The sequence below is a fragment of the Arthrobacter burdickii genome (genome assembly GCF_030433645.1).
Taxonomy (GTDB): Bacteria; Actinomycetota; Actinomycetes; order Actinomycetales; family Micrococcaceae; genus Arthrobacter_D; species Arthrobacter_D burdickii.
Window position 1 is genome coordinate 744,274 of the sequence record NZ_JAROCG010000002.1, and the last position, 56,265, is coordinate 800,538.

At 70.6% G+C, this 56,265-nt stretch carries 55 protein-coding genes and 1 pseudogene (2 of these 56 cut by a window edge); 44 read left to right on the forward strand and 12 right to left on the reverse strand.

What is annotated here, in order from left to right; all coding sequences use genetic code 11:
* On the forward strand, positions 1–1,846 hold the 3' portion of the coding sequence (locus tag P5G52_RS17880) for a polyribonucleotide nucleotidyltransferase (RefSeq protein WP_301230225.1). It extends 416 nt beyond the left edge of the window; only the last 1,846 of its 2,262 coding nucleotides appear in the window; the start codon falls outside the window, past its left edge; it ends in the stop codon at positions 1,844–1,846.
* A gap of 104 nt (positions 1,847–1,950) precedes the next feature.
* Positions 1,951–3,321 carry a M16 family metallopeptidase gene (locus P5G52_RS17885; RefSeq protein ID WP_301230025.1) on the forward strand — a complete coding sequence of 457 codons (1,371 nt, stop codon included), beginning with the start codon at positions 1,951–1,953 and terminating at the stop codon, positions 3,319–3,321.
* Positions 3,322–3,348: 27 nt separating this feature from the next.
* On the opposite strand, the gene P5G52_RS17890 is transcribed toward P5G52_RS17885, so the two are convergent.
* Both P5G52_RS17890 and moaA read right to left on the reverse strand, forming a co-directional pair.
* Entirely contained in the window at positions 3,349–3,600 is a 252-nt protein-coding gene (locus tag P5G52_RS17890) for a MoaD/ThiS family protein (protein WP_301230227.1), read from the reverse strand.
* Between the two features lies 1 nt (position 3,601).
* The gene (gene moaA / locus P5G52_RS17895; protein WP_301230027.1) at positions 3,602–4,672 is read right to left on the reverse strand and encodes a GTP 3',8-cyclase MoaA; all 1,071 of its coding nucleotides are present in this window, start codon (positions 4,670–4,672) and stop codon (positions 3,602–3,604) included.
* A gap of 236 nt (positions 4,673–4,908) precedes the next feature.
* Between moaA and P5G52_RS17900 the strand changes: the two genes are divergently transcribed.
* The 7 genes from P5G52_RS17900 to P5G52_RS17930 all read left to right on the forward strand — a co-directional run bounded on the left by P5G52_RS17900 (position 4,909) and on the right by P5G52_RS17930 (position 10,538).
* A complete protein-coding gene (locus P5G52_RS17900; RefSeq protein ID WP_301230029.1) occupies positions 4,909–6,468 on the forward strand; it encodes a molybdopterin-dependent oxidoreductase in 1,560 nt (519 codons plus the stop codon).
* A gap of 111 nt (positions 6,469–6,579) precedes the next feature.
* On the forward strand, positions 6,580–7,860 hold the full coding sequence (locus P5G52_RS17905; RefSeq protein ID WP_301230031.1) for a molybdopterin molybdotransferase MoeA: 1,281 nt from the start codon (positions 6,580–6,582) through the stop codon (positions 7,858–7,860).
* A 23-nt stretch (positions 7,861–7,883) separates the two neighbouring features.
* A complete protein-coding gene (moaC, locus tag P5G52_RS17910) occupies positions 7,884–8,369 on the forward strand; it encodes a cyclic pyranopterin monophosphate synthase MoaC (protein WP_435868727.1) in 486 nt (161 codons plus the stop codon).
* Positions 8,366–8,851, forward strand: coding sequence for a MogA/MoaB family molybdenum cofactor biosynthesis protein (locus P5G52_RS17915; protein ID WP_301230035.1), 486 nt, complete (start codon positions 8,366–8,368; stop codon positions 8,849–8,851). Before moaC ends, P5G52_RS17915 begins: the two co-directional genes overlap by 4 nt.
* Positions 8,838–9,275, forward strand: a complete 438-nt coding sequence (locus P5G52_RS17920; protein ID WP_301230037.1) for a molybdenum cofactor biosynthesis protein MoaE — start codon at positions 8,838–8,840, stop codon at positions 9,273–9,275. Before P5G52_RS17915 ends, P5G52_RS17920 begins: the two co-directional genes overlap by 14 nt.
* A gap of 10 nt (positions 9,276–9,285) precedes the next feature.
* The gene (gene dapB / locus P5G52_RS17925; RefSeq protein ID WP_301230039.1) at positions 9,286–10,053 is read left to right on the forward strand and encodes a 4-hydroxy-tetrahydrodipicolinate reductase; all 768 of its coding nucleotides are present in this window, start codon (positions 9,286–9,288) and stop codon (positions 10,051–10,053) included.
* Positions 10,050–10,538: a tetratricopeptide repeat protein gene (locus P5G52_RS17930; protein ID WP_301230041.1), complete on the forward strand. Its 489-nt coding sequence runs from the start codon at positions 10,050–10,052 to the stop codon at positions 10,536–10,538. The genes dapB and P5G52_RS17930 overlap by 4 nt, the downstream gene beginning before the upstream one ends.
* Positions 10,539–10,563: 25 nt before the next feature.
* On the opposite strand, the gene P5G52_RS17935 is transcribed toward P5G52_RS17930, so the two are convergent.
* Positions 10,564–11,742 (reverse strand): heparan-alpha-glucosaminide N-acetyltransferase domain-containing protein, encoded by a 1,179-nt coding sequence (locus P5G52_RS17935; RefSeq protein ID WP_301230043.1) that lies wholly within the window; start codon positions 11,740–11,742, stop codon positions 10,564–10,566.
* Between the two features lie 92 nt (positions 11,743–11,834).
* Between P5G52_RS17935 and dapA the strand changes: the two genes are divergently transcribed.
* The 6 genes from dapA (at position 11,835) to P5G52_RS17965 (ending at position 19,117) form a co-directional block, all read left to right on the forward strand.
* Entirely contained in the window at positions 11,835–12,773 is a 939-nt protein-coding gene (gene dapA / locus P5G52_RS17940; protein ID WP_301230045.1) for a 4-hydroxy-tetrahydrodipicolinate synthase, read from the forward strand.
* Positions 12,770–14,470, forward strand: coding sequence for a ribonuclease J (locus P5G52_RS17945; RefSeq protein WP_301230047.1), 1,701 nt, complete (start codon positions 12,770–12,772; stop codon positions 14,468–14,470). Before dapA ends, P5G52_RS17945 begins: the two co-directional genes overlap by 4 nt.
* A gap of 111 nt (positions 14,471–14,581) precedes the next feature.
* Positions 14,582–17,461: an FtsK/SpoIIIE family DNA translocase gene (locus P5G52_RS17950; protein ID WP_301230049.1), complete on the forward strand. Its 2,880-nt coding sequence runs from the start codon at positions 14,582–14,584 to the stop codon at positions 17,459–17,461.
* Positions 17,462–17,467: 6 nt separating this feature from the next.
* Positions 17,468–18,058, forward strand: a complete 591-nt coding sequence (gene pgsA, locus P5G52_RS17955; RefSeq protein ID WP_435868728.1) for a CDP-diacylglycerol--glycerol-3-phosphate 3-phosphatidyltransferase — start codon at positions 17,468–17,470, stop codon at positions 18,056–18,058.
* Positions 18,055–18,552 carry a CinA family protein gene (locus P5G52_RS17960; RefSeq protein ID WP_301230053.1) on the forward strand — a complete coding sequence of 166 codons (498 nt, stop codon included), beginning with the start codon at positions 18,055–18,057 and terminating at the stop codon, positions 18,550–18,552. Before pgsA ends, P5G52_RS17960 begins: the two co-directional genes overlap by 4 nt.
* 124 nt (positions 18,553–18,676) lie before the next feature.
* On the forward strand, positions 18,677–19,117 hold the full coding sequence (locus P5G52_RS17965) for a helix-turn-helix domain-containing protein (protein WP_087072152.1): 441 nt from the start codon (positions 18,677–18,679) through the stop codon (positions 19,115–19,117).
* 55 nt (positions 19,118–19,172) lie between these two features.
* Here P5G52_RS17965 and P5G52_RS17970 read toward each other — a convergent pair whose 3' ends face one another.
* Positions 19,173–19,682, reverse strand: coding sequence for a MarR family winged helix-turn-helix transcriptional regulator (locus tag P5G52_RS17970; RefSeq protein ID WP_225437249.1), 510 nt, complete (start codon positions 19,680–19,682; stop codon positions 19,173–19,175).
* Between the two features lie 196 nt (positions 19,683–19,878).
* Between P5G52_RS17970 and P5G52_RS17975 the strand changes: the two genes are divergently transcribed.
* The 6 genes from P5G52_RS17975 to dapF all read left to right on the forward strand — a co-directional run bounded on the left by P5G52_RS17975 (position 19,879) and on the right by dapF (position 25,958).
* Complete coding sequence (locus P5G52_RS17975; RefSeq protein ID WP_301230057.1) at positions 19,879–20,097, forward strand: DUF3046 domain-containing protein; 219 nt, start codon at positions 19,879–19,881, stop codon at positions 20,095–20,097.
* 200 nt (positions 20,098–20,297) lie between these two features.
* Positions 20,298–21,344, forward strand: coding sequence for a recombinase RecA (recA, locus tag P5G52_RS17980; protein ID WP_301230059.1), 1,047 nt, complete (start codon positions 20,298–20,300; stop codon positions 21,342–21,344).
* A 5-nt stretch (positions 21,345–21,349) separates the two neighbouring features.
* Positions 21,350–22,465 carry a regulatory protein RecX gene (locus P5G52_RS17985; protein ID WP_301230061.1) on the forward strand — a complete coding sequence of 372 codons (1,116 nt, stop codon included), beginning with the start codon at positions 21,350–21,352 and terminating at the stop codon, positions 22,463–22,465.
* A 58-nt stretch (positions 22,466–22,523) separates the two neighbouring features.
* The gene (gene miaB, locus P5G52_RS17990) at positions 22,524–24,080 is read left to right on the forward strand and encodes a tRNA (N6-isopentenyl adenosine(37)-C2)-methylthiotransferase MiaB (RefSeq protein WP_301230229.1); all 1,557 of its coding nucleotides are present in this window, start codon (positions 22,524–22,526) and stop codon (positions 24,078–24,080) included.
* Positions 24,077–24,988 carry a tRNA (adenosine(37)-N6)-dimethylallyltransferase MiaA gene (gene miaA / locus P5G52_RS17995; protein WP_301230063.1) on the forward strand — a complete coding sequence of 304 codons (912 nt, stop codon included), beginning with the start codon at positions 24,077–24,079 and terminating at the stop codon, positions 24,986–24,988. The genes miaB and miaA overlap by 4 nt, the downstream gene beginning before the upstream one ends.
* A gap of 4 nt (positions 24,989–24,992) precedes the next feature.
* Entirely contained in the window at positions 24,993–25,958 is a 966-nt protein-coding gene (gene dapF / locus P5G52_RS18000; RefSeq protein ID WP_301230065.1) for a diaminopimelate epimerase, read from the forward strand.
* Positions 25,959–26,000: 42 nt separating this feature from the next.
* Here the strand turns inward: dapF and P5G52_RS18005 are convergent, their stop codons facing one another.
* Positions 26,001–26,609, reverse strand: a complete 609-nt coding sequence (locus P5G52_RS18005) for a class I SAM-dependent methyltransferase (RefSeq protein ID WP_301230067.1) — start codon at positions 26,607–26,609, stop codon at positions 26,001–26,003.
* Positions 26,610–26,730: 121 nt separating this feature from the next.
* Here P5G52_RS18005 and hflX point away from each other — a divergent pair, with 121 nt between their 5' ends.
* Complete coding sequence (gene hflX, locus P5G52_RS18010; protein WP_301230069.1) at positions 26,731–28,320, forward strand: GTPase HflX; 1,590 nt, start codon at positions 26,731–26,733, stop codon at positions 28,318–28,320.
* A complete protein-coding gene (locus P5G52_RS18015; RefSeq protein ID WP_301230071.1) occupies positions 28,313–30,394 on the forward strand; it encodes an ATP-dependent DNA helicase in 2,082 nt (693 codons plus the stop codon). Before hflX ends, P5G52_RS18015 begins: the two co-directional genes overlap by 8 nt.
* Positions 30,395–30,593: 199 nt before the next feature.
* On the opposite strand, the gene lexA is transcribed toward P5G52_RS18015, so the two are convergent.
* Positions 30,594–31,304 carry a transcriptional repressor LexA gene (gene lexA, locus P5G52_RS18020; protein WP_301230231.1) on the reverse strand — a complete coding sequence of 237 codons (711 nt, stop codon included), beginning with the start codon at positions 31,302–31,304 and terminating at the stop codon, positions 30,594–30,596.
* Positions 31,305–31,685: 381 nt separating this feature from the next.
* Between lexA and P5G52_RS18025 the strand changes: the two genes are divergently transcribed.
* From P5G52_RS18025 to P5G52_RS18060, 8 genes are all read left to right on the forward strand, one after another.
* Positions 31,686–32,192 carry a LysM peptidoglycan-binding domain-containing protein gene (locus P5G52_RS18025; RefSeq protein WP_301230073.1) on the forward strand — a complete coding sequence of 169 codons (507 nt, stop codon included), beginning with the start codon at positions 31,686–31,688 and terminating at the stop codon, positions 32,190–32,192.
* A 71-nt stretch (positions 32,193–32,263) separates the two neighbouring features.
* Entirely contained in the window at positions 32,264–33,358 is a 1,095-nt protein-coding gene (locus tag P5G52_RS18030) for a histidinol-phosphate transaminase (RefSeq protein WP_301230075.1), read from the forward strand.
* A gap of 144 nt (positions 33,359–33,502) precedes the next feature.
* Positions 33,503–34,120: an imidazoleglycerol-phosphate dehydratase HisB gene (gene hisB / locus P5G52_RS18035; RefSeq protein WP_087072163.1), complete on the forward strand. Its 618-nt coding sequence runs from the start codon at positions 33,503–33,505 to the stop codon at positions 34,118–34,120.
* Positions 34,117–34,755 (forward strand): imidazole glycerol phosphate synthase subunit HisH, encoded by a 639-nt coding sequence (gene hisH / locus P5G52_RS18040; protein WP_301230079.1) that lies wholly within the window; start codon positions 34,117–34,119, stop codon positions 34,753–34,755. Before hisB ends, hisH begins: the two co-directional genes overlap by 4 nt.
* Before the next feature lie 4 nt (positions 34,756–34,759).
* A complete protein-coding gene (locus P5G52_RS18045; protein ID WP_301230081.1) occupies positions 34,760–34,918 on the forward strand; it encodes a hypothetical protein in 159 nt (52 codons plus the stop codon).
* A 70-nt stretch (positions 34,919–34,988) separates the two neighbouring features.
* Positions 34,989–35,747, forward strand: a complete 759-nt coding sequence (priA, locus tag P5G52_RS18050) for a bifunctional 1-(5-phosphoribosyl)-5-((5-phosphoribosylamino)methylideneamino)imidazole-4-carboxamide isomerase/phosphoribosylanthranilate isomerase PriA (protein WP_301230083.1) — start codon at positions 34,989–34,991, stop codon at positions 35,745–35,747.
* Positions 35,744–36,598, forward strand: coding sequence for an SseB family protein (locus tag P5G52_RS18055; RefSeq protein WP_301230085.1), 855 nt, complete (start codon positions 35,744–35,746; stop codon positions 36,596–36,598). Before priA ends, P5G52_RS18055 begins: the two co-directional genes overlap by 4 nt.
* Positions 36,599–36,626: 28 nt before the next feature.
* Positions 36,627–37,946: an MFS transporter gene (locus tag P5G52_RS18060; RefSeq protein ID WP_301230086.1), complete on the forward strand. Its 1,320-nt coding sequence runs from the start codon at positions 36,627–36,629 to the stop codon at positions 37,944–37,946.
* An 85-nt stretch (positions 37,947–38,031) separates the two neighbouring features.
* Here the strand turns inward: P5G52_RS18060 and P5G52_RS18065 are convergent, their stop codons facing one another.
* Positions 38,032–38,481, reverse strand: coding sequence for a DUF1844 domain-containing protein (locus P5G52_RS18065; protein WP_301230087.1), 450 nt, complete (start codon positions 38,479–38,481; stop codon positions 38,032–38,034).
* A 341-nt stretch (positions 38,482–38,822) separates the two neighbouring features.
* Between P5G52_RS18065 and infC the strand changes: the two genes are divergently transcribed.
* From infC to P5G52_RS18085, 4 genes are all read left to right on the forward strand, one after another.
* Complete coding sequence (infC, locus tag P5G52_RS18070; protein ID WP_435868721.1) at positions 38,823–39,923, forward strand: translation initiation factor IF-3; 1,101 nt, start codon at positions 38,823–38,825, stop codon at positions 39,921–39,923.
* A gap of 104 nt (positions 39,924–40,027) precedes the next feature.
* Positions 40,028–40,222, forward strand: a complete 195-nt coding sequence (rpmI, locus tag P5G52_RS18075; protein WP_133082241.1) for a 50S ribosomal protein L35 — start codon at positions 40,028–40,030, stop codon at positions 40,220–40,222.
* A gap of 92 nt (positions 40,223–40,314) precedes the next feature.
* Positions 40,315–40,704: a 50S ribosomal protein L20 gene (gene rplT, locus P5G52_RS18080; protein WP_301230091.1), complete on the forward strand. Its 390-nt coding sequence runs from the start codon at positions 40,315–40,317 to the stop codon at positions 40,702–40,704.
* 45 nt (positions 40,705–40,749) lie between these two features.
* Positions 40,750–41,703 carry a TrmH family RNA methyltransferase gene (locus P5G52_RS18085; protein ID WP_301230093.1) on the forward strand — a complete coding sequence of 318 codons (954 nt, stop codon included), beginning with the start codon at positions 40,750–40,752 and terminating at the stop codon, positions 41,701–41,703.
* Here the strand turns inward: P5G52_RS18085 and P5G52_RS18090 are convergent.
* Positions 41,683–42,930 carry an MFS transporter gene (locus P5G52_RS18090; protein ID WP_301230096.1) on the reverse strand — a complete coding sequence of 416 codons (1,248 nt, stop codon included), beginning with the start codon at positions 42,928–42,930 and terminating at the stop codon, positions 41,683–41,685. The genes P5G52_RS18085 and P5G52_RS18090 overlap by 21 nt on opposite strands.
* Before the next feature lie 209 nt (positions 42,931–43,139).
* Between P5G52_RS18090 and P5G52_RS18095 the strand changes: the two genes are divergently transcribed.
* The 3 genes from P5G52_RS18095 to P5G52_RS18105 all read left to right on the forward strand — a co-directional run bounded on the left by P5G52_RS18095 (position 43,140) and on the right by P5G52_RS18105 (position 45,262).
* A complete protein-coding gene (locus P5G52_RS18095) occupies positions 43,140–44,423 on the forward strand; it encodes a glutamate--cysteine ligase (protein WP_301230098.1) in 1,284 nt (427 codons plus the stop codon).
* 79 nt (positions 44,424–44,502) lie between these two features.
* Complete coding sequence (locus tag P5G52_RS18100; protein WP_301230100.1) at positions 44,503–44,748, forward strand: hypothetical protein; 246 nt, start codon at positions 44,503–44,505, stop codon at positions 44,746–44,748.
* 40 nt (positions 44,749–44,788) lie between these two features.
* Positions 44,789–45,262, forward strand: coding sequence for a (deoxy)nucleoside triphosphate pyrophosphohydrolase (locus P5G52_RS18105; RefSeq protein ID WP_301230102.1), 474 nt, complete (start codon positions 44,789–44,791; stop codon positions 45,260–45,262).
* Here the strand turns inward: P5G52_RS18105 and P5G52_RS18110 are convergent.
* A pseudogene (locus P5G52_RS18110) lies at positions 45,259–46,262 on the reverse strand (IS481 family transposase). The gene P5G52_RS18105 and the pseudogene P5G52_RS18110 sit on opposite strands and share 4 nt — an antisense overlap.
* A 118-nt stretch (positions 46,263–46,380) precedes the next feature.
* Positions 46,381–47,427: an Rv2578c family radical SAM protein gene (locus tag P5G52_RS18115; protein ID WP_301230104.1), complete on the reverse strand. Its 1,047-nt coding sequence runs from the start codon at positions 47,425–47,427 to the stop codon at positions 46,381–46,383.
* A gap of 67 nt (positions 47,428–47,494) precedes the next feature.
* Here P5G52_RS18115 and pcp point away from each other — a divergent pair, with 67 nt between their 5' ends.
* Entirely contained in the window at positions 47,495–48,133 is a 639-nt protein-coding gene (pcp, locus tag P5G52_RS18120; RefSeq protein ID WP_301230106.1) for a pyroglutamyl-peptidase I, read from the forward strand.
* A gap of 4 nt (positions 48,134–48,137) precedes the next feature.
* Here the strand turns inward: pcp and P5G52_RS18125 are convergent, their stop codons facing one another.
* The gene (locus P5G52_RS18125; protein WP_301230108.1) at positions 48,138–48,602 is read right to left on the reverse strand and encodes an eCIS core domain-containing protein; all 465 of its coding nucleotides are present in this window, start codon (positions 48,600–48,602) and stop codon (positions 48,138–48,140) included.
* Positions 48,603–48,795: 193 nt separating this feature from the next.
* Between P5G52_RS18125 and pheS the strand changes: the two genes are divergently transcribed.
* Positions 48,796–49,878, forward strand: a complete 1,083-nt coding sequence (gene pheS / locus P5G52_RS18130) for a phenylalanine--tRNA ligase subunit alpha (protein ID WP_301230110.1) — start codon at positions 48,796–48,798, stop codon at positions 49,876–49,878.
* The gene (gene pheT, locus P5G52_RS18135; protein WP_301230112.1) at positions 49,879–52,422 is read left to right on the forward strand and encodes a phenylalanine--tRNA ligase subunit beta; all 2,544 of its coding nucleotides are present in this window, start codon (positions 49,879–49,881) and stop codon (positions 52,420–52,422) included.
* Between the two features lie 141 nt (positions 52,423–52,563).
* On the opposite strand, the gene P5G52_RS18140 is transcribed toward pheT, so the two are convergent.
* Positions 52,564–53,529, reverse strand: coding sequence for a quinone oxidoreductase family protein (locus P5G52_RS18140; protein ID WP_301230114.1), 966 nt, complete (start codon positions 53,527–53,529; stop codon positions 52,564–52,566).
* 106 nt (positions 53,530–53,635) lie between these two features.
* Here P5G52_RS18140 and argC point away from each other — a divergent pair, with 106 nt between their 5' ends.
* From argC to argB, 3 genes are all read left to right on the forward strand, one after another.
* Positions 53,636–54,667, forward strand: coding sequence for an N-acetyl-gamma-glutamyl-phosphate reductase (gene argC / locus P5G52_RS18145; RefSeq protein WP_301230116.1), 1,032 nt, complete (start codon positions 53,636–53,638; stop codon positions 54,665–54,667).
* The gene (argJ, locus tag P5G52_RS18150) at positions 54,664–55,833 is read left to right on the forward strand and encodes a bifunctional glutamate N-acetyltransferase/amino-acid acetyltransferase ArgJ (protein ID WP_301230118.1); all 1,170 of its coding nucleotides are present in this window, start codon (positions 54,664–54,666) and stop codon (positions 55,831–55,833) included. The genes argC and argJ overlap by 4 nt, the downstream gene beginning before the upstream one ends.
* 104 nt (positions 55,834–55,937) lie before the next feature.
* A protein-coding gene (gene argB / locus P5G52_RS18155) for an acetylglutamate kinase (protein ID WP_301230235.1) crosses the window boundary here: on the forward strand, positions 55,938–56,265 show its beginning. The gene runs 578 nt beyond the window's last position; the window shows 328 of its 906 coding nt (coding positions 1–328); it begins with the start codon at positions 55,938–55,940; its stop codon lies off the right edge, out of view.

Here is a 56,265-nt window from a genome sequence, read left to right on the forward strand (position 1 = left end):
CAACGCCGCGTCCATGTCGACGCAGCTGTCCGGCCTGCCCTTCTCCGGACCGATCGGCGGCGTCCGCGTGGCCCTCGTCTCGGACGGCAGTGGCAACGACCAGTGGATCGCCTTCCCGAAGCACTCGGAGCTCGAGAACTCCGTCTTCGACATGGTGGTCGCCGGGCGCATCGCCGGGGACGACGTCGCGATCATGATGGTCGAGGCCGAGGCCACCGACAACTCGTGGAACCTGATCAAGGAGAACGGCGCGACCGCTCCCACGGAGGAGGTCGTGGCCGACGGCCTCGAGGCCGCCAAGCCGTTCATCCGTGCCCTGTGCGAGGCGCAGGCCGACCTCGCCGGGCGCGCCGCCAAGCCGACCGTCGAGTTCCCCGTCTTCCTCGACTACCAGGACGACGTCTACGCCGCCATCGAGTCGGCCGGCGCGGAGAAGCTGTCCCAGGTCTTCCAGATCGCGGACAAGCAGGAGCGCGGAAGCGCCACCGACGCCCTCAAGTCCGAGCTCATGGACGCCCTCGGCAGCCAGTTCGAGGGACGCGAGAACGAGCTGTCCGCAGCGTTCCGCTCGCTCACCAAGGCCGTCGTGCGCCAGCGCATCCTCAAGGACCAGGTCCGCATCGACGGCCGTGGCCTGAGCGATATCCGCAAGCTCACCGCCGAGGTCGAGGTCCTGCCGCGCGTGCACGGTTCAGCGATCTTCGAGCGCGGCGAGACCCAGATCATGGGTGTCACCACGCTGAACATGCTCAAGATGGAGCAGCAGATCGACTCGCTGTCGCCCGTCACGCGCAAGCGCTACATGCACAACTACAACTTCCCGCCGTACTCCACCGGTGAGACCGGCCGCGTCGGTTCGCCGAAGCGCCGCGAGATCGGCCACGGAGCACTGGCAGAGCGCGCCCTCGTGCCCGTCCTGCCGAGCCGCGAGGAGTTCCCCTACGCGATCCGCCAGGTGTCCGAGGCCCTCGGCTCGAACGGTTCGACGTCGATGGGCTCGGTCTGCGCCTCGACGCTGTCCCTGCTCAACGCCGGTGTGCCACTCCGCGCGCCCGTCGCCGGTATCGCCATGGGCCTCGTGTCCGACGTCGTCGACGGCCAGACGCGCTACGCGGCACTGACCGACATCCTCGGCGCCGAAGACGCGTTCGGTGACATGGACTTCAAGGTCGCCGGTACGTCGGAGTTCGTCACGGCGATCCAGCTCGACACCAAGCTCGACGGCATCCCCGCCTCGGTGCTCGCTGCCGCGCTGAAGCAGGCCCGCGAAGCACGCCTGCACATCCTCGGCGTCCTGCAGGCCGCGATCGACACCCCGGACGAGCTCTCCGAGTTCGCACCGCGGATCATCTCGGTCAAGATCCCCGTGGACAAGATCGGCGAGGTCATCGGCCCCAAGGGCAAGATGATCAACCAGATCCAGGAGGACACCGGAGCCGACATCTCGATCGAGGACGACGGCACCGTGCTGATCGGCGCCACGAACGGCGAGTCGGCCGAGGCTGCGCGCGCGGCGGTCAACGCCATCGCCAACCCGCAGGTCCCCGAGATCGGTGAGCGCTACCTGGGCACGGTCGTCAAGACCACGACCTTCGGCGCCTTCGTCTCGCTGACCCCGGGCAAGGACGGCCTGCTGCACATCTCCGAGCTGCGCAAGCTCGCCGGTGGCAAGCGTGTCGACAACGTCGACGAGATCGTCTCCGTGGGCCAGAAGGTCCAGGTCGAGATCACGAAGATCGATGACCGCGGAAAGCTCTCGCTCTCGCCCGTCGTCGCCGAGGACGCCTCCGAGCCGTCCGAGGACGCCGGCATCGAGCTGCCCGAGGTCGCAGAGAGCGACGCCTAGTCCGTCCCGCTCGTCCTGAGCGACCGCGGCCCCGGCGCCGACCGAATCGATTCGGTCGGTGCCGGGGCCGTCTGCACTTCCCCCGACCGACCAGAAAGACCAGGATGCCCCTGTCCTCCATAGTGTCCCTGCCCCTGCTGCCGACGCCCCGTCCCGGCAGCAACGGCTCCGATCCCACCTTCGTGGCCGGGGATCCGGGCGGCAATGTGGTCCGGCGCAGTGTCCTCCCCGGCGGTGTGCGCGTGCTGACCGAGGCGATGCCCGGGCAGCGTTCGGCGACGATCGGGTTCTGGGTCGGCGTCGGCTCACGGGACGAGGCGGAGGGCCAGCACGGCTCCACCCATTTCCTCGAGCACCTGCTGTTCAAGGGCACCGAGCGCCGCAGCGCCATGGACATCGCGTCCGCCTTCGACGAGGTCGGCGGCGAGTCCAACGCCGCGACGGCGAAGGAGAACACCTGCTACTACGCGAGGGTGCTCGACTCCGACCTGCCGATGGCCATCGACGTCATCGCGGACATGGTCACCTCCGCGGTCCTCGACCCCGACGAACTCGAGCAGGAGCGGGACGTGATCCTCGAGGAGATCGCGATGGACAGCGACGACCCCGCCGATGTCGCCCACGAGAAGTTCGTCGAGCTGGTGCTGGGGGACCACCCGCTCGGACGCCCGATCGGCGGTACCCCCGAGGCCATCCGGGCCGTACCCCGGGACTCCGTCCTCGCCCACTACCGGCGGTACTACACGCCCGCGGAACTGGTCGTGACCGCGGCCGGCGGGCTGGACCACGACGTGGTCTGCCGGCTCGTGCAGGAAGCCCTCGTGTCCGCCGGGTGGGCGCTGGAGGAGGGGGCCCTGCCCGTTCCCCGCCGTGCTGCCACCGAGGTCCCGGTCCAGGGGGCGACGGGCGTGCACGTGATCCGCAGGGCCGTGGAGCAGTCGAACATCCTCATCGGCTGCCCGTCCCTCACCGCGACCGACGAGCGCCGCTTCGCCATGAGCGTCCTGAACGCTGTCCTGGGCGGCGGCATGTCCTCCCGCCTGTTCCAGGAGGTCCGCGAGAAGCGCGGCCTCGTGTACTCCACCTACTCCTTCTCCGCCGCCTACGCCGACGCAGGCTACTTCGGGATGTACGCGGGGTGCTCGCCGGCCAAGACGGGGCAGGTCATCGACCTCCTCGGCGCGGAACTCGACCGGCTGGCAGCGGGCGGCATCGACGCCGAGGAACTGCGCAAGGCGATCGGGCAGCTCTCCGGCGGGCTCGTCATGGCACTGGAGGACAGCAGCTCCCGCATGTCGCGGCTGGGCCGGTCGGAGCTGGTGTCCGGCGAGTTCGTCGACATGGACGCCTCCCTCGACCGCATCCGCTCCGTGACGGCCGAGGAGGTCCAGGCGCTGGCGCAGGAGCTCGCGGCCGCTCCGCGGACCACTGTCGTCGTCGGACCGTTCGACTCCGACGCCGACTTCACTCGCTAGGGCGGACCGACCGGTCGTGGACCGGCTCTAACCCCCGGCGAAGGGCGGGAGGATGTCCAGCACGTCGCCGTCGCGCAGGACGGTCGAGGGGTCGCGGAGCGCGATCTCGTTCAGCAGGAAGCTGCTGCGGTCCAGGACCTTCGCGAGCGACGGCCCGCCCGGCACGGCCGGACGTTCCCGCAGGTCGGCGAGCACGACGGCGAGGGTGCGCCCGCCCGGCAGGCGTTCCTCATCGACGCCCGAGGCGGCCTTGGCCGCTCCGAAGTACCTCACGAGCACATCAGCCACCGATGGCACTCATCGATCGGTCCGGCTGGACGAAGTCCACGGCGCCGAGGCCCGTGTGGTCCATGCCATGGGCCCGGGGCTTGAGCCACATGGCGTCGCGCCAGCGCTGGGCTACGGCCGCGTCTCCCGCATCGGACCGCAGCAGGTCCCTCAGGTCCGTCTCCTCGCGCGAGAACAGGCAGCTCATGACCTTGCCCTCCGCCGTGACGCGCGTGCGGCGGCAGTCCGCGCAGAACGGCTCGGTCACCGATGCGATGATGCCCACCGTGCCGAGGACGACGTCGGGGGCGGACCTGGCCCGTACCTCCCACCGTTCCGCGGGGGCGCCGTCGCGGTTGCGGGGATCAGGGGTCAGGACGAAGCGGGTCTCGACGAGTGCGCGCATCTCGGCGGCCGTCACCATGCCCTCCCTGGTCCAGCCGTGATCGGCGTCCAGGGGCATCTGCTCGATGAACCGCAGTTCGAAGCCCCGCGCCACCGCCCACTCCACGAGGTCGGGCGCTTCGTGGTCGTTGATGCCGCGCATCAGCACCGCGTTGATCTTGACGAGCCCGAGGCCGGCGTCGGCGGCCGCCTCGATGCCGCGCAGCACGCGGTCGAGGAACGGCCGGCGGGTCAGCTGGGCGAAGGTCCCGGGGTGCAGCGAATCCATGGAGACATTGATGCGCGTGAGCCCAGCCTCCTTCAGCTGGACAGCGCGGCGGTCGAGGCCCAGCGCGTTGGTCGTCATCGAGATGGGCAGCTCGGGGTGGGCGGCGCGGATGTCCCGGATGATCTCGAGCAGGTCGGCCCGGACCAGCGGTTCCCCGCCCGTGAGCCGCAGCTCCCGGATCCCGAGCTCGTCGACGCCGATGCGGACCAGGCGCACGATCTCGGCACGGGACAGGACCTGGTCCTTCTGGAGCCAGTTGAGGCCCTCTGCGGGCATGCAGTAGGTGCAGCGCAGGTTGCACTTGTCTGTGAGCGACAGGCGCATGTCCGTCGCCTGCCTGCCGTGGGCGTCCAGGAGGCCGGAGGCCTGAGCCCCGCGGGCGGGTCCCGGCATTCCCAGTTGGATTCCCATGCAACGAGCGTACGCCCTCCGCGGCCGGCGGCCCTAGCTGTGGCCCTGGACGGCACCGTCTTCCGCAGCCCGCCCGGACACGGTAGGGACGGATAGGGCAGGGACGGACATGGTAGGGGCCCGGTGCTGCGCCGAGCCCGGCCGGGGAACCGGGGTGCTTCGGCGCTCGTGTAACGGGTGAACTGTCCCTGCCCGGTAGCGTGCCGTCGACGGGGCCCGGACGGAAGGCAGGAAGAATGCGGCGGCGGACATGGGCTGCGGCCTCAGGAGCCCTCGCGGTGGGCCTGGGCGTGATCGCCGGAGAACTGGCGGCAGCCGCCCTGAGCCCCTCCGTCACCCCGGTCAGCGCGGTCGGCTCGTCCGTGATCGATCTCCTGCCCCCGGGGGTGAAGGACTGGGCCATCGCCTGGTTCGGAACCGCGGACAAGGCCGTCCTGCTGGCCACGATCGCCGTCCTCATCGCCGGGATCGCCGTCGCCGCTGGCGTGCTCGAGTACCGCCGCGCCTTCGCGGGACGGGCGATCGTCATCGGGTTCGGAGTCGTCGGCGTGGTCGCGGTGGCATCGCGGCCGCAGTCCTCCCTCGTGTCCTTCGCAGGGCCGGTCGTCGCCGCGGTGGTGGCGGTGCTCGTCCTGGGCGCCCTGGTGCGGGCGCTCCGCGCGTGGGCCCGGAGCGACACCGGCGCGGGAACCGACCACGGAAACTCCTCCCCGGCCCGCCGCCGGTTCCTGCAGGGAGCCGGCGGCGCCGCCGTCGTCGCAGCCGCCACGGGGGCCGCCGCGACAGCCGTGCGCTCGTCGCAGTCCACCGTCACGGTGCAGCGCTCCTCGATCGCCCTTCCTGCGCCCACGGAGGCCGCCGTCCCACCACCGGAGGGGTCATTCGTACCGGAGGGAGCGGACCTCGGCATCGACGGGCTGAGCGACCTCGTGACGGCCTCCGACGACTTCTACCGCATCGACACGGCCCTCGTGGTGCCCGTCGTGGACCCGGCACGCTGGTCCCTGAAGGTCACGGGGCTCGTGGAGCGCGAGGTCGTGATCACGTTCGACGAGCTGCTCGCACTGCCCCTGATCGAGCGCCATGTCACGCTCGCCTGCGTGTCCAACCCCGTGGGCGGGGACCTCACGGGCACCGCGCGCTGGCTCGGCTTTCCGGTCCGGGAGCTCCTCGCACGGGCAGGAGTACGCCCCGAAGCGGACATGGTCCTCTCGCGGAGCGTGGACGGCTTCACCGCGGGCACACCGCTCGAAGCCCTGACGGACGGGCGGGACGCCCTCCTCGCGGTCGGCATGAACGGAGAGCCCCTGCCGATCGAGCACGGCTTCCCGGTCCGGCTCGTGGTCCCGGGCCTCTACGGCTTCGTGTCCGCGACCAAATGGGTGGAGGAGCTCAAGGTGACCCGCTTCGCCGACGACACTGCGTACTGGTCCACGCGCGGCTGGTCCGAGCGGGGCCCCGTGAAGACCTCGTCCCGCATCGACGTCCCGCGGGCGAGCGCGAGCGTTCCCGCCGGCGACGTGGTCGTCGGGGGAGTCGCCTGGGCGCAACAGCGGGGCATCGGGGCCGTCGAGGTGCGGGTCGACGGCGGCCCGTGGCAGCGAGCCACCCTCGCCAGGCCCATCTCCGCCGACACCTGGTGCCAGTACAGCGCGACCCTGCAGTTGGGCGCCGGCCGGCACACCGTGCAGGCCCGCGCCACGGACCGGAAGGGCGGGGTGCAGTCCGACGCCGTCGTGGACCCTGCCCCGGACGGCGCCGAGGGACTGCACACGGTAACGTTCACGGTGACCTAGGCCACCCCGGACCTTCCTGGGCCCGGCGCACCCGGACGACGATGTGCGCGACGACGTGCAGGACCGCCCGGCAGCGCGTGACGAGCCCCGGCCGATGCCCGAAAGGCAGGAATGAGAAGAACCGTCGCCGAACACCAGGCCGCCGTCGCCGGGCTCCTGCGCAGCGGGTACGACGCCGGCCGCCCGGAGGTGCTCCCTCTCGCCGACGCGCTCGGCCGCACCCTGGCCGAGGACGTGCGTGCGCCGGTGAGCCTGCCGCCGTTCGACAACTCGCAGATGGACGGGTACGCGGTCCACGCCGCCGACCTCGCCGACCCGTGCGCGCTGGTGGTGGCGGAGGCCATCCCCGCGGGGTCCGTACCGCCCGCCCTGGAGCGCGGCACGGCAGCGCCGATCATGACGGGCGCGATGCTGCCTCCCGGTGCTGCCGCCGTCGTTCCCATCGAACGCGCGGATCCTCCCCGGTTCTACTCCGCCGCAGAGCGCGCGGGCGGCGCGACCGTGACACTTCCCCGCGGCGTCGAGGCGGGACTGTTCGTGCGCCGGGCCGGCAGCGACATCCCCGAGGGCGAGACCGCACTCCCGGCGGGGACGTTCCTCGGGCCGGCGCAGCTGGGGCTGCTCGCGGGCTGCGGTGTGGGCAGAGTCCCGGTCCGCCCGCGCTTCCGCGTGCTGCTCCTCTCCACGGGTGACGAGGTCGCCGAGCCCGGCGCCCCGCTCGCTCCGGGCACCATCTACGACGCCAACACCACGCTGCTCGAGGCAGCCCTGCGTGATGCGGGGGCCGACGTCACCCGCCACCGCCTCCTCGGCGACGACCCCGCCGTCCTCCGGGACGCGTTCGCCGCCATCCCGTCCGGCAGCACCGACCTCGTGCTCAGCACGGGCGGGATCAGCCAGGGAGCGTACGAGGTGGTGAAGCAGGCCCTGACAGGCAGCAGCGTGGAGTTCTCCTCGGTCGCCCTGCAGCCCGGCGGGCCGCAGGCCTGCGGCACCATCTCCGGCGTGCCGTTCCTCGGGTTCCCCGGCAACCCGGTGAGCGCCCTGGTCTCCTTCGAGATGTTCCTCCGCCCGGCTCTCTCCCGGGTGGCCGGGTCCCCGGCCCCCCGCCTCGTCCTCGACGCCGTCCTGGTCGAGGACGTCCGGAGCCCGGAGGCCAAGCACCAGGTCCGGCGCGGCCTCTACCGGAACGGCGAGGTCGCGCTGGTGGGCGGCCCGGGCTCCCACCTGCTGCACGCCCTCGCGGCGTCCAACTGCCTGGTCCACCTGCCGGAGGGTGTCGGGTCGCTGGCGGAGGGGGACTCCGTCGAGGTCACGCTCATCGGGCCGGTACCGCAAGATCCCTTCGCCGCCCAGGACGTGCCCGTCACCGGGCTGCCAGTTCCTGATTGAATGGACCCCGCAGAAAGGATCCCATCGTGAACCCATCCTCCGCCGAGGGCCTGTCCCACGTCCGCGCGGACGGCACGGCCCACATGGTCGACGTCTCCGGCAAGCAGGCCACCACCCGCCAGGCCGTGGCGGAATCGACCCTCGAGACCACGCCCGACGTCGTCGCCCTCATCACCGAGGGCAGCCTGCCCAAGGGCGACGCCCTCGCCGTCGCGCGGATCGCGGGCATTCTGGCCGCGAAGCAGACCTCCACGCTCATCCCGCTGTGCCACCCCCTCCCGCTCGCCAAGGTGACGGTGGACTTCGAACCCGACGGCGGCACCGTCCGGATCGTCGCCCTCGTCAAGACCACCGCGCTGACCGGCGTCGAGATGGAGGCCCTGACAGCGGCGTCCGTCGCGGCGCTGACCCTCTACGACATGATCAAGGCCGTGGACAAGCGCGCCGTCATCAACGGCACGCGCGTGGTATCGAAGTCCGGCGGCAAGAGTGGAGACTGGAGCGTATGACAACCCTCCGCCCCGCCGCCGTGGTCATCGCCTCCACCCGCGCCGCCGCCGGCACCTACGAGGACGAGTGCGGGCCCGCCATCGCGGACTGGCTCTACCAGCACGGCTTCGCCGTCGCCGACGCCGTCGTGGTTCCCGACGGCGATGCCGTGGGAACGGCGATCGGCGCCGCCCTGGAGTCCCGGCCGGCGGTGCTCATCACGAGCGGGGGGACGGGGCTGAGTCCCGACGACACCACGCCGGAACAGACCGTGCCCTATCTCTCACGCAGCCTCCCGGGCATCATGGAGTCGATCCGCCGCGCGGGCTCCGAGAAGGTCCCGACCGCCGTCCTCAGCCGCGGCCTCGCCGGCACGGCCGGCTCGACCTTCGTGGTCAACCTCCCGGGTTCGCCCGGAGGCGTCCGCGACGGACTCGCCGTGCTCTCACCCCTCATCGACCACATCTGCTCCCAGCTGGAGGGCTCCCATGACCACCGGTGAAGTCGTCCACGCAGCCGTCGCGGACACCCCCATCACGCCCGACCAGGCGCACGCAGGCGTCGACTCCCCGCGCTGCGGAGCCATCGTCGGCTTCAGCGGCGTCGTCCGGAACCACGACGGCGGACGCGACGTGGTGTCCCTGGCCTACTCCGCGCATCCGAGCGCCGAGCGCATCATCCGGGAAGTGGCCGAGGAGATCGCTTCCCGCCATGACGGCATCCGGATCTGGGTCGCCCACCGCGTCGGACCCCTCGCGATCGGCGATCAGGCGCTCGTCGCCGCCGTCGGCGCGGCGCACCGCGGCGAGGCGTTCCGGGCGTGCTCGGACCTCGTGGACCTCGTCAAGGAACGCGTCCCCATCTGGAAGGAGCAGTTCTTCACCGACGGCACCGTGGAATGGGTCGGCGCGGGGGTCGAACAGTAGGCTGGACGGCATGACTGAACTACTGCCCGTGGCCGTACTGGGCGCCAGGGGGCGCATGGGATCCGAGGCCGTCCGGGCCGTCGACGCAGCCGCCGACCTCGACCTCGTGGCGGCGCTCGGCAGCAGCGACCCGCTCGAGACCCTCGTGTCCGCCGGGGCCCGCGTGGTCGTGGACCTGACCGTCCCGGACGCCACCTTCGACAACGTGGCCTTCGCTGTCGAGCACGGCATGCATGCCGTCGTCGGCACCACCGGCTGGACTCCGCAGCGCCTCGACCGGCTGGGGGAACTCCTGGCCGCCAGCCCCGGTACCGGAGTGTTGATCGCCCCCAACTTCGCGCTCGGCTCGGTCCTCGCCACCGCCTTCGCCGCCAGCGCGGCACGCTACTTCGAATCGGTCGAGATCATCGAACTGCACCACCCGGACAAGGTGGACGCGCCGTCCGGCACCGCCGTCCGGACCGCCCAGCTCGTCTCCGCCGCCCGCGCCGCGGCCGGCGTCGCCGAGGCGCCCGACGCGACCCGGGACCAGCTCGACGGCGCCAGGGGTGCGAGCGTCGACGGCGTCCCCGTCCACTCGGTGCGCCTCCGCGGGCTCACGGCCCACCAGGAGGTCCTGCTCGGGAGCCCGGGGGAGCAGCTCACCATCCGGCACGACTCCTTCGACCGGGCCTCCTTCATGCCCGGCGTACTCCTCGGGATCCGTTCGGTGGCCCGGTATCCCGGCCTGACGGTGGGACTGGACGGCTACCTGGACCTGCCGGGAACCGGCCGATGAGGACGGCGGCCGGGTTCTACCGGCAGCACAAGGTCAAGCTCGGCGTCCTGCTCGTCACGGCGCTCCTGGTCTTCTGGCTCGTCGTGTCCTTCCAGCGCAGTTTTCTGCTCCTCGGTGCGCCAGAACCGGTGGCCAAGGCGATCGGGGTCGGATACCTGCTCCTGCCGTGCATCGGGGCCTGGGCGCTCATCCGCGAACTCCTCTTCGGAGCGCAGACGCAGCGGATGGCCCGGCAGCTGGAGAGCGAGGGCGGGCTGCCCGTCGACGACCTGCCGAGGACACCCTCGGGCCGAATCGTGCGGTCCGCGGCGGATGAAGCCTTCCCCGCGTACCAGGCCGAGACGGAGGCCGACCCCGACAACTGGCGCAGCTGGTTCCGGCTCTCGTACGCCTACGACGCCGCCGGCGACCGCAAGCGTGCCCGGCGGGCGATGCGCGATGCCGGGAAGCTGTACCGGCAGGGTCCCGCGGGCACGTCCCGCTGAGCGTCCCCCGGGCACGCGACCCGGGTCAGCGCCGCACGTCGGTGTGGCCGTCGCGGGCCGCCGTGGCGGCGCCGGAGGCGATCAGCTCGAGCGGACCGCGCGACCCCACGCGCTGGAACAGGATGCCGATCGCCACCGCTCCCACCACCTGCAGCCAGAAGAGCTGTAGCGGCTCGGGCAGGGGGTCCAGTTGGTCCGCCCAGCTCATGACGCAGACGTGCAGGCTGTAGAGCGTCAGGGTCATGGCCCCGGGGGCCGACAGGGGCAGCAGGGCCGCGGGGAACCGCCGTGTCAGCAGCAGGCACAGGCCGACGACGGCTGCCGCGGAACCGGCCACGTGCACCAGATCGAGGGTGGTTCCGGAGTGGGGGGCACTGACGGCCAGCCACCACCAGGACCCCGACTGGTCGACGCCCGCCAGTCCGACGTCGAGCATGGCCTCCAGCGGATAGCGGCTCCCGTCGGGTGTCTGCAGGAGCGCGGCGAGGCCTCCGCCGGGCCCGAGGAGCTGAGCGCTGAGGAGCTTGGCCCCGATCGCCGCGGCGGCCCCCGCCCCCAGGAGTGCCAGCTGCGTGCCGAGGCGCGAGAGGTCGAGCCGGCCGATTACCATCCCCACCAGGAGGAAGCCGAGCCACTGCAGCACCGGGTAGTAGCCGGTCAGGAAGACGTCCGCGGCGAGCGTCCCCGGCTCGAGGAAGTGCTCGAAGATCGGATTCGCTCCGAGCGACGGCGGGTCCACGGTCGCAGCCACGACCGGGCGCAGCAGGTAGGCCGCGACGGGAGCCAGCAGCAGCCAGCCCGCCGCCCAGGCCGCGAGCGCCCGGACCCTGAGCCCGGTGAACGGCAGCGCCACCAGGAACAGCACGCCGTAGTGGAAGAGGATGATGGCGATGTTCGTCTCGACGCCGCCGAGGACGAGCCCGATCAGTGCGATGACCAGCGCACGGACCGCGATGCCGCGGCGGTCCGCGGACAGCGTCCGGTCCCGGTGCTGGGCATGTCCGCCCGTCAGCAGCGCGAGGCCGATGCCGGCGACCACGGCGAACAGGCCCGACGCGCGGCCGGAGAAGAGCAGGGCCGTCCAGGTGGCCTCGGTGGTGCCCGGGGTGTAGAGCGGGAGGACGTGCGTGCTCATCATCCCGAAGAGCGCCACGCCACGGGCCGCGTCGATCCCGGTCAACCGTCGGGAGGGCTTGGTGTGCATCCGGTCATCGTCCCACAGGCACCTTTGCCGCTCCTGTGGAACCGCACGCGCCGGTCCCACCGGGCACTGCCCGACCGGGTAACGTTTTACCCATGGTTGAAACCCCCTCGCGCACTCTCCCGTTCGGCTCGCTCGTGACCGCCATGGTCACCCCGTTCACCGCCGACGGTTCCGTGGACTTCGATGCCACCGCCGCCCTCGCCGCACGGCTCGTCGACGACGGCTGCGACGGCCTGGTCGTCTCGGGCACCACGGGGGAGACCTCCACGCTGGAGGATTCCGAGAAGGAGGACCTCTACCGCGTGGTCGCGGAGACCGTGGGGGACAGGGCCCGCGTCATCGCCGGCACGGGGACGAACCACACCTCGCACTCCGTGGAGATGGCACGGCGCGCCGAGCGGGCCGGCGCCCACGCGCAGCTCGTTGTGACGCCGTATTACAACAAGCCGACCCAGGCGGGTGTGCTCGCCCACTTCTCCGCGGTCGCCGAGGCCAGCGACCTGCCGATCATGGTCTACGACATCCCCGGCCGGTCCGCGATCCCCATCACCACCGAGACCATGTTCCGCCTCGCCGAACACCCCCGCATCCTGGCCCTCAAGGATGCGAAGGCCGACTTCGCAGCCGTCACCCGGGTCCTCGCGGGCACCGACCTCGACGTCTACTCGGGCGACGACGGGCTCACGCTGCCCTGGATGGCAGCTGGGGCCGTCGGCGTCGTCAGCGTGAGCGCCCACGTCGCGACCGCCGCGTTCCGCCGTCTGGTGGACGCCGCCGCGGCGGGGGACTTCGACGAGGCACGGCGCATCCACTTCGACCTCGACCCGGTGATCCGGGCCGTCATGACGCACCTCCCCGGCGCCGTGTCCGCCAAGCACATCCTGCACCTCCAGGGCGCCATCCCGAACGCCGTCGTGCGCCTGCCCCTCGTGGAGCCCGACGAGGGCGAACTGGCCCCCGTCCTCGCCGACCTGGCCGAGGCCGGCTGGGACCTCGACGCGCTCGGCGGCCGCGAGGGCGTCCGGGCATGAGCGACGCGGCCGGCGTCGGACCGGCACTCCGGGCCCTGCCGCCGGCCCTCGAGCCGGGAACCCTGCGCATCGTGCCGCTCGGCGGACTCGGGGAGATCGGCCGCAACATGGCGGTCTTCGAGATCTCCGGCAAGCTGCTCATCGTCGACTGCGGCGTCCTGTTCCCCGAGGAGACCCAGCCCGGCGTGGACCTGATCCTGCCCGACTTCTCCTACATCGAGGACAGGCTCGACGACGTCGTCGGGCTGGTCCTCACGCACGGCCACGAGGACCACATCGGGGCGGTGCCGTACCTGCTGCGCCTCAAGGGCGACATCCCCATCATCGGATCCCAGCTGACGCTCGCGCTCATCGAGGCGAAGCTGCAGGAGCACCGCATCCGCCCGTACACCCTCACGGTGTCCGAGGGGCAGATCGAGCAGTTCGGGCCCTTCGAGTGCGAATTCGTCGCGGTCAACCACTCCATCCCCGATGCCCTCGCGGTGTTCATCCGCACCGAGGCGGGCAACGTCCTGCACACGGGCGACTTCAAAATGGACCAGGTCCCGCTCGACGGGCGCATCACCGACCTGCGCGCCTTCGCCCGCCTCGGCGAGGAGGGCGTCGACCTGTTTATGGTGGACTCGACCAACGCCGACGTCCCGGGATTCACCACGTCGGAGCGCGAGATCGGCCCGGTCCTCGAGAACCTGTTCGGGCAGGTCCGCAAGCGCATCATCGTGGCGTCCTTCTCCTCCCACGTGCACCGCGTGCAGCAGGTGCTCGACGCCGCGCACGCCCACGGGCGCTTCGTCTGCTTCGCCGGGCGGTCCATGGTGCGCAACATGGCGATCGCGGCCCGGCTCGGCTACCTGAAGGTGCCCGACGGCATCCTCGTGGACATCAAGAACGTGGACGACCTGCCCGACGAGCGCGTGGTCCTCATGTCGACCGGCTCGCAGGGCGAGCCCATGGCGGCACTGTCCCGCATGGCCAACGGCGACCACCGCATCACCGTGGGCAAGGGCGACACCGTGATCCTCGCGTCGTCGCTCATCCCCGGCAACGAGAACGCCGTCTTCCGGGTCATCAACGGGCTCCTGAAGCTCGGCGCCGACGTGATCCACAAGGGCAACGCGAAGGTGCACGTGTCCGGCCACGCCGCGGCCGGCGAGCTCCTCTACTGCTACAACATCCTGAAGCCGAAGAACGTCATGCCGGTGCACGGCGAGACGCGGCACCTCATTGCCAACGGCAGGCTGGCGCAGCAGACGGGCGTCCCGGCGTCGAACGTGCTGCTCACCGACGACGGCTCGGTCATCGACCTCGTGGACGGCAGGGCCCGCGTGGTGGGCGCCGTCGAGTGCGGGTACGTGTACGTGGACGGATCGAGCGTCGGCGAGATCACGGACGCGGACCTCAAGGACCGCCGGATCCTCGGGGAGGAGGGTTTCATCTCGATCATCACCGTCGTCAACCGCACCACCGGGAAGATCGTGTCCGGGCCGGACATCCACGCGCGCGGTTTCGCGGAGGACGACTCCGTGTTCGACGAGATCAAGCCGAAGATCAACGAGGCCCTCGAAGAAGCCGTCATGAACAACCAGGACCACACCACCTACCAGCTGCAGCAGGTGGTGCGCCGCGTCGTCGGCACCTGGGTCAACCGGCGCCACCGCCGGCGCCCGATGATCATCCCCGTCGTCCTCGAGGCCTGACCTGCCCTTCCGCGCCGTCGTCGGGCCCGGCGGGCCACGCCTGCCCCTGACGGGCCCTGCAGCGCGCGGGAATTCGAGGTTTGGGGGGCTTCGTCGGGTACCGTGAGGACCATGGCCACTCGAACGTCCCCTGCCCCGCGGGGCCAGCACCAGACCCGCAGCAAGGGATCGACCGCCGCTGCAGGACCCTCCCGGAGCAAGGCCCCGGCGAAGGGGACGGCGCGGACCGCGGCGAAGACCCGCCCGGTCCCCACCCCGCCGGAACCGGAGCAGGAGGACCGCCCGGCCCTTCCGCTGAGGGCCATCCGGGCCGTCTGGATGGGCATGGCGCACGTCGTCGGTTCCGGCGTCCGCACCTTCGGGCACGACGTCAACCCGGAGCGCGAGCTCCGCCGGGACGGTTCCGGCTTCTTCCTCCTCCTGGTCGCCCTGGCCGTCGCGGCCGTCGAGTGGTGGGCGCTGACCGGCATCGCCGCCGACATCGTCCACGCCGCCGCCGGCGGGACCTTCGGCTGGATGGCGCTGCTCGTCCCCTTCCTGCTCGGTATCGGCGCCGTCCGGCTGTTCCGCTACCCGGAGCGCCACCGGGCCAACAACCGGATCGCCATCGGGCAGCTCGTGATCCTCTTCGCCGGCTCCGGCATCGCACACCTCGTGGGCGGCCGGCCGGGCCTCGCGGACGGGCTGGACGCGCTGTGGCGCGCCGGCGGCGTCGCGGGCTTCCTCGTGGCCGGTCCGCTCAGCAGCGTCCTCACGGCCTGGCCGGTCGGGGTCCTGCTGGCGACGGCGATCTTCCTCGGACTCCTGATCGTCACGGCCACGCCCTTCCGCCACATCCCGGGCCGTCTCCGCACCCTCTACGAGCACCTCATGGGCCAGGACCCCGACGGTGCCGGGCACCGTCGTGACGACGGCCACGACCAGAGCTACCTCTACGAGACGCACGGCGCCACCGCCAAGCCCGAACCGAAGAAGCGCAAGCGCCTCTTCGGCAAGGACAAGCAGGACGCCCCCTTCGACGCCGAGCAGGACGCCGGTCACGACGCCGATTGGGACGGCTATGTCGGCGACGAGGCGTTCGAGCGCGCCGTCATCGAGGACGAGGAACGCCGCGCCCGCGAGGCGGAGGCGGCGGTCCCCCCGGGCGTCCGTCGACCCACCAAGCAGGAGCTCGCCGCCGAGGAGCTCAAGCGGTCACAGGCTGCCCGCCCGCCCGTGCCCGAGGCGCCGGAGCGTGCTCCGGAGGGCGCCACCGAGGCCATCGACGTCGTTCCCGCCGCGAAGGCGCTGATCGTCCCCTCCACGCCCGTGCAGCCGCAGGTGCCGCCCACGCCGATCCCGCAGCGCACGGAGCAGCTGCAGCTCGCCGGCGACGTCGCCTACACGCTGCCGCCGTCGGACTACCTGCCCGCCGGCACGCCGCCGAAGGAGCGGTCGGAGGCCAACGACGCCGTCGTGGCCGCGCTGACGCACACGCTCGACCAGTTCAACGTCGACGCCAAGGTCACCGGGTTCTCCCGCGGCCCCACGGTGACGCGCTACGAGATCGAGCTGGCTCCCGGCACGAAGGTGGAGCGGGTCACCGCCCTGTCGAAGAACATCTCCTACGCCGTGGCGAGCTCGGACGTGCGCATCCTGTCGCCCATCCCGGGCAAGTCGGCCATCGGCATCGAGATCCCCAACACGGACCGCGAGACCGTCTCCCTCGGGGACGTGCTGCGCTCCGGCAACGCCCGCAAGACGGACCACCCGATGGTGATGGGCGTGGGCAAGGACGTCGAGGGCGGGTTCGTCGTCGCCAACCTCGCCAAGATGCCGCACCTGCTCGTCGCGGGTGCCACGGGCGCCGGCAAGTCCTCCTTCGTGAACTCGATGATCACGTCCATCCTCATGCGCTCCACACCCGACGAGGTGCGCATGGTCATGGTGGACCCCAAGCGCGTGGAACTCACCGCGTACGAGGGCGTCCCGCACCTCATCACGCCGATCATCACGAACCCCAAGAAGGCCGCGGAGGCGCTGCAGTGGGTCGTCCGCGAGATGGACACGCGCTACGACGACCTCGCGAACTACGGGTACAAGCACATCGACGACTTCAACAAGGCCGTCCGCAACGGCAAGGTCGTCCCGCCCGAGGGGTCCAAGCGGGTCGTGCGGCCCTACCCCTACCTGCTGGTCATCGTGGACGAGCTCGCCGACCTGATGATGGTCGCGCCGCGCGACGTCGAGGATTCCATCGTGAGGATCACGCAGCTCGCACGTGCCGCCGGCATCCACCTGGTGCTCGCGACGCAGCGGCCGTCGGTCGACGTCGTCACCGGCCTGATCAAGGCGAACGTCCCGTCGCGCATGGCGTTCGCGACGTCGTCCGTCACGGACTCCCGGGTGGTCCTCGACCAGCCGGGGGCGGAGAAGCTGATCGGCCAGGGCGACGCCCTCTTCCTGCCGATGGGTGCCTCGAAGCCCATGCGCGTCCAGGGTGCCTGGGTCACGGAGTCCGAGATCCACCGCGTCGTCGAACACGTGAAGGGCCAGCTGCAGGCCGTGTACCGCGAGGACGTCGCGGTCGATGCGCCGAAGAAGCAGATCGACGACGACATCGGAGACGACCTCGACGTCCTGCTGCAGGCGACGGAACTCGTGGTCACCACCCAGTTCGGGTCCACCTCGATGCTCCAGCGCAAGCTCAGGGTCGGCTTCGCCAAGGCCGGACGGCTCATGGACCTCCTCGAGTCACGCGGCGTCGTCGGTCCCTCGGAGGGATCGAAGGCCCGCGACGTGCTCGTCAAGCCCGACGACCTCGCACCGGTCCTCGCGGCCATGCGCGGCGACGAGGCTCCGGCCGCGCCCCGTGCAGCCTCCGAACCGATCGACCTCGTCGCCGACGACCTCGCCTCCCGGGCGCAGGCCGTGGACTACTACGACGGCGCAGACAGATCGGACGGCGGCGATGACGGTGACAACGACGCGTGGAACCTCACAGGCAGGTAGCCTGACATCGTGAGTACCTCCCCGAGCCCGGCGGTGCCGGTCCTGAACATCGCGAACGTCCTCACCGTCGTGCGCATCCTGCTGGTCCCGTTCTTCATCTGGTTCCTCCTGCTCGACGACGGGCGGGCCGGGCTGTTCCGCTGGCTCGCTGTCGGCACCTTCGTCGTGGCCATCTACACCGACAAGCTCGACGGCGACCTGGCGCGCAGCAGGGGCCTCATCACGGACTTCGGCAAGATCGCCGACCCGATCGCCGACAAGCTGCTCATCGGATCCGCCCTGGTGCTCCTGTCGATCCTGGGTGAGCTGTGGTGGTGGGTCACCGTCGTCATCCTCGTCCGTGAGCTCGGCATCACGGTGCTGCGCTTCGCGGTCATCCGGTACGGCGTCATGCCGGCCTCCCGTGGCGGCAAGCTCAAGACCGTCGTTCAGACAGCTGCCATCCTGCTGTTCCTCATCCCGCTGCAGGCCATCGCGGGCGCCTGGGCCTGGTGGCTCGCCGCAGCGGTCATGGCCCTGGCGGTCGTCATCACGGTGGTGACGGGCGTCGACTACGTGCTCCAGGCGATCCGCCTCCGGGCGGCAGGCCGCCGGTGAATGGCGCCGGTGCCGCGTCCGAGGTCGTCGCACTGGCCACGCACCTGGGCGTCACCGTGGCGACCGCCGAGTCCCTGACGGCCGGCCTCGTGGCTTCCTCGATCGCCGGGGTGCCCGGCGCCTCGGCCGTCCTCCAGGGAGGTCTGGTCGCCTATCAGCTGGAGGTCAAGCAGAAACTCCTGGGCGTCGACGCCGACCTCCTCGCGGCGGCGGGCGCCGTGGATCCGCGGGTCGCTGCCGCGATGGCCGACGGCGCGCGGGCCGCGTTCTCCGCCGATATCGGCCTCGCGACGACCGGCGTCGCGGGTCCCGCGGCCCATGGGGGCAAGCCCGTGGGCACCGTTTTCACGGCGATTTCGTCCTCCGCGGGCACGGAGACCTTCGAACACCACTTCCCCGGCGACCGCGACAGCATCCGGGCGGCCTCCTGCGACGCGGTGCTGACCGAGCTTCTCGGGACTTTGTCCAAGGGAACAAACAGTGGCCGGGGGTAGTTATAAACTCTGTCGGCCGTTGATAGGGTTGGCGACTTAGGCTCAAGCAGATCGGGCAGGTCATCATCACGGGGCACTCGTCGATCCGGCGGTGCCGCATTCATGAGGGAGCAAGGCGATACAGATGGTAAAGCAGCCCGTATCCGTAAACGGCGTTGTCCGTTGGCGTGATGTGGGGTTGGCGGATGATGCACAACGCAAGCCTAAGGAGCGCAAGATGGTAGTTCTTCGCCATGAAATCGGCGACGTCCTCCGTGACGTCCGCCAGCGCCAGGGCCGTACCCTGCGCGAGGTGTCGCACAGTGCGAGGGTCTCCCTCGGATACCTCAGCGAGGTTGAGCGTGGACAGAAGGAAGCATCCTCTGAACTCCTCTCATCAATCTGCAGTGCACTCGAGGTGCCGCTTTCCTCGATGCTGCGGGAAGTCAGCGACCGCCTCGCAGAAGCAGAAGGCGTGTCGATCCCGGACACCATCCCCCAGGAGTTCTCCCGTGAGTTCGGGGAGGATCTCACCGACGATCTGAACGACGATTTCCGTCGGGGACTCGCGGCAACCAACCGCTAGTCGTCCGCGACAAGGAAGGCCCGTCCCCCTCAGGGACGGGCCTTCCTGCCGTCTCCTACCAGTTGTCCTTGGTGTAGGTGTTGTTCAGCTGGGCGATCAGCGTGCCGAGGCGGGTCAGGTCCTCCACGTCCCAGTCCTCCATGAGCTGGTGGAACGCCTGCTTGCGGGCGGTCTGGGCGGCCACGAGCTGACGCGTGCCGGCGTCCGTCAGGGAGATGGACTGGGCCCGGCCGTCCAGCGGATCGGCCTCCTTCTGCACGAGCCCGAGCTGTTCCAGCATCGCGATCTGGCGGCTGACCGATGGCTTGCCGACGCCCACGCTCGCCGCGATGTCCGTGAGGCGCATGGAGCCCTCGCGCTGCAGGATCACGAGGAGCCCGTACGCGGCAGGCTCCATGTCCGGGTGCACGCGGCGGGCCACCTTGTAGGAGTTCGACCTGGCGCGACGCCACAGCATGCTCAGCTGCTGTTCGAGGGCCTCGATGGCCGCGTCGGTGTCGGCATCTTCCCCGGGGTAGGCTGCAAGGCCCGGGCCGGGGTGGGTGGTGCTCGGCTTCGCGTTCATGGGCCAATTGTAGGGTTCCGGGGTGGGAGTGGCACCATGTGAGGCGGTCCGATCCGGCGGAAGGACCCGCGGTGGTTCCCCGAGAGTGCCGGACAGGGCCTGCCGTGCGTGCCGCCGGACGAGCACGCATCAGAGGGGACAGGCGGCCGTGCGGGCTGCGGCCGTACGATCCATACACGAGAGCAGGGAACGGTAGATGCGGCTGAGCGATTTCTGGCGATTGATGGACGACGAGTTCGGCGAGCGGTACTCGCGGACCCTCGCCCGGGACCTGGTGGTCGATCGACTGGGCGACAGGACGGCCTCCGAGGCGCTGAGTGCCGGGGTCGATCCGAAGGTGGTCTGGGAGGCTGTGTGCCGGGCGCAGGACGTGCCGCGCGAGCGCTGGCTGGGACGCGACGTGAAGCCCCGCTGAGGCGGGTGGCAGCCCTCGAGGGGAACACGCTGATCCCCTCGAATAATCGAATACCTGTTCGGACCGCGATATGATGGAGGTGGAGGCGGCGCCCTCTTGTGCACACAGCGGCGGCCCCACCTCAAACTGTCGGCGCAGGCTACTACAGTCGAATCGAACACTTAAACAGGCCGGTTGGCCATGAATAACCGAGGTGAAGAATGGCCGCTCCAGACCGCGAGAAAGCCCTAGAAGCTGCTCTCGCCCAGATCGACAAGCAGTACGGCAAGGGTTCCGTGATGCGTCTCGGTGATCAGACCAGGGCGCCCATCGAAACCATCTCCACGAGTTCCATCGCCCTGGATGCCGCACTCGGCATCGGCGGTCTTCCTCGTGGCAGGATCGTCGAGATCTACGGTCCGGAATCCTCCGGTAAGACCACCGTGGCCCTGCACGCCGTCGCGAGCGCACAGCGCAACGGAGGCATCGCAGCCTTCATCGACGCCGAGCACGCCCTGGATCCCGAGTACGCGAAGAAGCTCGGCGTGGACACGGACGCGCTCCTCGTGTCGCAGCCGGATACGGGTGAGCAGGCGCTCGAGATCATGGACATGCTGATCGGCTCCGGCTCGATCGACATCGTCGTCATCGACTCCGTCGCCGCGCTCGTGCCCCGTGCCGAGATCGAGGGCGAGATGGGTGACAGCCACGTCGGCCTCCAGGCCCGTCTGATGAGCCAGGCCCTCCGGAAGATCACCGGCCGCCTGAGCCAGACCAAGACCACGGCGATCTTCATCAACCAGCTGCGCGAGAAGATCGGTGTCTTCTTCGGAAGCCCCGAGACCACCACGGGTGGCAAGGCGCTGAAGTTCTACGCATCGGTCCGTATCGATGTGCGCCGCATCGAGACCCTGAAGGAAGGCGTGAACCCGGTGGGTAACCGGACCCGCGCCAAGATCGTCAAGAACAAGATGGCTCCGCCGTTCAAGCAGGCCGAGTTCGACATCCTGTACGGCCACGGCATCTCCCGCGAGGGCGGCCTGATCGACGTCGGAGTGGAGAACGGACTGGTGAAGAAGTCCGGTGCCTGGTTCACCTACGACGGCGACCAGCTCGGGCAGGGCAAGGAGAACGCCCGGAAGTTCCTCATCGACAATCCCGATCTGGCCGATGAGCTCGAGCAGAAGATCCGGGTCAAGCTGGGCATCGGAGTGCAGGTCGAAGAAGAGCCTGACGCTCCCAAGCTCAAGGCTGTCAGCGGCGAGTAGGTCGCATGCCAACGGATGCCGGATCCGGGCCGGTCGACTGGGGGACCTCGTTCGGCCGGTTCGGCTCCGACAGCTCGGCTGATCCCGACGGGGCTTCCCGACCGGTTGCGGCGAAGCGCCAGGGGCTGACCCGGTCTGCCTCGTTCGGTGCCGCGCGTTCCGGTGCGCGCAGCGCAGGGGGAGCAGGGCGGAGCGCTCCGGGCTCTCGCCGGCGATCGTCGGGGCGGCCTCCTGCCGATGATCCGTTCGGTCCCGTCGTCGGCGCGTCCGCCGACGGCCCCGTCGATGACGGTTCGGCAGACGACGGTTCTGCCGACGCGGACGCTGTCCGCGGCGGCCGCCGTGCCCGTGGTGCCTCGGGCGGCAGGTCGGCACGCCGAGGATCGGCGGGTGGCCGGCCGGCGCGTGGATCCGCGAACAGCGGGACAGATGACAGCTCGGGGGAGGGCTCGGCGGGCGAACCCCGCGGACGGTGGTCCGGCGGAACCCGTGGCTCTGACGGGAGCAACGGGTCCCTGCCGGACGGCTCCCTGCCCGATGGCTTCCTGACTGACGACTCCCTGCCCGGGTTCGACAGCCCGCCGGACGGGGATCGCTCGGGTGGGACGGGGCCGAGCAGGAGTGACGAGGACTGGGCGTCCGAGGCGCGCTCCATCCTGCTCCGCCAGCTGGCTCTCGGTGCACGGAGCCGGCACCAGCTCGCCCGGAAGCTCGCCGACCGGGAGATCCCGGCAGCCGTGGCCGCAGCACTCCTGGACCGGTTCGAGGAAGTCCAGTTGATCGACGACGCCGAGTTCGCCCGGATGTGGGTACGGACCCGCACCGCAGCCAAGGCACTCTCCCGGTCCTCCCTCCGGCGGGAGCTCGCGGACAAGGGTATCGATCCTGACCTGGCGGAGGACGCGCTGCTCCAGGTCTCCGATGAGGACGAGCATGCCCAGGCGCGCGACGTCGTCCGCCGCAAGCTGCGCGGGAGCGCCGACCTCGCGGACCGTGCCGTGCGGGACAAGGAGGTGCGGCGGCTCGTCGGGGTCCTCGCACGCAAGGGGTACAGTCCGGGAACCGCCTTCTCCATCGTGAAGGGTGTTCTTGCCGAGGCCGAGGCCGAGGCCCGGGACTGAGCAGCCCCCGGCGATTGTGGGCCCCCACCGTGCCCGCCGTACGCTTAAGGGCGTGAGCATGACACTTCCCGTTCCCCTCGATGAGACCCCCAGCAGCGCCCCGGAGGCGCAGGACGAAGCGCAGGGCGCCGTCGACCGGCGCACCTACGAGGTGCGGACCTTCGGCTGCCAGATGAACGTGCACGACTCCGAACGCATCTCCGGGCTGCTCGAGGGCGCCGGCCTCAGCAGGGTCGAGGACGGTCAGGCGGACGTCGTCGTCTTCAATACCTGCGCCGTGCGCGAGAACGCCGACAACAAGCTCTACGGCAACCTCGGCATCCTGAAGGCCGTGAAGGAAGCGCGGCCCGGCATGCAGATCGCCGTCGGCGGCTGCCTGGCGCAGAAGGACCGGGAGACCATCCTGAAGAAGGCCCCCTGGGTCGATGCCGTCTTCGGCACGCACAACATCGGCGCGCTTCCCGCCCTGCTGCAGCGCGCCCGGCACAACCAGGACGCACAGCTCGAGATCCTCGAGTCGCTCGACGTCTTCCCGTCGACGCTGCCCACGAAGCGGGAGTCCGTGTACGCGGGCTGGGTGTCCATCTCCGTCGGCTGCAACAACACCTGCACCTTCTGCATCGTGCCGTCGCTGCGGGGCAAGGAGCGCGACCGCAGGCCCGGGGAGATCCTCGCCGAGATCGAGGCGCTGGTGGCCGACGGCGCCGTCGAGGTCACGCTGCTGGGACAGAACGTCAATTCCTACGGCGTCGAGTTCGGCGACCGCGGCGCGTTCGCGAAGCTGCTGCGCGCGTGCGGGGCGATCGAGGGGCTCGAGCGCGTCCGCTTCACGAGCCCCCACCCCGCCGCCTTCACCGACGACGTCATCGACGCCATGGCCGAGACACCCAACGTCATGCCGCAGCTGCACATGCCCCTGCAGTCGGGCTCCGATTCCATCCTGAAGGCCATGCGCCGCTCCTACCGGTCGAGCCGCTTCCTCGGCATCCTCGACCGCGTCCGGGAGCGGATGCCGCACGCCGCCATCTCCACCGACATCATCGTCGGCTTCCCCGGGGAGACGGAGGAGGACTTCCAGGCCACCCTGGACGTCGTCGAGCGGTCCCGCTTCGCCACCGCCTTCACCTTCCAGTACTCGAAGAGGCCCGGTACGCCCGCAGCCGAACTCCCCGACCAGCTGTCCAAAGCCGTCGTGCAGGAACGCTTCGAACGCCTCACCGCCCTCCAGGACCGCATCGCGCGGGAGGAGAACGCGCGCCAGGTCGGCACGCTCGTCGAGGTCCTCGTCACCGACCAGCAGGGTCGCAAGGGAGGCGAGACGCACCGCCTGACGGGCCGTGCCCGCGACCAGCGGCTGGTCCACTTCTCCGTACCCTCCGGCGCCGACGTGCCACGCCCGGGTGACTTCGTCACCCTGCCGATCACGGAGGCGGCGTCGTTCCACCTGCTGTCAGACCCGACGACCGACCAGTACGCCCTGCGCCGCTCACGCGCCGGCGACGCGTGGGACAGGAGCCAGGCCGACTCCTGCGCCGCCCCGGCGCCGGCCAGCGGGGCCCCCCGCGCCGTGTCCCTGGGCATGCCGTCGCTGCCGGTGCGGGGGAGCGCCCGTTGACCCTTCCGGTGGTCGCGGTCGTCGGTCCCACCGGATCGGGCAAGTCCGACCTCGGCGTCGCCCTGGCGCAGCGGCTCGGGGGCGAGGTGATCAACGCCGATGCCCTGCAGTTCTACCGCGGCATGGACATCGGCACGGCGAAGCTCCCCGAGCACGAACGCGGGGGCATCGAGCACCACCTGCTGGACGTGCTCGATGTCACCGAGGAGGCCAGCGTGGCCGCCTACCAGGAGGACGCCCGCAGGACCATCGACGACATCCGCAGCCGCGGGCGCGTCCCCGTGCTCGTCGGCGGATCCGGGCTGTACGTTCGGGCAGCCCTGGACCGGCTGGAGTTCCCGCCCACCGACCCGGAGGTCCGGGCGCGGCTCGAAGCCGACATCGCCCTGGACGGAACCATCGCCTTCCGCGAGCGGCTGCGCGCCGTGGACAGCGTGTCCGCGGAACGGATCGACGACGACCGCCGGCTCATCCGGGCCCTCGAGGTGTTCGAGATCAGCGGACGGCCCTTCAGCGCCTTCATGCCGAAGCGCGAGTATCACCAGCCGACGGTGCAGATCGGTCTCGGCGTCGACCGCGAGGTCCTGCGGGAGAGACTCGCCGAGCGCGTGCACGCCATGGTCCGGGCCGGCCTCGGGCAGGAGGTGGAGCGCCTCGCCGCAGCCGGGCTCCGGGACGGACGGACGGCGTCGCGCGCCCTCGGCTACGCGCAGTTCCTCCGGGTGCTCGACGGTTCCCTCACGGAAGCGGAGGCCATCGACGACACCATCGCCGCCACCCGCCGTTTCGCACGGCGCCAGCTGACCTGGTTCCGCGGCGACCCCCGTGTCGCCTGGACCGACTGGCAGGAACCCGGCCTCGTCGAGCGGGCGCTCGGGATCGTCGAAGGGCGCGGGGACCTATCCTAGGACGGTGACCGATTTCCTCGCCGAAGCACCTTCCTCCGCAGCTCCGCGCCCTTCCGATTCCGCGGGCCTGTCCTTCACCAAGGGCCACGGCACCGGCAACGACTTCATCCTGACCCTCGACCCCGAGGGCGCCGCGCCCACCGACGCCTCGTTCGTCGCAGCCCTGTGCGACCGGAACCGGGGCCTCGGTGCCGACGGGTACATCCGCGCCGTCCGGTCCGCTGCGCTTCCCGAAGGCCGGGCCCTGCTGCAGACCGACCCCGAGGCGGAATGGTTCATGGACTACCGCAACGGGGACGGCTCCGTCTCGGAGATGTGCGGCAACGGCGTGAGGGTCTTCGCCCACTTCCTCCTCGCCAAGCGCGTCGCCGCACTGCCCGACGGCGGCGCACTCGCGATCGGGACCCGCGCAGGGGTCAAGCGCGTCACCCGGTCCGGGAACGGGTACGCCGTGGACATGGGGCCCTGGGAATTCATCTTCCCGGACGCCGCCGTGGCACGCGGCATGGATGCACTCGTGGGCATCGGAGGACTCGACGTCGACCGGCCCGCGCTGTCCATCAGCATGGGCAACCCGCACACCGTCGTGGCGCTGGCCGAGCACGCCGAACTGGACCGGACCGAGCTCTACCGGGCACCCGCGGTCCGGCCCGTTCCGCCGGCCGGGACGAACGTCGAACTGGTGGTTCCGTCCGATCCGCTGGTGGGGGACGACGGCGTCGGACGCCTCCGGATGCGCGTGCACGAACGCGGCGTCGGCGAGACCCAGTCCTGCGGAACCGGAGCGTGTGCCGCTGCCGCGGCGACGAGGTACTGGGCAGGAGAGGGTGCCCCTGCGCAGTGGCTGGTGAGCGTGCCCGGGGGAGTCGTGGGTGTGACGTTCTTCGACGGGCCCGAGGGTCGCGAACACGTCCAGCTCAGCGGGCCGGCCGTCCTCGTGGCCGACGGCGTGCTGCTGCCGACCGGCTGACGGCCCGGCCGTCCCCGGCCCCAGTCGCAGGACGCGCCCGCGTCAGGCGGGGCGGTGCACCTCGAGGATGCGGAACGACTTGGAGGTCTCCGCGCGACGCACGCTGAACCCCGCGGGCAGTTCCTCCCCGAGCCATCGCTGCAGGGAGTCCGCGCCGAGGTTCTTCTGCACCACGAGCCACGCCCGTCCGCCGGGAGCGAGGCGCGGCAGCCAGCGGAGCAGCAGGCCATGCAGTTCCTGCTTGCCGATCCGGATGGGCGGGTTGGACCAGATCGTGTCGAACTCGAGCGCGGGGTCGACGTCGTCGGGCGCGCCGGCGATCACGTTGCGGAGCCCGAGCCGCTCGGCGTTCTCGGCGGTGAGGGCGATGCACCGCTCGTTCACGTCGACCGCATGGACCTCCGCCTCCGGGGCCTTCAGCGCCATCGTGAGGGCGATCGGTCCCCAGCCGCAGCCGATGTCAAGCATCCGGTGTCCCTCGGGGTCCGGGACGGAGCCGAGGAGAATAGCAGTCCCCTTGTCGACGCCGTCGGGACTGAAGAGCCCCGACGACGTCACGAGGTCCCGGCGCGTGCCGGCAAGGACCACGGACAGGGGCCTGCGGGTACCCGGTCCGGCCGGCTGGGCGCTGAAATAGTGCTGTGACTCCATGATGAAAAGCCTAGTGCCACGCCGGAAGCAGTCGCGGTGGGGAGGTTTCGCGCTAGGAGAAGTGGCTGGAACGCCTCAGGCGGGCGGCCGTAGAATCGGACTACATCCATTGAGGGAGACTATGACCACGAATCACGGAAACTCCACCGGGTCCGACATGGGCCGGGAGGAGATCCAAGCCGTCATCGACCGGATCCTCGCCAGCGACGAAGCTGCAGCGGCGAAGACCAGGGCGAAGGACGGAACAGCGAAACCGGAGGAGACGACGGCGCCCGCCGAGAAGACGTGGCGACCGCATGCCCTCGCACTGTCGGGCGACGAGGACGGGTCCGACGCCGACGGCGACCAGCAGGACCTGGCCGAGCGGAACGCACGCCGCCGCGTGGCGGGACTGTCCACCGAACTCGAGGACGTCACGGAGGTCGAGTACCGGCAGCTGCGGCTGGAGCGGGTCGTCCTCGCCGGACTGTGGAGCGAAGGCACCGCGCAGGACGCGGAGAACTCGCTGCAGGAGCTGGCAGCACTTGCCGAGACCGCAGGATCCGAGGTGCTCGACGGCATCGTGCAGCGACGCCTGAAGCCGGACCCCGCCACGTTCCTCGGCTCGGGCAAGGCCCAGGAGCTGAAGGAGATCGTGCACGCGACCGGAGCGGACACGGTGATCGTGGACAGCGAGCTGTCGCCCTCGCAGCGCCGCGGCCTGGAGGACATCGTCAAGGTCAAGGTCATCGACCGCACGGCACTGATCCTGGACATCTTCGCCCAGCACGCCAAGAGCCGGGAAGGCAAGGCGCAGGTGGAGCTCGCGCAGCTCGAGTACCTGCTGCCGCGTCTTCGTGGCTGGGGCGAGTCGATGTCCCGCCAGGCGGGTGGCCAGGTCGGTAGCGCAAGCGCCGGCATGGGCTCCCGTGGCCCCGGTGAGACGAAGATCGAACTCGATCGACGGAAGATCCGGACCCGCATGGCGAAGCTGCGCCGGGAGATCGCCGGGATGAAGCCCGCACGCGAGACCAAGCGCTCCAACCGCCGTCGGAACCAGGTGCCCTCCGTGGCGATCGCCGGCTACACCAACGCTGGCAAGTCGTCGCTGCTGAACCGGCTGACGGACGCCGGCGTCCTGGTCGAGAACGCGCTGTTCGCGACACTGGATCCGACCATCCGCAGGGCAGAGACCCCGGACGGCATCGGCTACACGCTGGCCGACACCGTCGGGTTCGTCCGGTCGCTTCCGACGCAGCTGGTCGAGGCCTTCCGCTCGACTCTCGAGGAAGTGGCGGACGCCGACCTGATCCTCCACGTCGTGGATGCCTCGCACCCGGACCCGGAGGGGCAGATCGCCGCGGTCCGCGCCGTCCTGACCGAGGTGGATGCGCGCAAGGTGCCCGAGATCATCGTGCTGAACAAGGCCGATGCGGCCGATCCGTTCGTCATCGAGCGGCTCCGGCAGCGGGAGCCCCGGTCCGTGGTCGTGTCCGCCCGCACGGGTGCAGGACTGACGGAGCTCCAGCAGCTCATCAGCACGAACATCCCGCGCCCGGCCGTGAAGCTGGACCTGCTGGTGCCCTACGAGCGGGGCGAGGTCGTGAGCCGCCTCCACGAGGAGGACGTCGAGATCCTCAGTACGGAACACGTCGACGAGGGCACCCGCCTCGAAGTGATGGTCCGGGAAGGCCTGGCCGCCGAGCTGGAGCAGTTCGTCCGGCATGAGTGACAGCGCGCCGTCCGGTGCTGCCGTCGCAGCGCCGGATGCGCCGCGACTCTCCGCCGAAGCTCGGCAGGCCCTCGACCTGCTCGATGCCGCCGTCGGGTCCATGGGCGGAGAGATGCGCGCCGGCCAGCACGAGATGGTGCGGCAGGTGAGCGAGGCCATCCGGACGGGAGACCATCTGCTCGTCCAGGCCGGCACCGGTACCGGCAAGTCGCTGGCGTACCTCGTGCCGCTGATCGCCCATGCGATGGACAGCGAGCGCCCGTCGGTCGTCTCGACCGCGACGCTCGCCCTGCAGGCGCAGATCGTCGGCCGGGACCTGCCGAGGCTCCTGGACGCCGTGCGGCCTGCCCTCGACCGTCCGGTCGACGTCGCGCTGCTCAAGGGCCGCTCCAACTATGTGTGCCTGCACAAGACGGGCGGAGGCTTCCCCGAGGAGGACGCCCCCGGTACGCTCTTCAGCCTCGGCGAGGACGCGGCACCGCATCCCTCGCCCGCGGGCGGGGGCGGCGCCCCGGCGTCGGCGCTCGGCAGGGAAGTGGTCCGGCTCCGCGAATGGGCGGAGGAGACGACCACGGGGGACCGCGACGACCTGGTGCCCGGTGTCAGCGACCGCGCATGGCGGCAGGTCTCCGTCTCCAGCATGGAGTGCCTCGGTGCCGCCCGCTGCCCGGTGGCGCAGGAGTGCTTCAGCGAGAAGGCACGCGCGGCCGCAGCCGACGCCGACATCATCATCACGAACCATGCCATGCTCGCGATCAGCGCCTTCGAGGGGCTCGCGGTCCTGCCGGAATACGACGTCGTGGTCATCGACGAGGCGCACGAGCTCCACGACCGGGTGACCGGGGCCGTCTCCGGACAGCTCTCGGCCTCCATGGTCACGGCGGCCGCCACCGCGCTCCGCCGCCATGCATCCGTCGGCACCGCCTCCCTCGATACCGCTGCCGACGCCTTCGAGGCCGCGTCAGAGCTCGTCCCGTCCGGGCTGCTGCCCGGCGGCCTGCCGGACGACCTCGAGCAGGCCCTGGCGCAGGTGCGGGACGCGGCACGCGCCGCACTCTCCGACACGAAGACGGACGGCAAATCCGAGGCCGACGCCGACGGCGGCCGGCAGGTCGCCCGCTCCCGGACGACGCTGGTCTTCGAGCTCGCGGAGCGGATCCTCGCCGCCGCCGATCTCAACGAGGTCGTGTGGGCCTCGCGCCCGAGCACGTTCACACCGGGCTCCGGGTACGCCCAGCCGGACGAGAGCGCGCCCGCGACGCTGAACGTCGCGCCGCTCTCCGTCGCGGGCAGGCTGCGCGAGGGCTTGTTCGAGGACCACACCGTGATCCTCACGTCGGCGACCCTCGCGATCGGCTCCGAGTTCGGGCCCGTCGCGGGATCGCTGGGGCTGAGCGGGCCCGGCGCCCCCGCCTGGACCGGCGTCGACGTCGGCAGTCCGTTCGACTATCCGCGCCAGGGTGTCCTCTACGTGGCGAAGGATCTCCCCAAACCCGAACGAGGCACCTCGGACGCGCAACTGGAGGAACTCCTGACGCTCCTCACGGCGTCGCGCGGGGGAGCGCTCGGTCTCTTCTCCTCCAAACGGGCTGCCGAGGAAGCGGCGGAGGCCCTGCGGCCCAGGGTCGACTTCGAGATCCTGTGCCAGGGTGAGTCCTCGCTCAACGCCCTCGTGACGCAGTTCACCGACGAACCGGACACCTGCCTGTTCGGGACGATGTCCCTGTGGCAGGGCGTCGACGTGCCGGGCTCGTCATGCCGTCTGGTCGTCATCGACCGCATCCCGTTCCCGCGCCCGGACGATCCGCTCATGACGGCCCGGACGAGGGCCGTCGCGCGCAATGGAGGCAACGGCTTCATGAGCGTGTCCGCTACGCATGCGGCGGTGCGGCTCGCGCAGGGCGCGGGACGCCTGATCCGCGCGACGGGCGACCGCGGCGTCGTCGCCGTCCTCGACAGCCGCCTCGCCACCGCCCGCTACGGCGGCTTCCTCAGGGCGGCACTGCCGCCCTTCTGGGCGACGACGGACAGGACGACGGTCACCGGCATCCTCGAGCGGCTCTCGGGCCGCTGAGGTCCGGCAGGGCCGCACGTCTTCGAGCCGGGCGGCCCTGCGTACGTTCCCGGCGGGTGTTCCCGCAGGCGCGCCCGTCAGGGTTCTCTGCGGGCGGGCCCCGGCGGACCTCGGTGGGCCCCGGCGGACCTCGGTGGGCCCCGGCGGACCTCGGTGGACCCCGGCGGACCTCGGCGGGCACTGAGGGCGCTAGAGGGAGCTAGAGGGCGCGCATCACCGAGACGACCTTGCCCATGATGCTGGCGTGGTCGCCGAGGATCGGCTCGTAGCGGGTGTTCTGCGGCAGGAGCCAGGTGTGGCCGTCGCGCTGTCGGAAGGTCTTCACGGTCGCCTCGTCGTCGAGCAGTGCCGCCACGATGTCACCGTTCTGGGCGCTCTGCTGGCGCCGGACGACCACCCAGTCGCCGTCGCAGATGGCGGCATCCACCATGGAGTCCCCGGAGACTCGAAGCATGAAGAGGTCGCCGTGCCCGACGAGCTGTCGCGGCAGGGGCATGACGTCCTCGACGACCTGGTCCGCGAGGATCGGCCCACCTGCGGCGATGCGGCCGACCAGCGGCACGAGGGCGGTGTCCACGGCGATCTGGTGTCCGGCCTTGCGGTCCGAGGACGAGCCGTCCTCGCTCGGAGCCGCTTCGGAGGCGAGCGTCAGCGGCAGCAGTACCTCCATGGCCCGCGGGCGCTTCGGGTCGCGCCGCAGGTACCCGAGGCGCTCGAGCTGCGACAGCTGATGGGTCACGCTGGAGAGGCTCGCCAGGCCGACCGTGTCGCCGATCTCCCGCATCGACGGCGGGTAGCCCTTGTCGGCGATCGACCGCTGGATGGTCTCGAGGATCGTCAGCTGGCGCGCGGTGAGTCCCTTCGACGCCGAGCGGCCGCGCGGGCGTCCACGGCCCGCCGAGATGGGCACGGCGTCGGTCGGAACGTCGGCGGTGTTCGATTCCTGCCGGGCTGCCGGTGTTGATTCCGCCACTGTTGTGCCTTTCGCCTGGGACTGCAGATCCCATGTTGTCCGCCTGCCGGCTCCCGATCGCCCCGGGGGCTTTCTGTCAGAGGCGGATGGTTGTCTGAGATACACCACCGGCTTGACTGCCCTGAGCGGGAGCTTCCGCCGGTGATGTCCTGTCCTGTTCACGCTAGGACAGACAGGCGCACTTATCAAACATATGTTCGAGCGAGTCTCGACAACGGTCGTCCCTGAGTGCTAGAAATAGGGGTCGTTGAATTAGAACGCGTGTTCGAATCGAACGGATTGTTCGAGCAGGACATTCGAAGGGAAAGAGGTAAGGCAATGGCTGAAGCACCGGCACTGCATGGCAGCACCGCGCTGTGGGCACTGGCGCCCGTTCGTTCGGAGGCCCGCCTCCGGCTCGTCCCTACCACCCCTCGCTCCACCTCCGCACCGTCCCTCCGATCGGCGTCCAGTTTCATGCGGTCGGCGTCCGTGCAGCCGGATGCGTCCCGCACCTCCACGCAGCGGAGTGCGGCGCACGCCCTGACCCTGACGCGACGCGGACGCCTGCTGCTGGTCGGCCTGCCGATCGCGCTGGGCGTCGCCGCCCTGATCCTCCTGGGTGCCTTCCTGACCTCCCAGGCGAAGGCCGGGGAGTCGGCTCCCGCGACCTCGTCGACGGTCGAGGTGAGTGTGGCCGCGGGGGAGACGCTGTGGGACCTCGCCGTCCAGTACGCCCCGGAGCGCGACCCGCGTGACGTCGTGGCGGAGATCGTGGAACTCAACGACCTGCACACCTCCCTCGTCCGGGCAGGGCAGAGTATCGCGGTGCCCGCCGGGCGATAGCCGGGCGGAATGACTCACGTGGCACCGGTGACGCATTAGCTGAGACAGTGAGCATCCCTTAAACTCGAAGGGTGCCATCCTCCGTCGACGCCCTAGCGAACCTTCCCCTGCGTGATGACCTCGTCGGGTTGCACCCGTACGGCGCCCCGCAGCTGGACGTACCCATCCTGCTGAACGTCAACGAGAACACCCACGGCGTCCCTGCCGACGTCCACGCCGCCATCGTCGCCGCGGTGGCGGAGGCGACGCAGGGCCTCAACCGCTACCCGGACCGCGAGTTCAGCGAGCTGCGGAAGAACCTCGCCGACTACCTGGGTCACGGACTGACACCTGACCAGGTCTGGGCTGCAAACGGTTCCAATGAAGTGCTCCAGCAGGTACTCCAGGCTTTCGGTGGACCCGGGCGTACCGCGCTCGGGTTCCCTCCCACCTACTCCATGTACCCGCTGCTGGCCAGCGGCACGGGCACGCGGTACGTGACGGCCGAGCGCGGGTCCGCGTACTCCCTGACGGCCGAGGCGACCGCGCGCGCCGTCCGGGACTCGGCCGCGAACATCGTCTTCCTGTGTTCACCGAACAATCCGACGGGCACCGCCCTCGGCCTCGACGTGATCGAGGCGGCCTACGAGGCCGGCGAGGTTGCGCGGGCCATCATCATCGTCGACGAGGCCTATGGCGAGTTCGCGCACCAGGGGACGCCGAGCGCCCTCACGCTGCTCCCCGGGCGCCCGCGGCTCCTCGTGTCGCGCACGATGAGCAAGGCTTTCGCCCTGGCGGGGGCGAGGATCGGTTACCTCGCCGCCGCGCCGGAGGTCACCGATGCCCTGCGGCTGGTCCGCCTCCCGTACCACCTCTCCGCCATCACGCAGGCGGCGGCCAACGCGGCCCTCACCCACGCGGACACGTTGCTGTCCAACGTCGAGGCGATCAAGGTGCAGCGGGACCGCATCGTGCGGGAGCTCGGCGAGCTCGGGCTCACCCCGGCCCCTTCGGACGCCAACTTCGTCTTCTTCTCCGGCCTCGACGACCCCCACCGGGTGTGGGAGGGACTGCTGGAGGCGGGCGTGCTCATCCGTGACGTCGGCATCCCGGGGTCCCTGCGGGTCACCGCAGGAACAGAGCAGGAGACCACGGTGTTCCTCACTGCGTTGAGGAAACTGCTGTAGCACGTCCCTTTCCCTGCAGGGCTCCCCGCACCGGCGCCGGGTGCTGTTCTCCTAGACTTGGAGTGCAGGGACCACCCGCGACCCCGCGTCGCCCCGCCCGTCGATCAGCGTCCGGCAAGCCCGGAAGCGCACAGAAGGAATGCAATGACAGTTGATGCCGCCCGCGGCCGCACGGCCCGCATCGAGCGCGTCACGAGCGAGTCCAGTGTCCTCGTGGAACTCGACCTCGACGGCACCGGTGCCTCGTCGATCGACACCACGGTGCCCTTCTACGACCACATGCTCACGGCGCTGTCGAAGCACTCGCTGATCGACCTGACGATCAAGTCCTCCGGCGACACGCACATCGACGTCCACCACACCGTCGAGGACACGGCCATAGCGATCGGCGAGGCCCTCCGGCTCGCGTTGGGCACCAAGGCCGGCATCCGGCGCTTCGGCGAGGCGACCGTCCCGCTGGACGAGGCCCTGGCCAACGCCGTCGTCGACATCTCCGGCCGTCCGTTCCTCGTACACGGCGGCGAGCCCGCTGGGCAGGAATACCACCTCATCGGCGGGCACTTCACTGGGTCCCTGACCCGCCACGTGCTGGAGGCCATCGCCCTGCACGCACAGATCTGCCTCCACGTCACCGTGATCGCGGGACGGGACCCGCACCACATCGTCGAAGCCCAGTTCAAGGCCCTGGCCCGCGCGCTGCGTGCGGCCGTGGAGCCCGACCCCCGGGTCGAGGGCATCCCGTCCACGAAGGGAGCGCTATGACCGCGCGTACCGTCACCGTGCTCGACTACGGATCGGGCAACGTCCGCTCCGTCGTCCGCGCGCTCGAGCACGTCGGCGCGGAGGTCGTTCTCAGCGCCAAGCCCGACGACGTCCTCACCGCGGACGGACTGCTCGTACCCGGCGTCGGTGCGTTCGCCGCCGTGATGAAGGGGCTGAAGGACGTCGACGCGCTGCGCATGATCGGGCGGCGCGTGGCGGGCGGCCGCCCTGTCCTCGGGATCTGCGTCGGACTGCAGGTGCTGTTCGACGAGGGCGTGGAGCACGGTGTGCGCACGCCGGGCATGGGCGAGTGGCCCGGGACCGTCGAGCGGCTGAAGGCCGACGTCGTGCCGCACATGGGCTGGAACACGGTGGAGCCACCGGAGGACTCCGTCCTCTTCGACGGCATCGGGGACCAGCGTTTCTACTTCGTGCACTCCTATGGAGTCCAGGACTGGTCCTTCGACGTGACCCAGCCGGCCATGAAGCCGCCGCAGGTCACCTGGTCCGACCACGGAGGCCCCTTCATCGCCGCTGTCGAGAACGGCCCGCTCAGCGCCACCCAGTTCCACCCGGAGAAGTCCGGCGACGCGGGAGCGCAGCTGCTGAGGAACTGGATCGAAGGACTCCGGTGAGCGGATGCTGAGCCTCGTGCTCATGGGAGCCGCAGGCCTCCTCATCGGTGGGGCGTTCTCCCTGCGCAGCCAGGACTTCCCCCGCTGGGTGTGGATCGCGTTCCTGGTGCTGGCCGCTCTCTCGCTGCTCGCCGCCTACCTGTTCACCCTTCCCGGCGACTAGCCGGATCCCGCACCAGACCGCCCCGAACCAGCGGCCCGCGCCGCACCTACGAAAGCAGACACAGCAGACGATGAGCCCCTTCACCGAAACACCCACGCTCGAGCTCCTTCCCGCCGTCGACGTCGCCGACGGCCAGGCCGTCCGCCTGGTACAGGGCGAAGCGGGCAGCGAGACCAGCTACGGCGACCCGCTGGACGCCGCGCTCGCCTGGCAGGAGGCCGGCGCGGAGTGGGTGCACCTCGTGGACCTCGACGCTGCCTTCGGCCGGGGCTCGAACCGGGACCTCCTCGAGCGCGTGGTGAAGCACCTGGACATCAAGGTCGAGCTCTCCGGCGGCATCCGTGACGACGCGTCACTGGACGCCGCGCTGGAACTCGGTGCGACCCGCGTCAACCTCGGGACCGCCGCGCTCGAGAACCCGGAGTGGACCGAGCTGGCCATCGCCCGCTACGGCGATGCCGTCGCCGTCGGGCTCGACGTCCGCGGCACCACGCTGGCGGCGCGCGGCTGGACCGAAGAGGGTGGTGACCTCTGGGAGGTCCTGCAGCGCCTCGAGGATGCCGGCTGCGCACGCTACGTCGTGACGGACGTGACCAAGGACGGCACGCTGAAGGGCCCGAACATCGAGCTCCTGAAGGAGGTCCTCGCGAAGACGACGCGTCCTGTCGTCGCGTCGGGCGGCATCTCGAGCCTCGACGACATCGCGGCTCTGCGCGACCTGGTGCCGCTCGGGCTCGAGGGAGCGATCGTCGGCAAGGCCCTCTACGCGGGTGCCTTCACCCTGCCCCAGGCGCTGGACGTGGCAGGACTGCCCGCCGCGGACGCGTGACCGGCCGGCAGCTGCCCGCTCACATCGCGGCGGCGCTGGCAGGCAACACGGCCGATTCCGCGGGCCGGCCCTGGGCGGGGCGGGACCTGTCCGGTCCGGAGAACCCGCTGCACTCCTTCGACGACGACGACGGGGCCGCGGACCCGCGGCTCGCCGAGGCGGTGGCCGGGCTCCTGGGGCCGGCGGACCAGCCGGGGCCGCACGAACGGGCCGTCCTCACGGCCCTCCGGACCGCACGGGTCTTCATCCCTATCGTGGCCCAGCTCGGGGAGGGCGGGGACGCCGCCTCCGGTCTGCAGGCCGACAAGGAGGCGGACATGGCCCTCGTAACGCTGACGGCGCCCGACGGCCGGAAGGCCCTGCCGGTGTTCTCCTCGACGCAGGCGCTCGGGCGCTGGCACCCGGAGGCTCGGCCCGTGGCGGCCTACGCGCCGCGTGCGGCCCTCGCCGCCGCGGCAGAGCAGGCGGAGCTCCTGGTACTCGACCCGGGCGCCGACGTGACGTTCGTCGTCCGTCGTCCTGCCGTGTGGGCGCTGGCCCAGCAGGCCGAGTGGACTCCGTCCTACGAGGACCCGGCGCTGGCGTCGCTCGTCGAGGTCGCGGCAGGGAAGGGGGAGGACATCCTCTCCGTGGCCCTGAGGCCCGGGGCCGGCGTCCTCACGCGGTCGGCCGACGGTAGCATTGCCTCCGGTGGGGGACCAGGCCCCGAGCTGCGCATGGACCTGCAGCTCCGCGCGGGGCTCTCGCCGCAGGAGGTGCGGGACGCCGTGTCGGCCTTCCGTGCGAGGCTCCTGGGCCTCACCGAATTCGTGGAACGCGTCGACTCGCTCGACATCAAACTCACCCGCTGACGGAGCCGTCGGCGGAGAAGGACTGGTCGTGAACTTCGCCGTATACCGGGATCTGCTGCGCATCCGCTCCGTGCGGACGCTGCTGATCGTCGGGATGATCGCCCGCTTCCCGCACTCGGCGGCCGGAGTGCTGCTGACGCTGCACGTGGTGCAGACCCTGGACCGGGGGTACGCCGAAGCGGGAGCCGTCGCCGCCATCGTCACCATCGGGATCGCCGCCGGTGCGCCCTGGCGGGGCCGGCGCATCGACAGTGCGGGCCTGCGCCGCGCACTTCTTCCCTCCGTCATCGCGGAAGCCGTCATCTGGTCCATCGCTCCCCACCTGCCCTACCACTGGCTGCTCGTCGCCGCGCTGGTCGGCGGCCTCTTCACCCTGCCCGCGTTCTCCGTCATCCGCCAGGCGCTCGGGGTCCTGGTCGACGGCGACCGGCGTCGGACGGCGTTCACGCTCGATGCGATCGCCACCGAGGTGATCTTCATGGCAGGGCCGGCGGTGGGCGTCGTCCTGGCCACCCAGGTCTCCACCGTGCTCGGCCTGACACTGGTGGGACTCGCCACGGCCTGCGCCGGGCTCTTCCTCATGTGGTTCAACCCACCCACGCGGTCGGAGCAACTGCCCGACGACGGGACCGTCCCGGCCGTGGCGCCGGCGGGGATCGGCGAGACCGCCGCGGACCTCATCGGATCCCGCACCAGCACTTCCCACTCCGCTGCCTCCGGGCCCCGCCGCGGTCCCTCGCTACTCCGTCGCGGCATCAGCCGGGCCTTCCCCTGGCTGACCGTGCCGCTCGTGGTGGTCATGGTCATCGCCGCAGGGGCGGGACTGGTCCTGTCGGGCTCCGAGGTGGGCATCGTCGCCACGCTCGAGCTCTCCGGCAACGAGGGCCAGCTCGGCCTCGTCTTCGTGGCGTGGTGTGCCGCATCCGTGGTGGGCGGGCTCCTCTACGGAGCACTGCACCGACCGGTACCGCCGTCGCTCCTGCTGATCGGCATGGGGCTGCTGACGCTGCCGATGGCCTTCGCGGAGAGCACCCTGTCGCTGGCCCTGCTGTCGATCCCCGCGGGCCTGCTGTGCGCGCCGGTGCTCTCGGCCGCCTCGGAGAAGGTCGCCGACCTGGTCGCCGAGGACAGGAGGGGTGAGGCGATGGGCTGGTACGGTTCGGCGCTGACCTCGGGTGTGGCGCTCGGCGCTCCCCTGGCGGGCGTCCTCATCGATACCACGGGCCCGTGGGGCGGCTTCATCACGGTGGCGGTCGTCTCGGCGCTGATCGGTGCAGCCGGGTTCGCGGCGCGCGGCCTGGGCCGGCAGCCGGTGGCCGATCCTGAGCGGGCGGCCCGCGAGGTGTAGGTGCACGGGTCCGGGACCACGAAGGCGCCGCACCGGAACCGGTGCGGCGCCTTCGGCCCCCAGGGCGCGGGGAGGGACTATCGGGTCAGTTGACCGGCCCCGTGTACTTCTCGCCGGGGCCCTGCCCCGGAGGATCGGGAATGATCGAGGCCTCCCGGAACGCCAGCTGCAGCGAGCGGAGTCCGTCGCGCAGGGGACCGGCGTGCTGGGACCCGATCTCCGGCGCGGCCGCGGTGACGAAACCCGCGAGCGCGGTGATCAGCTTGCGCGCTTCGTCGAGGTCCTTGAGCTGCTCGGCGTTCTCCTCGTGCCCGAGCCCGCACTTCACGGCGGCAGCACTCATCAGGTGGACCGCCGAGGTCACGATGACCTCCACGGCGGCCACTTCGGAGATATCGCGCATCTGCTGGCGGACCTCCTGCTCGGCCGCCGAGGGGCCCGCGCTGTGGTCCTGCTCCTCCGCGAAGCTGCGTCGGGAGGGCGTGGCCGGCCCGTCGTCGGAGGCGTGCTGCGGATTGTCGTGTGGGGTGTTCATACTGGTAAGCTTGGCATAGACCAACCGGTCGCTGTTACTTGCTGTGCTCCTTCGAGGAGCCGGAGGCAACGGGCCGGGATGCAAGCGGAGTCCTCTCCCACCCGCGTTTGCCTGGTGCAGCCCTCGGCCGCATTGCAGGTAGCCGGGTCACCTGGTCGGTCCTGCGGACGATCGCGCGGGAAGCCTACGCTTCCGCCGACCGCCCTGAACCGGCTGCCGAGGCCTTCGATTGCGCATGCAATGGGAGGCCTTCTTTCGTTTGCAGGCGGTTCCGGTTTGAGAATCCACAGGAGTCACACATTAGCGAGCCAAGAATCAACGATCGTATCCGCGTTCCCGAGGTGCGGTTGGTCGGACCTGCCGGCGAACAGGTAGGAATCGTCCGTATCGAGGACGCGCTCCGACTTGCCGCCGAGTCCGACCTGGATCTTGTCGAGGTAGCACCGCAGGCAAAGCCTCCGGTGGCCAAGCTCATGGATTTTGGTAAGTACAAGTACGAAGCGGCCGTCAAGGCCCGCGAGGCGCGGAAGAACCAGACCAACACGGTCCTGAAGGAAATCCGGTTCCGCCTCAAGATCGACACCCATGACTACGAGACCAAGCGCGGGCACGCGATGCGCTTCCTCGGTGCTGGTGACAAGGTCAAGGCCATGATCCAGTTCCGCGGTCGCGAGCAGCAGCGTCCGGAGATGGGCATCCGCCTGCTCCAGAAGTTCGCGGAGGATGTCGCAGAGGTCGGTGTGGTCGAGTCGTCGCCGCGTATCGACGGCCGCAACATGGTCATGGTCATCGGTCCGACCAAGAACAAGGCCGAAGCGAAGGCGGAGGCGCGCCGGGAAACGCAGCGGGCCGAGGCAAAGGCTGCCAACGAGGCCGTGAAGGCCGGTGGAGAGGTCAAGCGCATCGACACCTCCCGGGCGAGCACTGCCCCGCTGACCCAGTCCCTCGCGGACCTGCTGCCGGAGGGCTACTCGATCACGAGCGAGCCCGAGACTGCCGCGCCGGAGGCTCCCGTCCAGGAAGCACCCGCCGCCGCGGACGTTCCGGAGGCACCCGTCGCGGAGCCCACGGTTGTTCCGCAGGCCACGGAAGCCCCGGCCGCCGCTCCGGCACCGAAGGCTGCTCCTGCGCGGACCTCGTCGGCTCCGGCCCGGACCTCGTCGGCTCCGCGGTCGACGGCCTCACGGCCTGCGGCCGAGCGTCCCGCTGCGTCGCGACCGGCACAGCAGGCGCCGCGGCCGGCGACGGCTGCACCGGCACCACGTCCCGCAGCGGCGCCGGTCCCGAGGCCGGCAGCAGCGGCACCGAAGCCGTCCGCAGCCCCCATGCCTTCGGCCATGCCCAAGCCTGGAGCGCCGAAACCGTCGGCGACGCCCAAGCCTGCCGGCAGGACGGCGCCCAAGAGCCCGACCAGCCGTCCGAAGCCCGGAACCGAGGACTAGGGCCTCGGCCCTGTCTTCACGGGCACGTTCGAACACCAGCAGGCACCTTCGGGTGCCGAACTCCGGGTGCATCCGCCCCGGCTATCAAAAGGAGATCGGTCCCCATGCCGAAGATGAAGACCCACAGCGGCGCCAAGAAGCGCTTCAAGCTGACCGGTAGCGGCAAGCTCAAGCGCCAGCAGGCCAACCGCCGCCACTACCTCGAGCACAAGTCCTCGACCGTGACGCGCCGCCTCGCGAGCGACCAGATCGTCTCGAAGGCCGACACCAAGGTCATCAAGAAGATGCTGGGCGTCTAACCACCAATCCACCCCCTCGGGAAAGCGCACGCACCTCCGGTGCGACGCTGCGGCTGCGGCCGTGACCGAAGAAGAACAAAAGGAGTACGCACGTGGCACGTGTGAAGCGGGCAGTCAATGCCCACAAGAAGCGCCGGGTCATCCTCGAGCGCGCCAAGGGTTACCGCGGTCAGCGTTCGCGCCTGTACCGCAAGGCGAAGGAGCAGCTGCTCCACTCGTTCGTCTACAGCTACGGCGACCGCCGCAAGCGCAAGGGTGACTTCCGTCGCCTCTGGATCCAGCGCATCAACGCTGCATCCCGCGCCAACGGCCTGACCTACAACCGCCTGATCCAGGGCCTCAAGGCCGCCGAGATCCAGGTCGACCGCCGTATGCTCGCGGACCTTGCCGTCACCGATGGTGCTGCCTTCGCGGCCCTCGTCCAGATCGCCAAGGATTCCCTGCCGGCCGACACGTCGGCTCCCCTCAAGGCCTCGGCCTAGGACCATCGGACGCTGCGGGCCCTCCGGCCCGCGCACCGGTACATGATGAGCGCACACGGACGCCCCCAGGCGCCACTGATGTCCAACACCCAGGCTGACCGGGTGAAGGAGGTGGCACGCCTGGCCGGGCGTCCGTCGCGTTTAAGGCGCCGGGAGTTCCTGGCCGAGGGGCCGCAGGCGGTGCGGGAGGCCGTGCGACTGCACCTCGACCGGCAGGACGCGGGCAGGGACGGCGTCGTCGTCGACGTGTATGCGACGGCGGAGGCCCTCGAACGGCACACCGATATCGCGGCTCTCCTCGACCGCGAGGACGCCCCCTCCCTCCGGCGGGTGACCCCCGACGTGCTGGCGGCGATGTCGTCGACGGTCACTCCCCAGGGCTTCGTGGCGGTCTGCAGGTTCGTGGACGTCCCGGTCGAGGACGTGCTCGCCGCAGGGCCGCGTCTCGTCGCCGTGCTGGTCGAGGTCCGTGACCCGGGCAATGCCGGCACCATCATCCGCGCCGCCGATTCGGCCGGAGCGGGCGCGGTCATCCTGACGGGTGCCAGCGTCGACCCCTACAACCCGAAGACCGTGCGGTCCACCGTCGGTTCGCTGTTCCACCTCCCCCTCGTGATCGCGGTCGAGCTGGACGGGCTGATCGACCGGCTGCGGGAGGCAGGGCTGACGGTCCTGGCGGCCGACGGTTACGGCGCGACGAACCTCGACGACCTGCAGGACGCCAGCGCGGCCCGCAGGTTCGGTTCGGGGGACGACGACGGCCCGGATGAGTCCGGGAGCGGATCGGACGAGGGCGCTGCCGGACCGTCGGTGAGCGCAGTACGGCTCGAGGACGCCGGCGCCTGGCTCTTCGGCAACGAGGCGCAGGGGCTCCCCGCCGAGGTGACCGCCGGCGCCGACGCGCGCGTGGCCGTCCCCATCTACGGAAGCGCCGAATCCCTGAACGTCGGGACGGCCGCCACGGTGTGCCTCTACGCCTCAGCCCGCGCGCAGCGCTGAGGCCACGTCGCCGGCGACAGCCCGGCCCTGGCCCCGGCGGTCCAGCCACCCGCTGAGGACGGCGACGCCGAGTCCGAGCACGGCGAGCACTGCTCCTACCAGCGCCGGCGCGGTGAAACCCCAGCCAGCGGCGATGACGGCACCTCCGAGGGCCGCGCCCAGGGCGTTCGCGATGTTCAGCGCGGAGTGGTTCAGCGAGGACGCGAGCGACGGTGCGCCGGGTGACACGTCGAGCAGGCGCGCCTGCAGGGGCGGGATGAGCGTCGATCCGGTCGCGCCGACCAGGAACACGAAGAGGCATGCGCTCCACGGCCTGGTGGCGGCGAGGGGGAACAACAGCAGCACGGCCGCGATCATCGCCATCACGGCGTAGATGCTTCCCATAATGGATTTGTCCGCCAGCCGTCCCCCCAGGACGTTGCCGACCACCATGCCCACCCCGCACAGCGCGACGACGAGCGGCAGGACCGCCGCGTCCGCGCCCGCCACCTCCGTCATGACGGGCGCGATGTACGAGTAGACGGCGAAGAACCCGCCGAAGCCCACGATGCCGATGAGCAGGGTCATCCAGAGCTGCGGGCGCCGCAGGGCTCCGAGCTCGCCCCGGATGCTCGCACCGGGCCGCACGGGAACAACCGGCACCAGGGTCCTGATGAGGACGAGGGTGCCGGCCCCGATCAGCCCCACGAGCAGGAACATCCAACGCCAGCCGAACTGCTGGCCCAGCCAGGTGGCGAACGGGACGCCGACCACATTGGCGATACTGAGTCCGAGCATGACCATCGAGATCGCCCGGCCGCGCTTCGCGGGGTCGGCGAGGGACGCCGCGATCACCGCGGCGACGCCGAAGTAGGCGCCGTGCGGCAGACCGGACAGGAACCGCGATGCGAGCATCCAGCCGAAGCCCGAGGCGAAGAAGGACGACAGGTTAGCGAGCGTGATGACCAGCATGAGGGCCAGGGCCACCGTGCGCTGGGGCTTCTTCGCACCCAGCGTCGCGAGGACCGGTGCTCCCACGACGACTCCCAGCGCGTAGGCGGAGATGACGTGGCCGCCCTGCGCGTAGTCCACGCCCAGGTCCGCGCGCATCTCCTCGAGCAGGCCCATGATGGTGAATTCCGTGGTCCCGATCGCAAAGCCGCCCACGGCGAGGGCGCCGATGGCCAGGGCCAGCCGCCGGCCTGCAAGGCGCTGGAGCGGAACGGACGGGCGAGCGGTGGAAGTCATGAGTGTCCTAGCGGCGGGATCGGTCGGGGACGGGGATCGGTCGCCGGAGCACCCTGCAGCGGGCGGAACGGGACGGCGACGCGGACGACGTCGTCGCCTTCCAGCCTAGGCGATGACCCGATCGCGCCCCGAAATGCAACCAGCAAGAATGACCGGCGGAGTTTGCGCCTATGATGATCAGCCCACTTACGGTTGATGGACGACGTTGGTTGAGCAGCGGCCAGTCGATTCTTCTGCTCAGGAGTTCCCCCCATGGAATCAACCGTCCGGCCCGCAACGTCGCGCGCAGCGGCAGCACGCCCATCGACCAGCGCGGTGGCGTCATGAGGACCTTCGGCGTGGAGGAGGAGTTCCTCCTCGTGGACGCCGAGACCGGGTATCCCGTGCCGCTGGGCCAGGAGGCCTTCGGCCAGTGCACGGATGATCGCCTCACCTGCGAGATCAAGCAGGAGCAGATCGAGACGGGCACGCGGCCACATACCGACGTCAACGACCTCGCGCTGGACATCGCGCGGTGCCGAGCCCTCGCCGACTCAGCCGCCCTGCGGGTCGGAGCCCGGGCGGCCGCCCTGGCGACGTCGCCCCAGCCCGCAGCTCCGCAGGCCTCGCCCGGCAGCAGGTACGAGGAGATGCAGGACAGGTTCGCCCTGACCGCCAGCGAGCAGCTGACGTGCGGCTGCCACGTCCACGTCGGCGTCGAGGACGACGACGAGGGGGTGGCGGTACTCGATCGCATCCGCGCCTGGCTGCCGGTCCTGCTCGCGCTCTCGAGCAATTCGCCCTATTGGAACGGTACGGACACCGGATATGCCAGCTACCGGTCGCAGGCCTGGAGCCGCTGGCCCATGGCCGGCCCGTGCGACGTGTTCGGAACGGCCGAGCGCTACCACGCCACGGTCAGCGGCCTCCTGGATACCGCAGTTCCGGTGGATCTCGGCCAGATCTACTTCGATGCGCGCCTGAGCCACCACCACCCGACCGTGGAGGTGCGCGTCAGCGATGTGTGCCTGTACTCGGACGACGCCGTCCTGATAGCACTCCTGACCCGCGGGCTCGTCGAGACCGCGGCTCGCGAGTGGCGTGCGGGCGTGGCGCCGCTCGCCGTGCCGACCGCCACCGTGCGCATGGCGTCGTGGCGGGCGGGCAGGTTCGGCATGGACGGCAAGCTGCTGCATCCGCTGGACGCCAGGCCGCAGGATGCGGCATCGGTTGCCCTCGCCCTCCTGCGGTACATCCGGCCGGCCCTGCAGGACCACGGCGACGCGGAGATCGCCGAGTCCCTGCTGCGCCAGCTCCTGGCCCGTGGCACGGGATCGAGGCGCCAGCGCGCCGCCCTGCTCCGCAGGGGGGACCTGGGCGACGTCGTCTCGGAAGCGGTCCGGGTGACCAACCTGGCACGCGGGGGGATCGCCGAACACCACGAGGTAGCACGCCGCCCCGCACGCCGGAGCCTCGTGAAGACGGGTGGCTGGGGCCGCGCGTCGTCCTCCTGAGCAGATGTGCGACCGTCAAGGGCGCACGCAGGCGGGCCGAAGGCTGGAACAACGCACCACCGGATGATTGGATCGAACCATGGGCTGGACACCGCATTCATTTCAATTGCCGCAGAGCGAGCACCTGCGGGAGGACATCAACCTGCCGCAGGAGCCCGAGGCCGAGAGCGCTGCGGAATTCTCGGAGGAGACCTACACCTCGACGGAACTCAACGCAGGGCAGCAGGTCCCCGGACTGAGTCCCCACGGCGAGTACCGGCGCGGGGACAACCCGGAACACCAGACGGCCGCGGGCGGCAAACTCGCCTCGCCCGAAGAGAGCTGACGGCACCGAGGGAGGGCGACGGCGTCGATAGACTCGGCGGGTGACGAAACCAGCACCGGACCAGCTCCGCCAGATCGTCGGCGGAGCCGTCGTCGACTCCCTCGACCATCCGACCCGCCTGCTCGTGGCGCGGCGGACGGCACCGCCGCAGTTCGCCGGGATGTGGGAGTTCCCCGGCGGGAAGGTCGAGGCGGGGGAGACCTGCGAGACCGCCCTGCGGCGTGAACTCGAGGAGGAGCTCGGGATCCAGGCACGCCTCGGCGAGGAGATCCCCGGTCCGGGTGCACAGGGCTGGCCGCTCAATGAAGCGGCCGCGATGCGTGTCTGGTTCGTGGAGGCATCCGCCGGCGACGCAGCGCCGCTGCAGGACCACGACGAACTGCGATGGGTCCCGTTACACCCCGCCCAGGAGCTGGATGCCCTGCCCTGGATTCCCGCCGACCGACCCATCCTCGTCGCGCTGAGAGCCAGGACGGGACTGCAGGTCCAAACCGGCGAAGGAAGCCTGCGCTAGATGTACTGCCCAGGGAGGTTGGTTAGCCGGGTGATGGGTGGTTTGCCTCCGATGGCGGTGTGGGGCCTGTGGTGATTGTATTCGTGGAGCCATGCCGGTAGTGCTGCCCTGCGGGCTGATTCGCTGGGGTAGTGGCGGCTGAACGCCCACCCGTCGGCGAGGGTGCGGTGGAAGCGCTCGATTTTCCCGTTGGTCTGCGGCCGGTACGGCTGGGTCTTCTTGACTTTGATGCCGAGGCTGGCGCAGGTCTCGCGCCAGAGACGCGATTTGTAGGCTGAGCCGTTGTCGGAGAGGACCCGGTGGACGGTGATCCCGCGGTCGGCGAACCAGGACACGGCCCGGCGCAGGACACCGATAGCGGTGGTGGCTGTCTCATCGTCGTGGATCTCGGCGTACGCGACGCGGGAGTGATCATCGATGACGGTGTGCACGAATGCGGTGCCCATGATTGTGCCGCGGTATTTGTTACGGGGCTTGCCCGGGGTGCCGGCCCTGTTCCGGCCGCCCTGGTGCCGACCGACGTACCGCCAGCCGCCGCCGTCGGGGATGTTGCCGAGTTTCTTCACATCGACGTGGATCAGGTCCCCGGGCCGCTCGTGCTCGTAGCGGCGGATGACATCACCGGTGCGGACTGTTAGCGAGCACGGACGTGGTGCAGCCGGTTGAGCCGGCAGCGGGTGAGGACGGCGTGGACCGTGGACGCCGGCACCCCCAGACGAGCGCCGATCCCGACCGGTCCGAGGCGTTTCTTCCAGCGCAGATGCGCGATCTTCCGCACCAGGACCGGCGGTGTTCTCGTGGGGCTGTGGTGCGGGCGCGAGGTGCGGTCCTGCATGCCCTCCCGGCCCATCGCCGCGTACCGGTCGGCCCACCGTTTGGCGGTCGGCCAGGACACGTGGAAGAACACGGCAGCGTGAGCGACGGGCCACCCGTCGTCGACGATGAGCTTTGCGATCCGCAGCCGTTGAATCGGAGTCAGAGCAGCATTAGCGTGAGACACGAGGACCTCCTGATCGATACCGGACCCTAGACAGCTCCACTCTCGATCGGAGGTCCTCCTCGCGTCCAGAACCTACAACGCGTCCTCACACATCAACCAACGTCCCTGGGTAGTACAGCTAGAACAGCGACGTCTGGACGGCTCGGGACGCAGCGGCCGGCGCCAGTGGAACCGGCTCGTGCCCGCCGCCCGGGGACAGATTGCGGAAGAAGCCGGCGCCCGCCGCGAGTCCGTGCTTCCGGCGGAAGATCCGGATCCTGCCCGAGAGCCAGTCCCGGTATTCCTTGGACGCGTAGCTCCCGCCGCGGTAGAGCGCCTCGTACTTCGGGACGAGGTGGGGATGGTGGGCGGCGAGCCACTGCAGGAACCACTCGCGCGAGCCCGGCCTCAGGTGCAGGGGGCCGGCTGTCACGCCGGTGGCTCCAGCGGCGGCCAGCTCGCCGAACAGCCGGTCGAGCGATTCGTCGCCGTCCGTGAGCCAGGGCAGGATCGGCATGGCCATCACGCCGCACGGGAGTCCTGCCTCGCGCAGCCGTGAGATCAGGGCGAGCCGGGCCCGCGGGGTGGGGGTGCCCGGTTCGATCGCTTCGGCGAGGACCGGATCCACGAGTGCGAGCGAGATGCCCATCCCGATCCCCACCGACTTCGCAGCGGCCTTCAGCAGCGGGATGTCGCGGGCGAGGAGGGTGCCCTTCGTCAGGATGGAGAAGGGCGTGCCGGAGTCGGCCAGGGCCGAGATGATGCCCGGCATCAGCGTGTACCGGCCCTCTGCGCGCTGATAGGGATCGGTATTGGTCCCGAGGGCCACATGCTCGCGCGACCAGGACGGGCGGGCCAGTTCCCGGCGGAGCACCTCCGCCGCGTTGATCTTCACGACGAGCTGCGCATCGAAATCCAGCCCGGTGTCGAGGTTGAGGTAGCTGTGCGTCTTCCGGGCGAAGCAGTACACACAGGCATGGGAGCAGCCCCGGAAGGGGTTGATCGTCCAGGAGAACGGCATCGACGACGTGGGCGGCACCCTGTTGAGGACTGACTTCGCGGTCACCTCGTGGAAGGTGATCCCGGCGAACTCCGGGGTCCGGACCGTCCGCACCAACCCCGCAAGGGGCAGCAGGGCGGACTCGGCTCCGCCGTCGTCCCTGATCTTCTGGCCTTCCCACCGCATACCGCAATTAGAACACGCGTACTAATACCGAGTCACGGAGCATCGACGGCACGCCTAGGCTCGGAGCATGATCCTGCTGACAGGCTTCGAACCCTTCGGGGGAGAACCCACCAATCCGTCCTGGTCCGCAGCCCGGCGGGCCGCCGAGCTCCTGACCGAGCAAGGGTACGAGGCAGTGGCTGTCGAGCTGCCCTGTGTCTTCGGCTCGAGTATCGAGGTGCTCGAAGGCGCCCTCGAGCGGGTCCGGCCGGGGATCGTGCTGTGCGTGGGGCAGGCCGGCGGGCGCGAACGGATCTCCCTCGAACGCGTCGCCATCAATGTGGACGACGCACGGATCCCCGATAACGCCGGCCGGCAGCCCATCGACGAGCCCGTCGTCCAGGGCGGGCCGGCCGCCTACTTCTCCACCCTTCCCATCAAGGCGTGCCGTGAGGCCGTCGTGCGCCTCGGCGTACCCGTCGAGGTGTCGCAGACGGCAGGCACCTATGTCTGCAACCACGTCTTCTACGGCCTCATGGACCTCCTCGCGACCCAACCGGGTACCCGTGGCGGCTTCATCCACGTGCCGTACTCGACGGAACAGGGTGAGGCTAACCGGCAGCCGGGGCTCGCCATCGAGGACATGGCGATCGCCCTCGCGGCCATAGCGACCACCACCGCGGGCAGGACGTCCGACCTGCGGGTTCCTGCCGGCGCGGAGCACTGACGCGTTAGGAGCGCCGCCCCTTCCGGGTGGAGAGGACGGCGCCGAGTGCTGCCACGACCGGCCGGAGCGGCTGCTCACGGTACCCGCCGTCGGACAGCCCCGCCCTCCGCTCGAAGGGGTTGCGCGACGCCGGGTCCCCGGTCCGCAGGAGGGAGTATGCCGCGGCCAGCAGGTACGCGGGAAGGAACGGCAGACCGAGGAACGCCGCGTACTGGCGTGCATGGCGCGCCTCGTGCTCCAGCAGGCGGGTGAACCCCGCGGGGGCGCCCTGCGGCACGTGTCCCCGCAGCAGCACCACGCTGCCCACCGTGAAGGCGCGGGCTTTCGGCAGCCGGCCCCGGTACCCCTCGGCGAGCAGGACCCCGGAGGGGCCGGCCGACACGCGGCAGCCGGTCAGGGCGGCCAGGGCGAGTCCGCACGGCGTCGACAGGTTGATCCAGTTCAGGAACGGCACGAGCCTGCGATTCATGCCGTCATCGTACGGCGACGCCGCCCGGCCCGTCCCGCGGACCGACAGGCCCCGGTCGTGGTGGAGCGCCGCCGAACCCGTCGCCTAGACTTGATCCGCCGGTGCGCCACGCTGCGACCCGGCGTTTTCCTGTCCACGGTGCGGCGTGCACGCCGCCCGCCGCACATCCGAGAGTGCAAGGTAAGCAATCCCCATGTCCGAAACCCCAGAGCAGGCCGGGCCCGGCAGCCCCGATGCCCAGGTCCCCGATCCGCTGGACGCCTCGTCGGTCGCCGCTGCCGTCGACGCCGCGCTCGCGGACATCGCAGCCGCAGCCGACCTCGACGCGCTCAAGGCGGTCCGGATCGCGCACACCGGCGAGAAGTCACCGCTGAGCCTCGCGAACCGGGGGATCGGTGCGCTCCCGAAGGAGCAGAAGTCCGCCGCCGGCAAGAACATCGGGCCGGCCCGCGGCCGGATCAGCCAGGCCCTCGCCGCCCGGACCACCGAACTCGAAGCCGAGCGCGACGCCCGGATCCTCGTCGAGGAAGCCGTCGACGTCACGGCCGCCCCCCGCCGTCGCCGGGCCGGAGCACGGCACCCGCTGTCCACCCTGCAGGAGCGCGTCAGCGACGTCTTCGTCGGCATGGGCTGGGAGATCGCCGAGGGCCCCGAGCTCGAGTCGGAATGGTTCAACTTCGACGCGCTCAACTTCAAGCCGGACCACCCCGCCCGCGAGATGCAGGACACCTTCTTCGTGGAGCCTCCCGAAGCCCACCTCGTGCTCCGGACCCACACGTCGCCCGTGCAGGTCCGCTCCATGCTCGAGCGCGACCTGCCGATCTACGTGCTATGCCCGGGGAAGGTGTTCCGTACCGACGAGCTCGACGCGACCCACACCCCGGTGTTCCACCAGTTCGAGGGCCTCGCCATCGACAAGGGACTCACCATGGCCGACCTCGTGGGCACCCTCGAGCACTTCACGCGGCAGCTCTTCGGCGACGAGGCGAAGGTCCGCCTGCGCCCCAACTACTTCCCCTTCACGGAGCCGAGCGCCGAGCTCGACATCTGGCACCCGGGCGCCAAGGGCGGCCCCCGCTGGATCGAGTGGGGCGGCTGCGGCATGGTCAACCCGAACGTCCTGCGCGCCACGGGGATCGATCCGGACGTCTACTCCGGGTTCGCCTTCGGCATGGGGATCGAGCGGGCACTCATGTTCCGCAACGAGGTCAGCGACATGAGGGACATGATCGAGGGCGATGTACGTTTCAGCGAACACTTCGGGATGGAGATCTAGGTGAGAATCCCACTGTCCTGGCTGCGCGAGTACGCAGCCGTGCCTGCGGATGCGACCGCGGAAGACGTGATGGCCGAGCTCGTGAAAGTGGGCCTGGAGGAGGAGGACGTCCATCGTCCCACCGATGAGCTGAAGGGCCCTGTCGTCGTCGGCCAGGTCCTCAGCCTCGTCAAGGAGCCGCAGTCCAACGGCAAGACCATCAACTGGTGCGAGGTCCGGGTGGTGCCCGAGGGCGAAGTGCAGACCCTCACCGGCGACGGCATCGACCCCTCGGGCGTGCAGGGCATCGTGTGCGGCGCCCACAACTTCGTCGAGGGCGACAAGGTCGTCGTGACCCTGCCCGGCGCCGTGCTGCCCGGCGACTTCCGGATCAGCCCGCGCAAGACCTACGGCCACGTCTCCGCCGGCATGATCGCGTCGGTGCGCGAACTCGGCATCGGCGACGACCACGACGGCATCCTCGTGCTCTCGACCCTCGGGCTGGACCCCGAGGTCGGCACCGACGCCATGGAGCTCCTCGGCCTGTACGACGAGGCCGCGGAGATCAACGTGACGCCCGACCGCGGGTACTGCTTCTCCATCCGCGGTGTGGCACGCGAATACGCCCACGCCACCGGCACGGACTTCACCGACCCCGCAGGCGCCGTCGTCGTGCCGCAGGCGAAGGACGCCGGCTACCCGGTGCGCCTCGAGGACTCCGCACCGATCTACGGCCGGCCCGGCTGCGACAGGTTCGTCGCCCGCACCGTCCGCGGCGTCGACCCGTCGCGGCCGACCCCGCCGTGGATGTCGGCGCGCCTCCGTCTCGCCGGGATCCGCTCCATCTCCCTCGTGGTGGACATCTCGAACTACGTGATGCTCGAACTCGGCCAGCCGCTGCACTTCTACGACCTCGACCGGCTGTCGGGCGACATCGTGGTGCGCCGCGCCGCCGCCGGGGAGAAGCTGCGGACACTCGACGACCGCGAGCGCACGCTCGACGCCGAGGACCTGCTCATCACGGACGCGTCGGGGCCCATCGGCATCGCCGGCGTCATGGGTGGGGCCGCCACGGAGGTCTCGGACGGGACGCGGAACGTCCTGATCGAGTCCGCCCACTTCGAGGAAGTGGGCATCGGCCGCTCCCGCCGCCGCCATCGGCTGCCCTCGGAGGCCTCCAAGCGCTTCGAGCGCGGCGTGGACTGGAACGTCGCGGACGTCGCCGCGCAGCGCGCCGTCGAACTCCTCCTCGACCTCGCCGGCGGCACCGCCGACGACGCCGTCACCGACGTCGGACAGGCACCGGCACCGCGCGTCATCGACCTCGCGTCCGATTTCCCGGCCCGCCTGATCGGACGCGATTTCACGGACGAGCAGATCCGCGGAACCCTTACCGACCTCGGTGCGACCGTGGACACCGTCGACGGCGGCTACCGCGTCACGGCACCGAGCTGGCGCACCGACCTCGAGACGCGCGAGGACCTCTCCGAGGAGATCATCCGGCTCGTCGGGTACGACACGATCCCCTCGACCCTGCCCGTCGCCCCTCCCGGACGCGGCCTGACGCGCCTCCAGCAGCAGCGGCGGCGCCTGCTGAACGCGCTCGCCGGGGCAGGACTGACGGAGGTCCTCTCCTACCCGTTCGTCAGCGCACACGCGAACGCCGTCTTCGGCACGCCGGACGAGGGCGCCCCCGCGGCCTCGGTCAAGCTCGCGAATCCGCTCAGCGCGGAGCTCGGCTACCTGCGCCGGTCGATCCTCCCCGGCCTCGTGGAGCTCGCGAAGCGCAACTCCTCGCGCGGCTTCCGCGACCTGGCCCTGTTCGAGGCGGGTGCGGTGTTCCTGCCTGGCGCAGCCATGGGGACGGAGTCCATCCCGCCGCTGGGCATCCGGCCCGACGACGAGGTCCTCGACGCGCTGTACGCGGGCATCCCCGACCAGCCGCTGACCATCGCGGCGCTGTTCACCGGCCACGAGACGACGCCGTCGGCCGGCGTCGTTCCCCGCTCCTGGGACTGGGCCGACGCCATCGACGTCGTCCAGCTCATGGGGCGGATCACCGGCGTCGACGTCGTCGTACGGCAGGGGAGCCACCAGGCGTTCCACCCGGGACGCACCGCGGAGTTCTCGCTGCGCAGCGGCGAGGTGCTCGGCTACGCGGGTGAGCTCCACCCGAAGCTGATCGCCGCGCAGGACCTGCCGGCCCGCACGGTGGCCCTCGAGATCAACGCGGACCTCCTGTTCGATGCCGCTGCCGACGTGATCGTCGCCCGGCCGCTGTCCACCTATCCGCCGGCCACCCAGGACGTGGCGCTGGTCGTGGAGTCCGGCGTGGTGGCGGGGGATGTGCTCGAGACGCTCCGCGAGGGCGCAGGGGAGCTCCTCGAGGACGTCAGCCTGTTCGACGTGTACACGGGACAAGGCATCGGCGAAGGGCGGAAGTCGCTGGCCTTCGCCCTGCGCTTCCGCGCCCCGGACCGCACCCTCACCGCGGACGAGGCGAGCGCGGCACGCGATGCCGCGGTCGCCCTGGCGGCCGAACGGTTCGGCGCCGTCCAGCGCTGACCGCAGCGGTGAAGACCCGGCCGGAAAAAGACCCGGCCGGAGAAAGACCCGGCCGGAGAAAGACCCGGCCGGTAAAGACCGAAGGCCCGTCCAATTGGACGGGCCTTCGCTCGTTGGGGCAGCTCGGGGGAGCCGGGCAGGTCAGGGGATCAGCAGCACCTTGCCGGTGGTCCGCCGCGCCTGGAGGTCCTCATGGGCCTGCGCGGCATCGGCGAGGGCGTAGCGGGCGCCGATCCGGACGTCGAGCTGGCCGGCGACGACCGCCCCGAAGAGCTCCTCGGACCGCCAGCGCCGCTCCTCGGGTGAGAGCAGGTAGTGCGCGAGCGTCGGCCGCGTGAGGAACAGCGAGCCTCCGCTGTTGAGCCGCTGCGGGTCGACGGGCGGAACGGGCCCCGACGCGGCCCCATAGAGCACGAGGGTGCCGCGGGTCCGGAGGGAGCGCAGCGACTCGTCGAACGTCGACTTGCCGACGCCGTCGTACACGACGTCCACGCCCGTCCCGTCCGTCCCGATCCTGACCGCGTCGGCGAATCCCTCGTACGGCAGCACCTCGTCCGCGCCCGCACCACGGGCCAGCTCCTCCTTCTCCGGCGTGGACACGGTGGTGAACACGCGGGCACCCCTGGCCTTGATCAGCTGGATGAGCAGCAGGCCGACCCCACCCGCCCCCGCATGGACGAGCACGGTGGAGTCCGGCTGCACGGGGAAGGTGGAATTGATGAGGTAGTGGGCGGTCATGCCCTGCAGGGGGAGGGCGGCCGCGGTCTCGAGGTCGACACCCTCCGGGACCGGGAGCGCCTTGTCCGCGTCGACCACGGCGAACTCGGCGTAGGTGCCCCGGCCTTCGGCGAACGCGACCCGGTCGCCCGGAGCGAAACCGCGGGCACCCTCGCCCACCGCCTCCACCGTCCCTGCCGCCTCGGCTCCCGGCGTGAACGGGTGCTCCATGGCGTAGGCGCCGCTGCGCTGATAGGTCTCGATGAAATTGACGCCGGCCGCCGCCACCTTCACCAGGAGCTGGCCCGGCCCCGGCTCGGGACGCTCGACGGTCGCGACGGCGAGGACGTCCGGACCGCCCGGTTCGGAGACGACGATGGCTGAGGGCATGGTGCTGGTCCTTTCGATGGTGTTCCCTCATGCTATTCCCGGGGCCCCGACCGCGGGGATGCATAACTATGTGTAGCTCCGCATATCTTTGTTGTACGCTGGGGGAATGACGTTCACCGCAGCAGTATCCGGCGCCAGCGGCTATGCCGGAGGCGAGCTCCTGCGCCTCCTGGCGAACCACCCCGACATCGAGGTCGGGGCGATCACGGCCCACAGCAACGCGGGCGCGCTGCTGGGGGACCTGCAGCCCCACCTCCACTCCCTGGCCGACCGCGTGCTGCAGGAGACCACGCCCGAGGCGCTCGCCGGACACGACGTCGTCTTCCTCGCCCTCCCGCACGGCGCGAGCGCGGAGATCGCCGCGCAGCTGTCGTCGGACACCCTCGTGATCGACGCCGGGGCCGACCACCGCCTGCAGGACCCCGCGGCCTGGGAGAAGTTCTACGGCTCGGCGCACGCCGGGACCTGGCCCTACGGTCTTCCGGAGCTCCCGGGTCACCGCGCGGACCTCGCGGGGGCGCGGCGCATCGCGGTCCCCGGCTGCTACCCCACCAGCGCGCTCCTCGCGCTCACCCCCGGTTTCGCCGCGGGACTCCTCGAGCCCGACGACGTCGTCATCGTGTCCGCGTCCGGCACCTCCGGAGCGGGCAAGGCAGCCAAGCCCAACCTCATCGGGTCCGAAGTCATGGGAGGCATGAGCCCCTACGGCGTCGGCGGCGGACACCGCCACACGCCCGAGATGGAGCAGGGCCTCAGCCTCGCGGCCGGCGAGCGCGTCTCTCTGTCCTTCACGCCGACCCTCGCCCCCATGGCGCGCGGCATCCTCACCACCGCCACCGCGAAGGTGCGGCCCGGCGTCGGCTACGCCCGGCTGCGGGAGGCCTGGGAGTCCGCGTACGCGCAGGAGCCCTTCGTGCGCGTCCTCCCCGAGGGCCAGTGGCCCTCGACGAAGTCCGTGCTGGGCTCGAACTACGTAAACCTCCAGCTCGCCTTCGACGAGCACGCGGGCCGCGTGATCGTCAGCAGCGTCATCGACAACCTCACCAAGGGGACCGCCGGCGGAGCCGTGCAGTCCATGAACATCGCCCTCGGCCTCGACGAGACCGCGGGCCTGACCATCCAGGGGATCGCACCGTGAGTATCACCTACCCGGGCGGGTTCCGCGCCGCGGGCGTCGCCGCCGGCCTCAAGAGCACCGGAAAGCCCGACGTCGCGCTCGTCGCCAACGACGGACCGCTGCACTCCGCGGCCGCCGTCTTCACCTCCAACCGCGTGGCCGCCGCTCCCGTGCTCTGGTCCCGCCAGGTCGTCTCGGACGGGCGCGTCGACGCCGTCGTCCTCAACTCCGGCGGCGCCAACGCCTGCACCGGCCCGGAGGGCTTCCAGAACACCCACCGGACGGCCGAGGTCACGGCGGAGCTCCTCGGCGTCTCGGCCACCGACGTCTTCGTGTGCTCCACGGGCCTCATCGGCGAACAGCTCCCTATGGACCGGCTCCTCGCCGGGGTGACGGACGCCGCCGGCTCCCTGGGCAGGGGAGGCGGTCCCACCGCTGCCGAGGCCATCATGACCACGGACACCGTGGCCAAGGAGGCCCGCTATCCCGCGAGCGCCGACACCGCGAGCGAGGGCTACGCGATCGGCGGCATGGCCAAGGGAGCCGGCATGCTGGCGCCCGGCCTCGCCACGATGCTCGTGGTCCTGACCACGGACGCCGTCCTCGATCCCGCAGCCCTCGACGCCGCGCTCCGCGAGGCCACGCGCGTCAGCTTCGACCGCACCGACGCGGACGGCTGCATGTCCACCAACGACACCGTCGTGCTCCTCGCCTCCGGTGCCGCCGGCGTGAGCCCCGACCCGGCGCAGTTCACCGCAGCCCTGACGGATGTCTGCCTCGACCTCGCCGCGCAGCTCATTCACGACGCCGAGGGCGCCAGCCACACGATCGCCGTCCGGACCGTCAACGCCGCCTCCGAACGGGACGCCGAGACGGTCAGCCGCGCCGTCGCCCGGTCCAACCTGTTCAAGACCGCGATCTTCGGCAACGACCCCAACTGGGGACGCGTGCTCGCCGCCGTCGGGACCACGGACGCCGCGTTCGAGCCGGACCAGCTGAACGTGTCCATGAACGGCGTGCAGATCTGCCGCAACGGCGGCATCGGTGAGTCGCGCGACCTCGTGGACCTCACCGGGCGCGACGTCACGGTCGAGATCGACCTCGCGGCCGGACCTGCGAGCGCGACCATCTGGACCAACGACCTCACGCACGAGTACGTGCACGAGAACTCCGCCTACTCGAGCTGACGGGATACACCATGAGTGAGGTATCGACCGGCAAGGCTCCTGCCTCGTCGTCGTCATCGCCGTCGGCGTCGACGCTGAAGGCGCAGGACAAGGCCGCCACCCTGATGGAGGCCCTGCCCTGGATTCAGCGGTTCGCGGGCACGACGATGGTCATCAAGTACGGCGGCAACGCCATGGTGAACGACGAGATGCGGCGCGCGTTCGCGGAGGACATCGTGTTCCTCCACCACGTGGGCATCCGTCCGGTCGTGGTGCACGGCGGCGGACCGCAGATTAACGCGATGCTCGAGCGCCTGGGCATCGAGTCGGAGTTCAAGGGCGGCCTGCGCGTGACGACCCCCGAGGCCATGGACGTCGTCCGGATGGTCCTCACCGGGCAGGTGGGCCGGGAACTCGTCGGCCTCATCAACTCCCACGGGCCCTACGCCGTCG

Coding starts and splice junctions, on each gene's coding strand:
- P5G52_RS17920 (WP_301230037.1), top strand. CDS start 8,838: ATGACCACCGGTGAAGTCGTCCACGCAGCCGTCGCGGACACCCCCATC.
- P5G52_RS18100 (WP_301230100.1), top strand. CDS start 44,503: ATGGGCTGGACACCGCATTCATTTCAATTGCCGCAGAGCGAGCACCTG.
- P5G52_RS18085 (WP_301230093.1), top strand. CDS start 40,750: ATGAGCGCACACGGACGCCCCCAGGCGCCACTGATGTCCAACACCCAG.
- P5G52_RS17885 (WP_301230025.1), top strand. CDS start 1,951: ATGCCCCTGTCCTCCATAGTGTCCCTGCCCCTGCTGCCGACGCCCCGT.
- P5G52_RS17935 (WP_301230043.1), bottom strand. CDS start 11,742: ATGCACACCAAGCCCTCCCGACGGTTGACCGGGATCGACGCGGCCCGT.
- P5G52_RS17915 (WP_301230035.1), top strand. CDS start 8,366: ATGACAACCCTCCGCCCCGCCGCCGTGGTCATCGCCTCCACCCGCGCC.
- P5G52_RS17950 (WP_301230049.1), top strand. CDS start 14,582: ATGGCCACTCGAACGTCCCCTGCCCCGCGGGGCCAGCACCAGACCCGC.
- P5G52_RS18015 (WP_301230071.1), top strand. CDS start 28,313: ATGAGTGACAGCGCGCCGTCCGGTGCTGCCGTCGCAGCGCCGGATGCG.
- P5G52_RS18065 (WP_301230087.1), bottom strand. CDS start 38,481: ATGAACACCCCACACGACAATCCGCAGCACGCCTCCGACGACGGGCCG.
- P5G52_RS18005 (WP_301230067.1), bottom strand. CDS start 26,609: ATGGAGTCACAGCACTATTTCAGCGCCCAGCCGGCCGGACCGGGTACC.
- hisH (WP_301230079.1), top strand. CDS start 34,117: ATGACCGCGCGTACCGTCACCGTGCTCGACTACGGATCGGGCAACGTC.
- dapA (WP_301230045.1), top strand. CDS start 11,835: ATGGTTGAAACCCCCTCGCGCACTCTCCCGTTCGGCTCGCTCGTGACC.
- P5G52_RS17930 (WP_301230041.1), top strand. CDS start 10,050: ATGAGGACGGCGGCCGGGTTCTACCGGCAGCACAAGGTCAAGCTCGGC.
- P5G52_RS18090 (WP_301230096.1), bottom strand. CDS start 42,930: ATGACTTCCACCGCTCGCCCGTCCGTTCCGCTCCAGCGCCTTGCAGGC.
- hisB (WP_087072163.1), top strand. CDS start 33,503: ATGACAGTTGATGCCGCCCGCGGCCGCACGGCCCGCATCGAGCGCGTC.
- P5G52_RS18025 (WP_301230073.1), top strand. CDS start 31,686: ATGGCTGAAGCACCGGCACTGCATGGCAGCACCGCGCTGTGGGCACTG.
- miaB (WP_301230229.1), top strand. CDS start 22,524: ATGACACTTCCCGTTCCCCTCGATGAGACCCCCAGCAGCGCCCCGGAG.
- priA (WP_301230083.1), top strand. CDS start 34,989: ATGAGCCCCTTCACCGAAACACCCACGCTCGAGCTCCTTCCCGCCGTC.
- hflX (WP_301230069.1), top strand. CDS start 26,731: ATGACCACGAATCACGGAAACTCCACCGGGTCCGACATGGGCCGGGAG.
- pcp (WP_301230106.1), top strand. CDS start 47,495: ATGATCCTGCTGACAGGCTTCGAACCCTTCGGGGGAGAACCCACCAAT.
- dapB (WP_301230039.1), top strand. CDS start 9,286: ATGACTGAACTACTGCCCGTGGCCGTACTGGGCGCCAGGGGGCGCATG.
- P5G52_RS17985 (WP_301230061.1), top strand. CDS start 21,350: ATGCCAACGGATGCCGGATCCGGGCCGGTCGACTGGGGGACCTCGTTC.
- pheS (WP_301230110.1), top strand. CDS start 48,796: ATGTCCGAAACCCCAGAGCAGGCCGGGCCCGGCAGCCCCGATGCCCAG.
- P5G52_RS18140 (WP_301230114.1), bottom strand. CDS start 53,529: ATGCCCTCAGCCATCGTCGTCTCCGAACCGGGCGGTCCGGACGTCCTC.
- rpmI (WP_133082241.1), top strand. CDS start 40,028: ATGCCGAAGATGAAGACCCACAGCGGCGCCAAGAAGCGCTTCAAGCTG.
- moaA (WP_301230027.1), bottom strand. CDS start 4,672: ATGGGAATCCAACTGGGAATGCCGGGACCCGCCCGCGGGGCTCAGGCC.
- P5G52_RS17905 (WP_301230031.1), top strand. CDS start 6,580: ATGAGAAGAACCGTCGCCGAACACCAGGCCGCCGTCGCCGGGCTCCTG.
- P5G52_RS18045 (WP_301230081.1), top strand. CDS start 34,760: ATGCTGAGCCTCGTGCTCATGGGAGCCGCAGGCCTCCTCATCGGTGGG.
- P5G52_RS17970 (WP_225437249.1), bottom strand. CDS start 19,682: ATGAACGCGAAGCCGAGCACCACCCACCCCGGCCCGGGCCTTGCAGCC.
- P5G52_RS17975 (WP_301230057.1), top strand. CDS start 19,879: ATGCGGCTGAGCGATTTCTGGCGATTGATGGACGACGAGTTCGGCGAG.
- P5G52_RS18125 (WP_301230108.1), bottom strand. CDS start 48,602: ATGAATCGCAGGCTCGTGCCGTTCCTGAACTGGATCAACCTGTCGACG.
- P5G52_RS17965 (WP_087072152.1), top strand. CDS start 18,677: ATGGTAAAGCAGCCCGTATCCGTAAACGGCGTTGTCCGTTGGCGTGAT.
- P5G52_RS17900 (WP_301230029.1), top strand. CDS start 4,909: ATGCGGCGGCGGACATGGGCTGCGGCCTCAGGAGCCCTCGCGGTGGGC.
- P5G52_RS17945 (WP_301230047.1), top strand. CDS start 12,770: ATGAGCGACGCGGCCGGCGTCGGACCGGCACTCCGGGCCCTGCCGCCG.
- argC (WP_301230116.1), top strand. CDS start 53,636: ATGACGTTCACCGCAGCAGTATCCGGCGCCAGCGGCTATGCCGGAGGC.
- P5G52_RS18115 (WP_301230104.1), bottom strand. CDS start 47,427: ATGCGGTGGGAAGGCCAGAAGATCAGGGACGACGGCGGAGCCGAGTCC.
- recA (WP_301230059.1), top strand. CDS start 20,298: ATGGCCGCTCCAGACCGCGAGAAAGCCCTAGAAGCTGCTCTCGCCCAG.